This window comes from bacterium (assembly GCA_016703265.1).
Taxonomy (GTDB): domain Bacteria; phylum Krumholzibacteriota; class Krumholzibacteriia; order LZORAL124-64-63; family LZORAL124-64-63; genus CAINDZ01.
Window position 1 is genome coordinate 230,686 of sequence record JADJCK010000009.1, and the last position, 57,671, is coordinate 288,356.

Sequence of the window (57,671 nt, forward strand, 5' to 3'; positions counted from 1 at the left end):
TCCTCGTGGAGGATCCGGAGGCCCCTGATGGGGTGGCGATTGGGTGCTGTTGGCCTGCGGTTCATGGCAGGCATCGTATACGTCCGCGCAGCCGTGTTCAACTACTGTGGACGCGCATGCCGCCGCCGCCCTCAGGCTCCCAGGCTGTAGCAGACCACTTCGAAGGGACGGGCCTCGCCATCGTCGTCCTCGTCCACATCCGAGCCACCCTGGATCATCATGATCGTCATTCCCGCCCCGCCGCTCGTGCTGACGCTCGACGGCGCCTTGAGGGCCTCCTTGAACACGTAGAGCCGGTCCCCGACGATCGTGAAGTCGTCCCGGGCGTCATCGTAGTCCACGCCGTCGATGCGCACCGTCCGCACGAAGCGGCCGGCCGGGTCGATGACGTCGAAGACGCCGAGCGAACCCTTGGCACGGGCGCGGGAGCCCTGGCTGCTGGCCACCCACAGCGAGCCGTCGGGGCGCGGGAAGACCGCGGAAATGTCCCGGGCCCGCTCTTCGACGGCCATCTGGACGCCGGAGAAGCGCGCGCTCATGGCTTCGGCCTGCTTGCGGGCGGCGGCGAGCTGCTCGTCGGAACGGCGGAGCGTCTCATAGGTACGGCCGACGATCCGCGTCAGCTTTCCCCGGCTGTCGTAGTACTCGAGCCGGTATTCGAACGGGCGCGGGAAGAGTCGAGCTTGATGGAAACGCGGCCGCCGGCCTGGACTTCCTTCCGCTCGCGCACCACCACGGCCTTTGAACCGTCGGCGCCATGTCGGACCAGCGAATGGTTGACCGTGGCGCCCGCACTGTCGACGCTCGTGCGGATGCCGCCGAGGATCACCTGGTCGCCATCCACCGCCACTCTCTGGAGGTGCTGCATGCCGGTGTGGCCGTCGCCGCCGGGGTGGAAGCCGGGCCGCGGATCGCCGCCCGGAGCCAGGCACACGATCTGTCCGGGCATCATCTCCAGGACGCCCAGCGAACCGTCGGGCATGAAGACCAGCTGGCTGGCGTTGCGGAACTCGCCGGGGCCATCGCCCTCCTTGCCGATCTGGCGCACGATGTCACCCGAGGGCGAGATCACGAACACGGTACTGAGCACCGAATCGAGCAGGTAGGTGTTGCCCTGGCCGTCGACGATCGCGTCCTTGGGCAGGCCCAGGAGGGGGTCGTTCGTCTCGTCGGCCCCCAGCCGCCACTGCTGGACGGCGGACACGATGCCGGCGCCGTCGCGCGGGATCGCCGGGTTCATCAACACCGGAACCCCGTTTTCGCTCGACTCGACAAGGCCCCAGGTGGAAGCCGCAGACACCGGCTGGACGGCAACCACCGCCAGGAGACCGGCCAGGCACAGGAACGACTTGAACGAAGACATGGGCTATTCTCCCTGCTGGGGACTGGATGCCGCCGGTGCCGGCGGCATGGCAACGGCGGTACAACGGAAACGATAGCCCGTCGGTTGCCCGGGCGCGGGTTAACAGATGTTAATTCAGGTTAAGGACCTTCGGCGACCGCGACCGGCGGCTGCCCATCGGTTATCATGAAACCATGATGCTCTCGCGACGCAGGTTGGGCCTGACCGTAGGCCTGTTGTCCGGTGCCCTGGTCGGCCTGATGGCCGTCCAGGGCCCGCTGCTGCACGATGCGTGGCGCCAGAAGGAGAAAGCCCTCGAGCGCAACGTCCTGTCGGCGCTGGTCCGCGCCGTGCAGCAGGTCGAAGTTGCCGAAATCGCCCACCGGGCCGACGACCTGATGTCGCGGACGACAGGTCGCGACGCCGCGCCGCCGATCGTACACCGGTCGAACGGCACCCCGGTCACCGGCGACTCCCTGATCGTGATGTACTCACGGGACGCCACCTGGGTCGACCGTCCGGACAGCGCGCACGCGATGAATATCACGCTGACCATCGAGGGCGACCGCGCACGGCTGATACGGCACGTCGTGGGCGAACTCGTCGATCTGCAGCCGCCGCCGGTGGCGTTGCGGCTTGCCCAGGTCAACCTGGACTCGGTGCTGACGGCCGAACTCCGGGCGGCGGGAATCGACCTCGAGCCCAGATTCGCGGTGCTTTCTGCCGACGGCGACTCGGTGGCGGCGTTCGGACCGGCCGACGTGTCGCTCAGGTCCTCGCGTTTCCGCGCCCGCCTGTTTCCCCTGGATCGCTTCGGCCCCCGCTTCGACCTGGTGTTGGGCTTCCGCAACGAGGACGCGTTCGTGCTGCGCCAGATCGCTCCGCTGCTGGGCGCTTCGCTGGTGCTGCTGACGGTCGTCGTGATCGGCTTCGCCCGCACGGTGGCGGCGTTGCGCGAGCAGCAGCGCTTCGCGCGGCAGGTGGTCGGCTTCGTCAACAACATGACGCACGAGTTCAAGACGCCCCTGTCGACGATCTCTCTGGCCAGTGAAGCCATCGGCCGCGGGCCCGAGCCGGCCGCGATGGTCCGTTACAACGGCATGATCCGCGAGGAGACCGACCGGCTGGGCCGGCAGGTGGACATGATCCTGCAGGTGGCCAGACTCGAGGGCGGCGACGTCGAGTTGAACCGCGCCCCACTTGACGGCAACGAACTGGTGCGTGAGATCTGCGCCGCCTTCGTCCTCCAGGTCGAAGCGCGCCGGGGCAGGCTGGAGTGGGCGCTGACCGGCCAGGCCGTGCCGCTGACGGGCGATCGCCACCACCTGGCCAGCGTGCTGAACAATCTGCTGGACAACGCGCTCAAGTATTCGCCGCAGGCACCGGACATCCGGGTGACGACCACCATTCAGGGCCACGAACTGGAGCTCGCCGTGGCCGACCGCGGCCTGGGCGTGGCGCGCGGCGATCGCGAGCGCGTCTTCGAGCCCTACTACCGCTGCCCCACCGGCGACCGGCACGACGTCAAGGGCTTCGGTCTGGGCCTGAGCATCGTGCGCCTGCTGGTCAGCGCCCACGGCGGGCGCGTCGCCCTCGACGAGAACCCCGGCGGGGGCACACGGGTGACCATCCGCCTTCCGCTGGCGGACCCGGAGGATCCGGCATGATTGACCGGCGCCGCATACTGCTGTTGGAAGACGATCCGAATCTGGGCCTGATCATCCAGGAATCGCTGGAGAGCCGCGGATTCGCGGTCACGTTGTGCCGCGACGGCCGTCTGGGGCTGGACGCGTTCGCCGTCGCCACGTTCGAACTGTGTCTCGTCGACGTGATGATGCCGGCGGTGGACGGCTTCGCGTTCGCGCGCGTCGTCCTCGAAAAGCAACCGCACCAGCCGCTGATATTCCTGACCGCCCGCTCACTGACCGCCGATCGCCTGACCGGGCTGCGCCTGGGCGCCGACGACTACATCACCAAGCCCTTCAGCATGGAGGAACTGGTGCTGCGCATCGAGGCCGTGCTGCGGCGCACCGGTCGGCCGGCCGACACCGCGGCCGGGCCTGTTCCGGTGGGCGCGTTCACGTTCGATCCCGATCGGCGGACGCTGACGTTCGGCCGCGATGTGCGCTCACTGACCGACCGCGAAGCGGGGCTGTTGCAGTTGCTGGCGGAGCATCGGGGTCAGATCGTCCCGCGCGCCCAGGCCCTGACGCTGCTCTGGGGTGACGACACGTATCATGCCGGCCGCAGCATGGATGTCTTCGTCTCGCGCCTGCGGAAGCTGTTGGCGGATGATCCGAACGTCGAGATCCGCGCCGTCCACGGGCGCGGCCTGAAATTGACCGTCCGCGATTGAGGGAAGCGGGCGAGAAGATTCGCCGGCGAGCAGGCATCCCGATCACTTCCCGAACGGGAACCACCGTACCCCGGCCATGAACGACACCCCTCCCACGTCCACATTGAAGCTCTCGGTACCGAAGAAGGTCTCATCGGTTTTGGCCCACAAGTACTGGGCCGACACGAACACCTCGGTCTTTTCGTTATCGGAGGGTATCTCCACACCCGCCCCAACGACGATCCCGGTGGTGGACAGCTTGTCGGTGTGGTTCTGCGAGTCGACCACGGAGATCAGGTCGCCGATGGAATCCTCGTACTCCGTTCCCTCGTAGAGCAGGATGTCGGTCGTGACGCTGACCAGGTCCAGGCCGCCGAAGAGCGCGAGCTTCAGGTTCTCCCCGGACTGGAAGACGCCCAGGATCTCCAGGTCCCGCTGCTTCCATTCCACCTTCATCCCCTGCTCGTAGTACAAGGTGCCGGACGTCTCGCCGTAACTCTGCTGCGACGACTTCGTGATGTTCACCCCGTAGCCCACCTGCACGGCCAGGGCAGGATTGATGCGGTAACCGACCACGGGCTTGAGTCCCAGCAGGATCTGGTCGGTCCAGGCCAGGCCGACGGCACCGGCGCCCTCGGTCGCCAGCGGGCGGCCGATCTCGAATTCGTAGACATCCCAGGTTCCGGTGCCGTTCACCCACGTGGCGATGGGCCCGCCTCCAAGGTAGACGCCGGAGTCGGGACCGCCGGCCACAGCGACGGCAGCGGCGGTTGACAGCGTCAGCATCAGGCACAGCGACAACACATTCGCCTGGAAACTCGGCTTGGATCTCAAGGTGGGTTCCATTTCCGGAGTGGTGACCGGCGGTGGTGGGGCCGGGGCCGCGAATCACCCTGAAAATACAACAGTGGACAGGCAACCGACAGCAGGAAGATCAGGTGTCTGTCCGCTGCGGAACGCGCGATGTCACCATTACAATTCGGCGGTCGCCTGTTCGACACCGTTGCCGTTACCGCCGACCACCAGCACCTTCGTGTTGGCGAGCAGGGTTACAGTCTGGTACATGCGTGCGACCAACGGGCTTCCGGTCATGGACCAGGTGCCGGTGTCCACGTCGTAGATCTCCGCGACTCCCCCCACGATCAATACCCTGCCGTCGGCAAGCACCGTCGCGGTGTGGAGGGTGAGCCCGGTCGCCATGTTCGTCGCCGGTGTCCACGCATTGGTGCCCGGGTCATACAGCTCGGCATTCGCGGTGGGATTCATGTTGTACCAGCCCCCGGCCACGAGGACCTGTCCGGTGGCAAGCAGGGTGGCGGTGTGTTCATAGTGGGCCAGCGTGAGGTTGCCGGCCGGCGACCACGCGTTGGTCTGCGGATCGTAGAGCTCGGCGCTTCCGAGCGGACCACCATACCAGCCGCCCGCCACCAGCACCTTCCCGTTGGCGAGCAAGGTCAGGGTATGTCCGACGCGCCCCGCCGCCGGAGTCCCCGTCAGTGACCAGGTGTTGGTTCCGGGGTCGTAGACCTCGGCGTACTCGGCACCACCGCCCTGGCCGCCCATCACCAGCACCCTGCCGTCCAGGAGACGCGTCGACGGATGCGTGCCGTGCGACCGGTTCATGCTCCCGGCCGGGGACCATGTGTTGTTGACCGGGTCGTACAGTTCCGCACTGGCAGTGTAGAAGCCGCCGACGCCGTCATACCCGCCCGCCACCAGCACCAGGCCGTTGTCCAGCAGTGTGGCGGAGTGATAGCTCCGCGGCGTGATGAGGTTCGATGCGGGAGCCCAGGAGTTCGTGCCCGGGTCATACAACTCGGCGCTCGCGGCGGCAACTCCGTACCCGCCCACCACGAGGACCTTGCCATTCGGCAGCAGCGTGGCGCTGTGCCCGACGCGCGCCGTACTGAGGCTTGCCGCCGGCGAGAAGAGCCCGCGCGGCGTGAGCGTGCAGGCGATCGCGATGTCGTCGACATTCGCCGCGTGGATCGCGCCCGCTCCGTGGGTCACGGTGCACCCATGATCGGGGGGCGACGCCAGCACGGTGACGTCATAGGTCTCACCGTCCGCGATGGCGACACCGAACGTAAGCCCCCGTTCGCGGTGAGCGTCAGGTCATCGGCGCCGTTGTTCCGGAGCGTGATGCTGTCGCCGATCGCGAGACCGGAGAGCCGGCCGCCGACCGTATAGGTTGCCCCCGGCCCGTGCGTGCCGCCTTCGTCGTCGCCACAGCCGCCCAGGCAGGCGATCACCAGCAGCAGCGGCATCGCGGCAAACTTCCTCGGGAACATGAAGACCCCTCCTGGCAGCGCCGATGTGGAATCGCGTGCCTGGAGTCTGCCATTATTGATATCGCCGTGTCAATATTTCCCCATGGCTACGCGACACTTGCGCCGGCGCAACTACCAGTTCGACCCGATGCCCGCCGCCGCGCCCTTCTCGCCGGCAGGAGCCAGTTCGGCGAACACCACCACCGGACCCAGCGCCAACCCCGATCCCACGGCGAGCTGGTAGTGGTGGACGTCGCTGCCGGTCACCGATGCGCCGCCGATCTCCCACCGCACAGGACCGCCGAACACCCGCGCGGCCGCATAGGGGAACACACCCTGCCCCACCGGCCAGCTCGCCTGAATGCCGACCCGCAGATCCGCCGCCCGATAGTCGGACTGCCCGCCGTCCGGACCCGACGTCCTGCCCCAGGTGAAGCCCAGGGTGCCCGAGAAGTCGATGGCCGGCGTCCAGCCGTCCGCCTGGCCGGTGCGATGAAGCACGCCGGCAAAGAACACGCCGCCCGAGTCGAAGTCATGGCGCGTGCCATCAGGCAGCTCGAGCCTTCCGTCGAGCAACGGTCCGAAGCCGGCCCGCACCTGGGTCCGGTCATTGATTCCGAAAAGCCCCGCGATCGACAATGAGGAAAGCTCGAGATCCGCGTCGCGGTCGCCGCTGAAAGCGACGGTGGAGTTCACGGCGCCGACGCCCAGCACCAGCTGAACACGGCGGCCGGCGGCCTCGTCGGCGTAGCATGATGCGGGCGGACCGCCCGGCACGACGACGCCTCAGGCGTGGGCTTCGAAGGGTGTCAGCGCCCCGGCCAGGACCAGGGCGGCCGCCAGCGGGAACATCGCACGTCGTTGATGGAACACGGGAACTCCTTCTGTCAGGGATGGCCGACGTAAACTACTGGCCGTCCTGCCAGCCCTGCTCCCCGTGCGAGTAGTCGCAGAACGGCGCGTTGCCCGAGCGGCCGCAGCGGCACAGGGCGAACGAGGTCGGTGAGGCGTTTGCGCACCACTTGGGCGCCTCGAAGGCCACCGGCCCGGTGATCTCGTAGGGGCCGTTCCTGACGATGCGCACGGACACCTCGGCCTCGTCGCGCTTGACTGTCTTGCCGTCCACGGTACACGTCAGCGCGCCGGACGGGCACCGGAGCACGGTGGCGACCACCTCGGCCACGGCAGCCCGGTCCGGCCGGATCCAGTCCTTGGCTCCGCTGACGAAGACGTCGGGCAGGTTGCGCACGCACTCGCCCGCGCCCGCGCAGATCGAACGGTTGAAGTGCACCGTGATGCCGGCGGCCTCGGCGTTCAGCAGCGCGTCGTTGGTGCAGCGATTCGCATCCTTGTAGCCGGCCTGGACGTGGGAGCCGTCGCAGAAGGGCTTGTTCTTCGATTCCCCGCAGCGGCAGAGGAAGACGTTCTTCTCCGGCGCGATGTCGGGCCCGACGGCCGAATGCAACACCGGAAACGGCTCGCCCTCGGCGCTCAGCATGATCGGGCCATTGGGCTTCAGCGCGATCCTGATGGTCATGAGCTGTCTCCTGGGTGCCGGATCTTCGTGGCCGGGGCCATGCTGGCCGGGCGGGGAACTGATGACAGAGCATACAAGGCACGATCGGCCGTCTCCGCAACCTGGCGACGCACTGCCGGCAGCACACAAGCTGCCGGGGTCGGCCGCCAACCCGCGCGGCGTCCCTTGTCCTGCGCACCCGGCAAAAAGAAGAGGCGGCAACGCCGCCTCTTCCCCGGACAGATCTGGATCATCCAAAGACCCGATCACTGGATGAGGATCATCTTCCTCGACTCGGAGAACTCGTTCCCCGCCAGGCGATAGAAATAGGTGCCGGAACCGACCGCGCGGCCCATGTCGTCCCGCCCATTCCATTCCCGCGTGTAGGTGCCGGCGCCCAGCGATCCGCTCTCGAGCGTACGCACTAGACGACCGGACACGTCGAAGATCGCCAGCGTCACCTGGCCCGCATTCTCGGGCACGGAGAAGCTGATCGTGGTCGACGGGTTGAACGGGTTCGGATGGTTCTGGCCGACGGCGAACCGCGAGGGCAGGACACCGTCATCCACGGCACTGACGAAAGTGTCGCACTCGTAGCCGGTGACATCGTTGATGCCCCAGCTGTTCAGGATTCCCAGGTCGTCGCCGGCGTTGTCCGAGATGATCAGGCTCCAGATGCCGTCAAGGGGCTGACCGATCAGGGTGGCGAGGCTCTGGGCCGGCGTCAGCGTCAGGGGGTAGTTGCCGATGACGTTGTCGGCGCTGGAGCCGGTCAGGTTGTGCAGGATGACCGACGTGCCGGCGGGCGACCGCAGCGTGACCCGCAGGTCGCCTCTCCAGGTGTGCGTGATGTTGACATCGACGTTGAAGTTGCTGGTCACCGTACCGCCGCTGCCGACGATGCTCAGCGTGCTGGTGACACCGGCGGGAGTGTTGTCGGGAATGGCCAGGGCCGGCGACACCGAAACGGCCGCGCCGTTGGGCAGGCCCGTACCCATCGAGAAATTGAGCGTCGTCGAGGGGCTGATCCCGCCGTCGTAGGTGACGACCAGCTGCAGGGCAATGGGATCACCGCAGACGAAGTCCGAGCCGACGGCCACCTCGAAGTCCACGAGATTCGTGCCCGTCGCGCCGAGCGTCAGGTCCGGGTAGGCCGAGGCGCCCTGCGGGACCTGGACCAGCGCGGTGCTGGTGCCGAGGGACGCGCTCAGCGCCGTCGCCCCGAGGGTACCCAGGTTCGCGAGCTCCACGGTCACGTGCACCAGTTCGCCCGGGTCGGCCACGCCGTTCGCCCCGGCATTCGAGACAGCCACCGATGCGATCGACAGGCTGGCCGCCGGAATCTGGATGATGTTGTGGACCAGGAATTTCTCGATGAAGACATCGGCGTGATTCCCGCCCGGCTGCAGAGCCGACGCCGCGGCGATCGTCAGGTTCGCCATGTCCCGCATCTTCAGGCCGCTTCCGATGCCGAAGTGGGATTCGAGGATGATCTGGTCGACGCTCTCCCGCGTGTAGCCCTGGCTCATGAGCGTGCGCAGGCTCTGGAACAGCGGCGTGGACCACAGTTCATCCGACTGGTAGCCGCCGGGGATGGAAGCGTGGGCGGAGTACGTGGTGGTCGACACGTACTGGGCGCCGGTGGCATTGAGGATCCGGCCGGGCCAGCACGCATCGCTGGTGCCGTGGCCGTCCCAGGTGTAGATCCAGTCGGGGAAGAAGGTATTGCCGTTGGGCTGGACATAGCTGTAGGAAGCCGCCCAGTAGTCGCCAAAGCCTTCGCCCATGGCGCCGGTGTCGCCGCCGGTCCAGTTGGCCGTGATGTCGTGCTGGATCGCATGGCCGTACTCGTGAAGGATCACGTCGGCGTCCTCGTTGTCGTCGACGCAGCCGTGGCCGAAGGCCAGGCGGTTCGACGCGGGGAGGAAGTACGAGTTGTCGGCGCCGCTCAGGCCGTCGGTATCGGTCTGGATGGGACCTTCCTGGATGCCCGTGGGGCCCGTGAAGCCCAGCGACTGCATGTAGCGCTGGTTCTGGTCCAGGTGGAAGTAGGTCATGGCGTCGTTGAAGGCGTTGTTGCCGCGCACGGCGGTCCAGTTGCCGTCAACGGTCGTGCTCGGCGCCGTCGTCGGCGCCTCGAAGTTGATGATGTTCACGAAGGGCCCCGTCACCCGGTACAACCCGCCGCTCAGGGTGATGTCCTGCAGGCTGCGGGTGAAGTAGGCCGCGGTGAAGGCGCTCGCAGCCGAAGCATCGGCCAGCGCGTTGTTGTTCAGCGTGGTGCGCGGATCGGGATCGAAGACAACGCCCGTGCCCAGTGCGAGAGTGCCGGCGGCGATGATGTCGTCATTGGCGCTCTTCTGGGCGGCAAAGCGATCGAACATCGCGACCCGGTCCCAGGCCGGCCCGGAAACGGCGGCCAGACGCTCCTCGGCCGTCAGGGTCTCTTCGGTGATCTTGCGAATCAGGCGCGTATCCTCGACCGAGACGACAGCGCCGGTCGCGGCATCGACGCGCACGTTCCAGGCGCCGTCCGGCGCCGACAGCGCCAGGTCGATCACGTAGTTCAGCCGGAAGCCTTCACCCTCGGGCGTATAGACGAGGCGCGACATGGGCGCGCCGCTGAGTTCACTCTGGGCACGCAGGTAGTCCCAGGCGATGCCGTAGGCTTCGTCGACGCCGACGGAGGCCTTGGTCTGCGCCGGCGCGTTCTTGACCGGATAGATGTTGTTGAAGACCTGGTAGACCCGGCCGTCCTTCTTGGACACCGAGACGATGAACTCGGCGTGATCGACGGGGATGCCGGCGATCTTCTGCTGGTAGACATGGTGGAATCCCAGCAGACTTTCGCGCACGCGGACCAGTTCCAGGTCCTCGGATGCCGCGGGCAGCCCATACCGATCGCCCATCGCTTCGACGTACAGCGGCGCCACATCGGCCGACCGCAGTCCGGCCGGTGCGCTCCACTGGGGCTCGAACTGGAGCTTCGGCGTGACCCGATGATCCTGGTGGTAAGTGTCCATGACGACCTTGACGGGACCGGCAGCCCCGGCGAGGGAAGCCGTGAGCATGCTCACCGCCAACAGGGTCCAGATCATTCGTAGGCGAGACTTCATGTTTAGCTCCTGTGTAATCGCCGGTTGCCGGCTCGTGGCCAGTGGGTGGTGATGAGACAACCTGCCGCCAGGGCCGGCGTCGTTCAGACCGCATGGAATCGGAGATTGTCCGTCATCGGCACCGTCAGGCGCAATCAGAAAATGCAAATCATCAACAAATCCGACGAGGCCATGAATTTGGGATCAATTTAGCATATTTGGTTGATTTCTGGACATTCTGGACCCTTGCACTCTTTCCTCCGCTGAAGAAGGACTTCGCCCTAGCGGGTCTTCCTGGCCGGCATCTCACGCCCGACCTGGTGCAGGATCAGGCCCGTCACGTGCCCGGACACTGATGACGAAATCAGGGGCCAGTTCGTAGTCGCCCACGCAACGGGCGAACACGGCCGGGTCGATCGCGACCGGTGTCGCTCATGCCGGCCGGGTCGAGGATGTGCGCGCGAAGGTACTGCTCGTACGTCTCGCCCGAGACGGCCTCGATGATGCGGCCGAGGATCACGTACCCGGAGTTGCTGTAGCTCCAGCCCGTTCCCGGTTCGAACTCCAGGGGCTTGTCCTGGAACGTCGCGCACAGCTCGTCCAGTGAGATTTCGACCGTCCGGTGCGCCATCAGGACCGCGTCGTCGGTGTAGCTGGGAATGCCGGCAGTATGGGAGAGCAGCTGGTGAATGGTGACGCTCTCGGCGGTCGCCCTGGGCCATGCCGGCAGGTGCTTCGCGATCGGGTCCTGGACCGAGATCAGTCCCCGCTCCTGCAGCTGCAGGATCAGGCGGGCAAGGCGCCACCGTGGCCATGGACGGCGACGGGCTACGTGGGCAGCGCGACGAAGGCGACCGGCGGAAACTGGGCGCATGGCGAACCCATTTCGTTGGCAATCGCGGACCGGGACAGGTGATGCCACTATGGCGCATGCGACCGGGATACGGTAGGGGCAGTCAGCATCTCCAGGCGCTACTTGAGCAACGTCAAGGCATCCAGGTCGCTCTGCATTTCGGCCACGGATTCGCAGAACTTCTCGCGACCCTTCCAGGCGGAAGTGTTCGTCCAGCCTGCACAAGCACCTGTGGTGCTGCCGGCGCGGTCGCCGCCGCAGCTGGAGTTCAGGTTCGACCAGACGCCGGCGACCGACGACTGGTCGGAGATGGAACAGACGGCGGGGCAGGCGGCGGGTGATGGTGGGCGGGCTTCATAGTCGGTACGACCGGGCTGCGACTTGGGCGATCGGCGAGCGTTGCGGCGACCCTTCCGGCCCTAAAGGTCCATCCCAAAGGGGCGATATCCTGCCGTGGAGTGATACCCCGGCGTCCGTGCGACCGGGAAGACCTCGACGTGCAATCTCCGGCACTTGCGTGTGCCGGGACGGCTCTGTCTTTCGGAGGCGAACTCGATGCTGCCACGCCGGAGATTCACCGGACTCATTGCGCTGGCGATGTCCGTAACGGCCGCCGCTGCGGGCGCGGCTCCCGTCACCGTGCACGGCATGGTCAGCCAGGGTTACCTCAACTCGAGTGACTACAACTACCTGACCCCCGACACGGAACAGGGGACCTTCTCGTTCAACGAAGTGCTGGTGAACTTCACCAGCCAGATCGACGACAAGACGCGCATCGGCCTGCAACTGCTCGGCCGGGACCTCGGGCCGCAGGGCAACGGCGAGGTGATCGTGGACTGGGGCTTCGGCGACTACCGCTGGAAGGACGAGCTCGGCTTCCGGGCCGGGAAGCTCAAGACGCCCTTGGGATTCTACAACAAGACCCGAGACGTCGACGCCGTGCGCACTGCCGTCCTGCTGCCGCAGAGCGTCTACTCGGAGAGCTACCGCTCGGTGAGCACGGCCGTCCAGGGCGCGGCAGTCTACGGGAACCTGCCGTTTGGCGGGACCGGCGGCGTGGACTACGAGTTGTGCGTGGGAGCCGTCGAGATGGGTTCGTCGCAGTTTCTGGGTCCGGACATGGCCGCGCTGGCCCCGGGTGCGCCGATGCTGGACTATACGATCGAGAATAAGGTCGCCTACGGCGGACAGGTCATCTGGAACACCCCGCTCGAGGGCCTGCGCATCGGCGGCACCTTCTACGCACTGGAGGCCGACGGCGCCGGGACGTTTGCGCTCGGGCTGCCCGTGCCGTGGACCATCGGCATGAACGTCAAGGCCAACAGCATCACCGTGTTGTCTGCCGATTACCTGTGCGACGCGCTCAGCCTGGCTGCCGAATACATCCGCATGGACGTCGACGTAGCTCTGACAAACCTGCCGTTTCCCGACGGCAGCGGCGGCTTCCTGCCGGTTGCCGCGAAGATGGAGGACAACCGCGGCGGCTACTATGTGCAGGGCGCCTACCGCCTGGGCCGCGTGGTCGAGGTCGGCGCCTACTATTCGGTGCACCATCCCGACTGGGACGTTCGCGACGGTGCGGACGTCAGTCCCGCCCATGCGGCCTGGCAGAAGGACGCCGCGTTCACGGCCCGTTTTGACGTTACGGCGGCCTGGACCTTCAAGCTCGAGGGGCACCTTATCAACGGCACGGGGGATCTGGTCCCGGCCCACAATCCCGGCGGTATCGCCACGGAGTCGTGGACCATGTTCGCCGCCAAGTCGACGCTCAACTTCTAGTCGACGTTCAACGTCAGGACGACCGGGAGGAGTGATATGTACCGCAGTCCACTGCCACGGAGCGCCCTCCCGGCGCTCCGGATGATGGGGCTGGCCGCGACCGTCACGGCGCTTCTGGTCGCGCTCCCCGGCGCGGCCGGCGCGGTGGATCCCGACGGCGCGGCCGGTGTCATCGTCGTCGCGCACCCGGCCGTCTCGGTCGCTGAGGTCAGCGGCGCCGACCTAAAGAGCCTTTTCCTGGGCAAGACCACCTCGTGGAGCGACGGAAGCCCGGCCAGGACCGCCATGCTGACCGATGGTCCCGCGCTCGATGAGTTCCTGAAGCGCTACATCAAGAAGGCACCGAGCCACTTCGGCCTCTATTGGAAGAAGGCCGTCTACACCGGGACCGGCACGCCGCCAGCGGAGTACAGGACTGAGGCCGAATTGATCGACTACGTCACCAGGACCCCCGGAGCGATCGGGTTCGTATCGACGGACGCCGACGTCGATGGCGTCCGGGTCATCGCGGTCAAATGAGGAAGCCCGGCCTCCCGCCAACCCGGCGACAAGCTCCCGTCGGATGTTCCCAGCGTCACCCAAACGCTCGCTCCCAAACCAGAGAATCCGCCACCTTGCGCCAGAACTGCGCAATCCGTGGCCAGACTTGGGAATAACCAAAAAGCCCGAGAGCTCTCGCCCCGGGCCACGTCGTTAACCGGAAGGTATGTCGAATTCCGCTGAAAAAGGATTGGCTCCTCGAACGCTCCCCTCCTCGAACCCAATCACACCGCCCCCACCGGAATCGTCACGACGCCGTCGGCCAGCGGCAACGCCGACTCGGACAGGCAAATCACGCATCCCGGTCCGATCGGTCGGTCCAGCCGCGCCAGGGTGCCGAAGTGCCGCACGCCGTCGCGCCCGGGCGAGGTCGGCCACGTTCAGGAGTTGGGTTGTGCCGCTGAAATTGTGTCCGGCCGCGTCAGGCAATGGCGCGGCCGGCTCTCTTTCCGGCCACTAGAACGCGTACTTCAGATCATGCACCCGCTGCCTCTCCAACACCCGTGTCCGCACCCGCCGCCCGTAGTACTCCAGCCACCGCCCCGGCAGGGTGATCCGACTCGCGAATAGCCGACTCTCCAGCAGCTCCGCAATCTCCAGCCGATCCGTCCGCATCCCCCGCATCTGGGCCGGCGTCGGACTTCCCCGCACCTTCTCCTTTCGGCCCTTCATGTAGTTGCGCCACACCAGGAACACCGCGAACCGTTCGGCGCTCGCCTGTCGCCGCTTCGACCACGCAATCGTCTCCCGCTTGTGATTGGCGCTGCTGTGCCGCAGCAGCATATCCGCCAGATTCACCGGGAACAGCCGGTTGCGCGCATCCCGCCGCTCCTTGCTCGATGTCACCAGGTGCGTCACTTCGCACGGCAACTGCCGGATCGCCCGGGGATATGCCTGGTGCTCGTCGCTCAACACTGTCAGCCGCCGTTGACCACCGGCGACAACCTCGAGCAGGTGCGTCACATCCTTCAGCACCGCCTTGGGATCAGGCCGACCGTATTGCTGCTCGAGGCGCTCGCGCTTGCGCTTCTGGGCGTCGGTCATGGTGCCGGAGCGGCGCACCTCGCTGTCGGTGAAGTAGACGATGAGATCGGATCCGGGCTCGATGGCCGGATGGTGGTGGAACGGCCAGAACTGGGAGTGCTCGAACGACACGAAGCCGTCGATGGCGACGATGGAAGCCGGCTTTGCGTCCTGCATCTGCTGTGTGTGGTACAGCATGCAGTGCCGGCCGAGCCGCGCCAGCTGGCGATCGATGGTGGAAGGCGCGACCCGCAGGTCACGCGCGATCTGGCGATTGGCCATGCAGCCGACGGTCTTCATGATGATCTGCCCAAGGACATCCGGCCTCTTGAGCCAGTAGGTAGTCGCGAAAGTCTGGGAGCTGAATGACCGGCGGCAGCACTGGCAGAGGAACCTGGGGATACGCTTTCGCTGGCACTGACTCCAGTGGTAGCCAATGCGTTTGAAGCGCCATCCTTGGCGCAAGCCACTGTGGAATGGGCAGTTGGGGTTGGGACAGTGGGGTGGTTCGAAAGATCTGGCGTTGGTGTTCATGTCCGGCCCGGGCATCAACTAGGCCGGACACATTCTCGGCGGCACAAGTCAGGAGTTGGGCGGTGCGTGCAGCGCAGGCCCGCACGAAGCGCAGGAACGCTGTCTCATCGCCGACGCGGGCCAAGTCGCGGATGTCCCGTTGCAGGCAAGTTTGAACATACGAACTGAAGTAGAGGTCGCGGTCCAGGCCGGGGTCGCGTGTCAGGGCCGGGTACGCGCCGCGCCAGATGCGACGGTAGAGTTCAGGCAGCGGAAGCGCCCGGGCCTGCATTCGACGTCCACGGCCATCTTGATGTAGGGCAGCAAACCGGGAGCGTACTGGATCTCGTCGATGATGACCGGTCCGGGATACCGCTGCATGAACTGGGGCGGGTCACTGCGCGCCAGTTCCACCAAGCGCGGGTCATCGAGGCTGAGATACGTCCGCCCCTCGCCTGCGATTTCCCGCAGAAACGTGGTGCGCCTGGCACAAACCGAGACGGTGATCAAGTGGCACCGCAAGTCATGGCGGATGTGGAGGCGATGGAAGAGCAGGCCGCTGCAGCAGCCGGGACGGCCGACACAGAACTGGAAGACGTTCCTTCGGAACCACCTGCACGAGACGGCGGCATCGAGTTGGGCCGGCGTCTGCCTATTCATTGCGTTGGTAAGAGGTCGTAGGGACAACGGTCGCGGTATTGGCCAGTTCTCGGTTATCGATGCAGATCTTGTCGGCTCAAATTCCGGAGATCCGCAAACGAGTGGCGCGATCGAGGCGTTGTGCCCGTGATGAATGCGTGACGGGTGGGGTTTTGCAAGAGGTCAATGGGGTTCTGCATAGGGTCAGGCCTTGCATAGGGTCAGCGCGCGCTGGAAGCATTGCCGATGCGCTTCCACCGGCCGTCCTGGCGCGCGACCAGCTCCACCCAGCTGAATCCATAGGCGAGCGGACTCACCGCTCCGCTCGCATCCTGTTGCGAACCCGCGGCCTCGATCTCGCAGCCGAGCCAGCCCAGGCTGCCGTCGGCGGATACCGCGATGATCGGAATGACAGTGTCCTCGTACCGCTCGAAGTGCGTTGTCTCCAGGTAGGCACCCAAGCGTTGGGCAAGAGCATCGCGCGACTTGGTCTCGAGTCGGCCCCGGCCCGAAGTCGTCCCCATCGCCGATTCGTCGCCCAGGATGCCCTGCACGTCGCCTTCCAGATGCGCGTCGAGGACGCGCTGGTGCAGGGCAGCGATCTCCGCGAGATCGCCGAGCCGATCGAAGCGAGCGATGGGATCCGGCGGCAGCGACGAACCGGGCGCGATGCGGAAGGGCAGTATCGCCGTGAAACGGTGCGTGAAATGTTGCTGACCGTGGATGAAATCGACCTGGAACGGCAGGTCGATGCCGTGCACCGGTCGCCAGTCGCTGAACTCGATCCGCACCGTGCCGCCGCCGAGTTCCTCGTGCAGCGACAGTTCGAGCGGCTCGCCGCGCTCGGTGCGCTCCGGTGCATCGCACAGCAGGCGATGGACCTCGTGTCCCCGCACGAACTGCTCCAGGAAGGCCGGCGCCGCAGCGAGCCGGGCGGATGTGTCGGTTGTCTGGTGGACCCGGCCGCCGGAAACAAGGATCTCGGAACGGTCGTCGCCGCGGATCTGCACGAAGCGGCAGGTGCCGTCGGCGAGCGAGATGATCTCGGTGCTGAACGGGCCGGCCGGTCCGTCGCACGCGGCGCGGGTGAACAGACCCTCGAACGGGGAGCGTTCCGCGGCAGCAGCGGCTCCGGCGGACTCACTTGACACTGCAGAGCTGAACAGGGCGAGCGCGAACACCAGGGACACGAGCCACGGTTCGAGTCGGGGATGCATCGCCGTCCTCCGCGTTGCGCTGCCTCAGCCCCTGCAGATTTCTCGCGCTCCGATTTCCAGGGCGGAGAGGATTGGCTCTCTGGTCGAGGCACGCAGCGTGAATGCCAGAGAGAAAAACTGGAATCTCCTATCTAAACAGCACCTTTACGTCGCCCCAGCTTGTGGTCTCGGTCGGGACGGACTGGCCGGAAAACGGGCTGTACTGAACTGTCGCGAAGATGCCGGCGTCATCGTTGCTGTCGATGATCCACTCCCGTATCTGAGATTCGTCTGTTGTGCCCCAATAGTTGTTGGTTACATCGTAGGTGACTGGTCCCAGAGCGGCCGGCCGTTCGCAGCGGAATACTGGACCCGCACCTTTCACGAAGTCGCACCCGTGAATGGAAATGGCATCAGCTTCGCGCGCGCACACTACCGAATTACTCCCGCCGGTGAGGACGGAGTTCTCGACAGTCGCGGATGTGCGGTCATCGATCAATATGGCGGCATAGACTCCCGCGATTCGCGAACTGTGGATCTCGCATTGAGAAGGCGGCCAGCTCAAAACGGTGCTGACCCCCCAAGACACATTTGTGATGTCGCAATCCAATATCTGACATCGTTCCCCATCGGCTACCCTGACAGCAAATGTACCACCATCGAATCGGCATCGGCGAAATGACACGTCCGAATTACACACTAAAGCATAGGCGCCATTGAACTGACAATCCTCAACCTCCAGACCAGAATCAGAGGGCCAAGTGATAATCCCGCCTGTGTCCTGGCCCGAGAAGCGGCAGTCTCGAATCAGGTTTGACGTACCTGTCAACGTGGCCCAGATGAGGGCTGTTACGCAATTCGCACCGCTGCACCGTGAATGAACCCTCGAAGTACAAACCCGAAAAGCACCTAATCGTCAAATCAGAAATGTACAGCTCATGGTCCATGCGCATCATCGACAAGCCGTGATGGCCAAGCGGGTCCGACGGTAGGCTGACCGGCCCAATGACCGTGACCCCCTCGCCTGCGCCGATAATCGTCAAACGCCGCACCAGCACGTCTCCGTGCGTCAGGACATCGGTTGGCCAACCAGGGATCTGCACCGACCTCGTCTCCGTGAACTCCCCCGGGCCGATCAGGATCGTGTCGCCATCTGCGGCCGCATTGACTGCTGTGTGGAGCACCGAGTAGTCACCGGTCCCGTCTTTGCGGACGATAATCGTCGCCCCGGCAGCAATCTCCGCCATGAACAAGGATGTCAGCAGCAGCAGGAATCGGGCTCTCATGGGCCACACCTCAAGCGGATCGGAACGTCGGGAATCTCCGGTAATGATCGGATTAAATATAGCAAATCTGGATTCGTTCGGGGGCAAGCGTGGCAATGCCATGGACGTGTCCACCGCCACAGCGTTCAGCGTCGCCACAGCTGGCGCACGGGTGCGGACAAACGAGAACTCCGACCCGGGCCAGGATCGGAGTCAACTCGTGGGGGCGGAAGTCACGTTTCGAGCCCCGTTTGCAGTGGCTCCCCGGGCTGCCATTCGCCACCTATCTCGCCAGCATGACCTTCACCGTCCGCACGCCTGCCACCGTCTCCAACCGAGCGAAATACACGCCGGAAGGCACGGCCACGCCCTGATCATTCAGACCACCCCACTCCGCCGTCTGCTCGCCCGCGGGCATGTCGGCGTCGAAGATCGTCGCAATCTGCGCGCCGCGGACATCGTAGATGCCCAGCAGCACCCGGCCCGACTTCGGCACGCTGAAGCTGAACGTCGTCCGCGGGTTGAACGGGTTGGGTTGATTCTGCCCGAGGCGCAGTGCCGTCGGAATGGGAGCAGCTTCCAGGTAAGCTGGGCCGTACCAGTTCTCCCGGCCGTCGGCCGCGACCTCCTGCAGCCAGTAATCCGCGGCCGTGGCGGGCGGCGTCGGGTCCACGAAGTCGTATTCCTGGCGGCCGCCGAGCAGGGTCTGGCTTACGCGGATGCGCTCGGAACCCGGCGCCTCGCGCCACACACTGAAGCCGGAGTCGTCGCGCGGGTACGCGAGTTCCCAGTGCACAGAGGCACTCCCGCTTCGTCGCACGGCATGGAACCGCGAGAGATAAACGGCCAGGGGCGCTTCGCACTGGGCCGGCAGTATCTGGAGGCCGGAGAAGGAATCCGCGACATAGGCATAGCCACCCGAGACCTCCACGCCCACCGCTTCACCCGGCGTGTTGACGCTGCCGACGAACCGTGGACTCGCGGGATTCGTGATATCGAAGACCTGGATGCCGGTTCTCCCGACCGTGACATAGAGGTGGGAACCCGCAACCGACACCCCCCGCACCTGACCATAGTACATGGAGATGCCGTCCACCTGCTGCGGCTGCGCGGGATTCGAGACGTCGATCACCCTGACACCTCGTTCCCAGGACGTGGAATAGGCCCAGGTTCCGGCGATCACGACATTACCGGCGCCGAAGGGTACAATCTCGCTGCCAACGATCCGCGGGTGCGCGGGATCCGTGATGTCGACCACGTGAAAGCACCACCCGGCCCAGACGTAGGCATATGAACCGGAGACCGCCACTTCATAGACAGGGTCAGACATTCCGACGACGACGACGCTCTGCGGATGCGCAGGATTCGTGATGTCGATCACCCTCAGTCCCCCCTTATGGTCGGCCACATACGCATGATGCCCCGAGACAGCCACGGCGCCAGCATCGCCCGGCGTGTCCACGCTGCCGACCACCTGCGGGCTCGATGGATTCGTGACGTCGATCACCAGCAGGCCGGCGGCACCGCACGCGACATAGGCGTGGGCGCCCGAGATCGCCACCTCTCTGACCCAGTCCGGCGTGACCACGCTGCCGACGACCTGCGGGTGCAGGGGATTCGCGATGTCCACCACCTGGAGGCCGGCTGCACCGTCCACGACATAGGCGTGGGCGCCCGAGATCGCCACCCCAAGGGCCCATTCCGGCGTGGCGACACTGCCGATGATCGGCGGACTCGCGGGGTTCGTGATGTCGACCACCTGCAGGTCGATTGATGGGCCCGTGACGCAGGCATAGTCCCCGGAGACCGCCACGTCCGCAACCGAACCCGGCATGCCGATGCTGCCGACGATCCGCGGACTCTCGGGATTCGCGACGTCGATCATCAGGAGGCCGCTGTCGATGTCTACGACGTACGCATGGTCTCCCGAGACCACCACGCTGCGCACATAACCCGGCGTTTCCACACTGCCGACGACGTGCGGACTCGCGGGATTCGAGATGTCAATCACGTCCAGGCAGGGCATGGCGCCGAACGAGCCGCCGCACCCGACGTACGCATAGGTCCCCGAGACCGCCACGTCAACGGCCAGGCCCGACGTTGCGACGCTGCCGATGACTTGTGGGCTCGCGGGGTTCGCGATGTCGACCACCTGCAGGCCGGTGTCGGGGTCCGCGACGTACGCATAGCCGTTGGCGACCGCCACGGCAAAGGCAAGGCCAGGCGTGTCCACACTGCCGACGACCTGCGGGTTCGCGGGATTCGAGATGTCGACGATCGTGACTCCGTTTGAATCGGCTGCGATGCAGGCATAGGATCCGGAGATCGCCACGTCGCGGCCGAGGCCGGGCATGTCCACGCGCCCGGCGACCCGCGGACTGGCGGGATTCGAGATGTCGATCACGTCCAGGCGAATGGTACCGTTCCCGCCGACGCACGGGACGCAGGCATAGGACCCCGAGACCCCCACGCACAACGAATAACCCGACGTGCCGGCGCTGCCGACGACCTGCGGGCTCGCGGGATTCGAGATGTCAATGACTTGCAGCGCATAATCATATTCGCACTGGAATTCGGCCGGCACGAAGGCGTAGGAACCCGAGACCGCCACATGCTCGGCTGCGCACCCCGCTGACACGCTGCCCACCCAGTGCGCGTAACCCGCATAGTCTATGCACTGCGCCCGCGACACCCCAGGCAGCCAAAGAAACGCCGCCATCATCACCAACGCGGCCACTGCCGGCAGCGGGAGACCGCAGGGCGACGCCAGAGGAGCGCTGCCGAGAGGCCCTGCATGACGTACCGTGGACGCGCACATGGACCGATGCCTTGCCATTGCTCCCGCCCCCCCTTGGCCGTGGCCCGCAATGAATCACCTGCTCACTGAGGTCGCACATGGCTATCGGTGATTCCCCAAACGGACCTCTTCGCGAACCAACAGAGACTGCACCAGCCATCCTCGCGCTGTACCACCCAGCGTACCATCTACGGTGCTGAAGTGGCTTGCCGTTTCGGAGTCTTTGCAACTGTGCGCATTGCATAAGAAGATCATAGCTGTCGGCAATCAGTAGTCTGGACATGCAGAAGCGGCCCGTCTCGCGGTCGTTGAACAGGGCCACCGAGTGCACGGTGCCGTGCTGCTAGCCAAAATGAGCCGATGGGGCGATTCTGAGACTCAGCCTCCGTCAACTTCTCTGAGCGCGATTTCTGGGCGGATAAGGATTGGCTCCCCGAGTGGGCCGCGCTGCGAACCCGTTCCGAAGCTACATCCCACGCGGCGCGCAGGAGGGCTTCGCCTCGGCCATCACGACACGCGACGCCACCGGGCCCCTCGTCCCCGGCCGTCCAGCAGCACCAGACCTTCGTCCCGCATGGCACCCAGTTCCCGCTTGATCGTCGGCAGACTGACGCCCGGGCATTCTGTCTTGAGGTCCGCCAATGTGAATGGACCGACCATGCGCGCGACCGCATCGCGAACGAAGGCGGCCTTGCCGCCGGCTCCGCGGTTCAGTTCGCCGACGCGCTCGGTGAACTCGCCGTAGGCCCTCAGCATGACGCCCCAGAAGTAGTCCAGCCAGGGATGCGGATCGTGGCGGCCCTCATGCCATCCCCGCGAACTTCGGTCGAGCGCCTCGGGGTACGTCTCTTTCGATTCCTCAGTGACACGCTCAAGACTGATATATCTGCCCACCTGGTGACCTGCCCTGTAGAGCAGAAGCAGGGTCAGCAGCCGCGACAGCCGGCCGTTGCCATCGGCGAAGGGATGGATGCACAGGAAGTCCAGAACGACCAGAGGTGCCACGACCAGACTGGGGCGCTCTTCCGCGTACAACGCGCGGCGCAAACCAGAGGCCAGATCGTCCATGGCCTGGGGCGTGGCCACGGCCGGCACAGGCTTGAATCTCACGCGCAGCGCACCGGTGGAATCGCGTTCGACGATCTCGTTGTCCGCCATCTTCCAAGTGCCCCCCGGCTGCGGCAGGTATCGATACATGACCGCATGAAGTTGGCGGATGACGTTTGCGGTCACTTCCATGTCGGTGGCCGACTCGTGGATCAGAGCCAGAACGTCGCGGTAGCCGGCGATCTCCTGTTCCGACCGATTGTCCGGCGTGGTGTGTTCGATCACGATGCCCTGGATGCGTTTGCGCGGCGCCCGGATTCCCTCGATCCGGTTGGACGACTCGGCCGACTCGATCTGGGCGATCCTGCGCATCGTTCTGAGCACCTCGGGCATGCGGTCTGCATAGAGAACCTGCTTGCCCTGGTACTCGCCGATGCGGTTCAGGGTCTCAAGCTGCAAAGCAGAAAACCGCAGTCCCTCCAGGTAGGCAGGCGTCAGGGAGTGCACTGGGGCTCCTTCGTGGGGGTCTGGAATGGGATCACATCGCCGTTTTGGGATCATTCTATTGAATTTTGGTCCATTTGTCGATTTATTTGGATCATTATTGGCCAAAATATCCAATAAACAAGAACGTGATCCTATCTTTTTGGCGTTAACTGATTGCTCCACAACAAGGATCGAGGCCGCTGTAAACTTCTCGCGCTCCGATTTCCAGGCCGGAGATGATTGACTCCCCGAACGCCCCCATCCTCGAACCCCGCGGTCACGTCTTCTCGCTCCAGAGCTGACTGAGCGGCACGGCGAAAAGCCCCTCCCCAAACGGAATGGAGACCTCTCCATCGTACAGCACGACACCGGCCGTGAAGCGGCTGCCGACGGCTTCCCGCAACATCTTCAAGCCCCGGAAATCCTTCGCCACGACGGTTCCAGATAGCTTGACTTCGACTCCCGCGATCTGTCGTCCAGCGCGTTCGAGGACAGCATCGACTTCGGCGCCCTCCTTGGTCCGGAAATGATGCAACTGGATCCGCTCCGCGCTCCAGCTTGCCTGCCGCCGGAGTTCCTGGACCACCCAGGTCTCGAGCAGGTGACCGAGCAAGGGCCGGTCTTCGCAAAGCGCCGCGGCTGAATGGTTCAAGACAGCGCAGGCGACACCCGTGTCCCCCACGTGGAGCTTCGGCGCCTTGATCAGTCGGCTGAGCCGGTTGCTGTGCCACGAGGGCAACCGCTGGATCAGGAAGACCTGCTCAAGCAGCGTCACGTAGTCGCCTATCGTCGGCCTGCTCAGACGGAATGGGCTGGCGAGCTCGGCCAGATTGAACAGTTGAGCGGCCTGGGCCGCGGCCAGCGCCATGATCTGGGGCAGGACCTCGATCTCCCGGATGCGCGCGAGGTCCTTGATGTCCCTCTTGGCGATGGTCTCGACATATTCGCTGTACCAATCGGTCCGCCTGCGCTCGTTCGTGCGGGACAGCGCGGCCGGGTAGCCTCCGGCAGCGACGATCTCCGCAATCCCATTACCGAGGCGATTGGCCTGGTGCATCAAGCCCACGCCGGCGAAGAGATCGTCGATGAACCCTGACTTCCGACCCAGAATCTCGCAGCGGGACAACGGATGCAGACTGATGATCTCCATCCGTCCGGCAAGGGAGTCGGACACCCTGGGGATCATCAGGATGTTTGCCGAGCCGGTCAGGATGAAGCGCCCGGGCCTGCGGTCGCGATCGACGGCGAGCTTGATCGTCGAGAAGAGCTCCGGAACCCTCTGGACTTCGTCCAGGATGACCCGCTCGGGAAGCCCGGCGACGAATCCGGCCGGGTCATCCTGCGCGGCCGAACGGACGCCGACGTCGTCGAAACTGTAGTAGGCGAATCCCTTCTCCTGTCCCACGTGGCGGGCCAGCGTCGTCTTGCCGCTCTGGCGCGGGCCGTGGATGAGAACGACCGGAGTATCGGTCAGGGCTTCCTCGACCCGCTCCTGGATGAATCTCGGAATGTAGGTCGATGGGGTCATGGTCCCGGCTCCGGATTGGAATGCGTCCAAATGAAGGGTTGCCGTCTGGCCGATTGTAGGTTTATGTGGCGCCAATTGCAACCTTATGTATTGGCTGATCGCAATTTGCTCTGCCGGTCGCCCTGCCGGTCGGGAATCGTCCGATTGCCAGCATTGGTTCGTCCAATTGGCGACTCCCAGAGTCCTTCGGCCAATCTGCAGCACCACGGCAAATCAGCCGCGTCGAGTGTCAACTAAATACTAAACAACCAGTTAGATCTCAACCGCATTCCCGGGCGACCGATACACCTCCCATGCTGACCCTCCTGTTCCACACCCTGCGCGACCTCCTGCGCCCCCGCCAAGACCTGATCCTCGAGAACCTGGTCCTGCAACGCACCAACCCGAAGCCGCCGTTCCGGAATCGCGACCGCGCGTTCTGGGTCGCGCTCCGCCACCTGTGGGATGGATGGCGCCGACCGCTGCGCCTGGTCCAACCCGAGACGGTGATCAAGTGGCATCGCAAGTCGTGGCGGATGTGGTGGCGATGGAAGAGCAAGCCGCCGCAGCAGCCGGGGCGGCCGCGCATTCCGTGGGAGGCCATCCTGCTGATCCGCCGGCTCTCGCGCGAGAATCCGCTGTGGGGCGCGCCGCGCATCCACGGCGAGTTGATGAAGCTCGGGTACTTCCTGCACGAGTCCACCGTCGCCCGCTACATGCTCAAGCGGCGCGGGCGGCCGACGCAGAACTGGAAGACGTTCCTGCGGAACCACCTGCACGAGACGGCGGCCATCGACTTCCTGACCGTGCCGACGGTGACGTTCCGCACGCTCTACGTCTTCGTGGTGCTGTCGCTGGATCGGCGGCGCATCGTGCACATCAACGTCACGACGCATCCGACGGCGGAGTGGACGGCGCTGCAGCTCAGGCAGGCGTTCATGTTCGATGCAGCGCCGCGGTTCCTGCTGCGCGATCACGACAAGATCTATGGCGCGGCCGTCACGCAGGCGTTGGACGAGTTGGGGATCGAGCAAGTCGTCACCGCCGTGCGCTGCCCGTGGCAGAACGGGTATTGCGAGCGCGTCGTCGGCACGCTCAAGCGCGAGTGCCTGAACCACGTGATCGTGTTCAACGAGGCGCACGCGCGCCGCATCCTTCGCGGCTACCTCGAGTACTACCATGGATCGCGCACGCACCTGGGTGTGTATAGGCTCAACGGGTCAACCCCGTTCATCCAAGCCCTAGTTGGCGATGCCAATCAGGCCGGGGTTGCCGTTCGGGCCGCTTCCTCCGGATGATGGGTTCAGCCCGCCGTTGCCACCGGTGCCTGCGGCCCCAGTGATATAGGTCGGTGCGATCATGCTCGGCGCAGAGTTGACCTTGTAGACGCAATAGCTCGGTCCGCCCGGCCCGCCCGCCCCGGCGCCACCTCCGCCCCCCGCTCCACCCCGCCCGCCACGGCCCCCGGCTCCGAGCTCGCTCGGGCAGGCTGCCCCGCCTGGGCCGCCTGCGCCGCCCGGGCCGCCTACTCCTCCATCGCCCCCATCTCCGCCCCTGCCCCCTACGCCTCCCGCGAATGTGCAACGGTCGAACACGGGTGACGAGTTCACCAGGAACACGGCGAACGCACCAAACCCGCCTTGCCCGCCGTCTCCGAACCCACCGGGCACCCCGCCCGAGCCGCCGCCGCCGCCACCGTTGCCACCGCCGTTATTGCAGAGCGCGCACTGCTGGCCGCCGCCGCCGCCACCACCACCACCACCGGAGCCAAACTGTCCCGAGGTTCCATTGGTCGACCTCAGAGGGCTCCAGAAGGAAGCGACGATCGCTCCGGACGCCGAGGCAGGGCCGCCGTTCACTCCGAATGTCCCCGCAGCCCCGTCAAGGCCATTGGTGCCTGGCTGGCCGGGATCACCCGCCGCGCCACCCGCTCCCCCGACTCCTGTATTGGGGCCGGCACAGTCGCTATCGGTTCCCGCGGCGCCGCTACCATTGCCCGTCTGGGATCCGCCCTGGCCGCCGTCTCCTCCTCGGCAGCCGAAGCCCAGCCATGCACCGGCTCCGCCTCCACCGCTCGCCCCGTCACAGCTGCCGGCCCCTCCAGTCGCACCCGTCGCCTCGTTGTAGCCCTGGCCTCCTGCGAAACCATGTGCGCCAGCAGCGCCGGTCCCGGCAGTGAACACGCAATTGGTGAACTTCAGGCTCTCGGTGCAATCCAGGATGTACATGGGATTCGAATTCCCAGGATCCGGCGCGGGGCCACTGCCGGATCCGCTTCCGAACCAGAACTCGATATTGCTGAGCTCGGTGAGCGAGTCGATGTCGGTGGCCATGGCATGTAAGCCCAGAGCGAGCGTGAAGCGGGTGCGACTCAGACCCACGCTCCAACCGGGAAGATCGTATCCGCCGTGCACGCTGACCCGCTCGGCCAGGACGGGGGCTTCCGCGTAGTCGGCCGCTTCGATCAGGATCGACCTGCTGCCCACGCTCTGGGCGATGGCGGCGGCGCGCCCGTAGGTCTTGACAGGTGCCGTACGACTGCCGTCGTTTGCGTCGTCGCCGGTGCTCGCCGACACATGGATGGGGCCCGCGGCTGGTGCGCCCGCAGCCTCTGCGGATGCAGCACTCTCACCCGCTGAGTTCACCGCCGTGATGACGTAGGAATAAAGCGTGCCGTTGGTGAGCGAACCGTGTGTGTAGGGCGAGACGACTCCGGGGATCTTGCTATCGGCCGTCGTCGCGCCGGCACCCGGTTTGAAGTACAGGTTGTAGGATGTCGCTCCGGTGACGGCGTTCCAGCTCACGACATTCGATTGCTCGCCTGCGAGGACCTGCGCATTGACGGGGGCCGCAGGGATGTTCACGGTGGGCGCAGTGGACGAACTTCCCTTGCCCCCGCAGCCAGGCAGAGCGATCCACATCACGATGGCGAGCGTGAAGGTGGCAGCGAACAGAGAGCGAGGCTCTGCGGTCCGGATCATGGACATCTCCTGACGTGTACATCCCGTGGTTGGCGACGGAAGCTTACCCCTGAGGGTCACCAACCGGCTAGAAGAACCTCGCCGCTCGTGGCACGACGCTGCTGCGAAGGGAATAGGAAATTCAACCCACCATTCCCTGAGCAGTCTCGATAAAGCGTGCCGGCAAATTCATGAACTGGGCTTTTCATTGCAGAGCGCGCACAACGGTTTTGCCCGATGTTTCCGTTGGATGCCCCGCGATTCATACCCTGTCCTGCTGGATTATGCCACATTCTGCGTGCGACAATGCCATCGATTGGTGCGTAGTGATCCCCGCCACTCGCGCCAGCACGCCGCCGCGCTCTCTCGCCTTCTCTCAATTTCGCGGCCCCGGCGCCCCAAATTTCTGCCCCCGTAACCCCTTGTGCCGCAAGCAACAAGAACGGCCCCAATCCCAAGGAGGATCGAGGCCGCTGTAAACTTCTCGCGCTCCGATTTCGAGGCCGGAGAAGATTGGCTCCTCGGGTAGGGCTCGAACCTACAACCCTGCGGTTAACAGCCGCATGCTCTACCATTGAGCTACCGAGGAACCGAATCTTTGGCCGCTGCAAACGATCACGCCCATGTCTTTCGGCACGGGCGGGCCTGCCTGAAGCGCCAGCCAATATAGATCGCCGGTTTGGCAGCGTCAAGAACGACCGGTTTTCGTCCACCCGAATGATGAGCCCTGCATGCTCTGCGCACTTCGGCCTTCATTCGCGCGATCGACACGCGCCGTCGAGCGAGAGCCGAACCTTCAACCGTCACCACCATCAAGCAATGCGTCCGCCTCTTTAAGCACCGCCCCCAGGCTGACCCCCTGGCCCGCCGCCAGCTCCTGTTCGCCCGCAGCCAGAAGTCGCAGCAATCGGCGCTCGTTTTCCGCCCTTTCGTAGGCGTCCACGCTTTGGATCACCGCGATGGCGCGTCCCCTCTGCGTGACGACGAGGGGATCGTCCGACCCCTGCAGTCGCCTGAGAATGGCCGCCGCGTCCTGTCGTAGGTCCGAGACGGGAATGATTTCCGGGATCTTCATGGTGATGTACCTCCTATGGTACATCCAACGATACGTCCAACGATCCCACAACGCCACGCCTACTTCCCAATCCCCACCAAGACCCGCCAATCCTGCTCCCCCGCGCCTTCACCCACCGCCCGCGCCGCCCGAACCTCGAACCGGCTCCCCACCCCCACCAGCGGCAGGTCCAGCCGCCGGCTGAACCCAAAGCCCGCGTCCGCCCGCCAACCCGTCACTGGCGCCACAAAACCAGCGCCAGGTGCACCGAATTCAAGACCATGCACGGCCTCACCCCACGCCCCACCCCATTCCACAAACACCAACGGCCGCAACCCCATCTCCCCCAACCCGGGCACCCGCAACGCCCGCCACGGATCCACATTCAAATCCACCACCAGCGACCCCCACAACCCGCGATCCCCCAGCAACGTCCCCGCCGGCCAACCGCTCAACGCCCCCGCCGCCGCCAGCTCGCCACTGCTCTCCCCCGGCTGCCAGTCCCCCAGCCACACCCGATGTTGCACCGGCGCCGGCCCTTCAACCCCGCGCCCACCGGCCCGCAACGACCAGCGGTTGCCCAGCGCGTCGGGCCGCTGCCAGCGCGCCGACCAGTGCCATGAACCGAAGTGCAGCTCATCATCACCCGCACCCGGGATCCGCATCTTCACACTGTGCGCCGCCACGCCACCCCGAAGCGTCAGCGCCCCCCACCGCACACCCGCCGTGATATGCGCCGTCCCGATATCCACCGCATCGGCCTCGCGCATGCCTTCCGGCGACAACGTGCGGCCCAGCACATTCCACCGTTGATGCACGGCAAGCGGCAGCTCGCGCGCCTGCGTCCAGCCCGCGTCGAGCCACGGTGCTCCACCCTCGCGCTGCCAGCGCGCACCGACGTTCCACGACGTGCGGTCGTAGTAGTGGTTCGGGTCCGCGCCCCACAGCAGCGCCGACCACGAACGCCAGCCGGCGCGCCCGTCACCGGCGAACGACGCCGTCGCGCGCTCGGCGCCCGCGCGCAGCGACAACGACTCGCCCACGCGCAGCGACGGCGACAAGCCCCAGAGCACACGCCGGTCGTCGAGCCCCGCGCCGATCTGCGCCTCGAGCCGCAGCGCGCCGCCCGTGCTGCGCCCATACACGGCGCCCGCGCGCGGCACGAATCCCTGCGCGCGATTGTACGCCGGCAGCAGCGGATAGAAACGCAGGCCGTAGGGCGGCAGCTCGGGCATGGCCGCCAGCATGGCGGCGCCCGCGCGCGACAGCGAATCGAGTTGCGCCGGCGCAAGTGAGAGGGGTTGCTGCAGCGGCGTGGGCAGTTCCGCCTGCCACAGTTCGTCGATGGCGGACCAGAACAGCGCCGAGCCCTCGTCGGTGTCGGCATTCAGGCCGCCGCCGTCGCACGGTTCACCGTTGATGACGATGTCGCGCAGCTCCACGCGCATCTGGTAGGTGCCGCCCGAGTCCACCAGCGGCAGGTCGCGCATATCCACGCGCGCCGACTCCAGCACCGGAAACCACACGTTCCCGCACGGAGCCTGGCTGAGCCGGTAGTACGGCACGCTGCGGATGATCCAGGGATACGGCACCGCGCCCTCGAATCGCGCCTCGACGCGGCGGATCGCCCAGTCGGCGATATCCACCCAGATGGTGCCCGACGGCAGGGCCGCGAAGCGGTCGCGCGGTGCAAATGCCACCACGTGCACCAGGCTGTTGCCCACCAGCTTGCTGGCCAGCAGTTCGTAGCGGTAGAGCCTGGCGCCGCCCTCGGCGAACGGCAGGTCCTCGACCATGTCCACCGGACGCGGCTGCCAGGCCGGTTTCGCCTGCGCCGTCTCGGTCGCCGGCTGCGGCACCCCGCGCACGAACGACTGCTTGCGCTCCCACAGGCGCGCCACCCGGTCGGGGCGGCCGCGGTCCTGCTGGTAGCGCAGCGCCGTCTCCTCCAGCTCCCAGGTGCCGGCGCTGTCGGCGGCACCCGCCTCCACGCCATCGGGACTGCGCGCGGTCGTCACCACCACCGTGAAGGCCACGCTGCGCAGGCTGTCGCGGTTCGCGCGCTGGTGCCGCCCGATGTCGGCGATGATCTCGTCGAGCGTCACCCGCGGCGCCGCCACGTGCAGCGTGTCGCTCCAGGCTTCGGCGGTCGGCGCTTGATCGCCTGGGACATCCGACGGCGCCGCCCTGCCCACTGCTGCAGCCGCACACACCATCAACGTCAGGAGTGATGCAAAGCCGAGCCCACGCCGGAACCGACACATCTTCATCATGCCACCATCCATCTGCTGCAGGTTCCGCTCAGCGCTCGTCGCGCCAGGTGACCAGCGTCGCGATCTTGCCCAGCACCTCGGCCAGGATCTCATCCGGAATCTCGCCGAACTTGCGCGCCCGCCGGGCCCGCCAATCCAGGCACTCGACCTGGTCCGCCAGGATTGCCCCGTCCACCTTGCCGTTCACCTGCACAGCCACCTCGAACGGATAGCCCTTGATGCTGGTCGTCAGAGGGCAGAACAAGGCGAGGCCGACGCGGCCGTTGTAGGCGGAGGGAGAAACGACGAGCGCCGGGCGGCGCCCGGCCTGCTCATGGCCGGCTTGCGGGTCGAACTGAAGCCAGACGATGTCCCCCCGGGCCGGAACGTACCCCGATCGACGCCGGGGCTCTACCACGACTCACCGCCGACCGGCCCACCCGTGTCGACCTCCGCGTGCAGGTTGTCCGGCCTGACCCCGGCCAGCAGTCCGTCCAGGGACCATTCGCGATCCTCGGCAACGCGGACGATCAGCTGGCCGTCGACCATCGTCATCTCCACCGGCGTGCCGTCGGCAACCCGGATGTCTTCGGCAAAGGCCTTGGGGATTCGCAACCCCAGGCTGTTGCCCCACTTCTGAACCTTGGTACGCACGGAGGCCCCCTTGGATATACAAAGAGTATACTCCGGATGCCCCGCGCCTGCAACCCGCCAATCTCCGCGGAACCGACGACCCCGGGGCCGGCCTGGCCCCCGCCACGCGGAAGCCGGACCGGCGCCCGGTGGACAGCCCCTGGCCGCGTCGATGCCGGTCGGGCCATGGCCCCCGCTTCCCACTTCCTGACGGGGTGTCGGGGCCGGCCGCGCCGACCGCGTCGGCCTGCGCCGCCCGGATCGTCGGAGTCCTCCTTCCCCGGCAGGATCCGGACCCCGGCGGCCGCGAGCGACCGAACCGACCGCAGCGGGCCGGCCACCGGCCCGAATCACGCGATCACCGACCGACCATCACGACCCCCGGACCATCCCCCCGTCCGCGCAGGTTGACAAATAAACGCAGGGTGTCAAAGCGAATAACCTGCAAAGTTCGATCAAGTTAGCGGCGCGCCCGCCGATCAGATAACGATCACGGGCAGGGGGCACAGGGGCTCCCGTGTCCGGTTATGGAGGCCGCGCGAATCGATGGTGTCGTGAAACTGCTTCGCCGAATCTCCACCACGAAACTGACCTTGGCGGGCGTGATCCTCGTGACGGGAGCGCTGCCGCTGCTGGCGCATGTCCTGGATCTGGGCGAGATCTGGGAGACGGTGATCGTGGCCCTGGGCGTGGCGGCGGCGACATCGCTGTTGTGGCGGCTCGATCGCGTGGAATCGTCGCATGGCGACCAGCTGCGTGAGCGCCTCTACCTTCGCACGGTCATCGACGCGATCCCTCACTTCATCTTCGCGCGCGACAGCGCCGGCCGCTTCACGCTCGTCAACAAGGCCGTGGCCGATTTCTACGGTCGGCCCGTGGAAGAGGTCGAGGGCCACCACCTCTACGAGGTGCATCCCGACCCGGTGCAGGCACGCGCGTGGCTGGAAGAGGACCGCGAGACGCTGCTGCGCGGCGAGCCGTGGAACCTGCCGGTCACCGACACCACGGAGCACGACGGCAAGACGATGTGGATCGCCGCCATGAAGAAGCCGCTCTCGGCCGAGATCGGCGGCGTGGCGCAGGTGCTGGGCGTCTCCATCAACATCAGCGAGCAGATGCGCGCCGAACGCGCCCTGGCCGCCCGCCTCGACTACGAGCACACCGCAGCCGCGCTGTTCCAGACCTTCGTGCACTGCGGGCGCGACCAGATGGAACAGATCATGGACCGCGTGCTCGGCCGGATGGGTCGCTTCACCGACGGTTCGCGCGCTTTCCTCTACCGCTTCGACACGTCGCGCGGCATGGCCGTGCGCCAGTACGCCTGGGGCGATGACCGCGCCGACAACTCCGAGCTGCCGCCCACGCTGCTGCCGCTGGCCGACCTGGAGTGGCTGCAGGGCCTGTTCGAGATGAAGATCCCGGTCATGAGCGAGGACCTGCGCCGCCACAGCACCATTCCCGCCCGCTTCCGCGACGACTGGGGCCCCGACCGCGCCGCCTTCCTGGCCGCGCCCATCATGCGCGACCAGGAAGTGTTCGGGTTCGTCGGCGTCGACAGCCATGAGGCGCGCAACTGGACGCAGGAGCACATCAACCTGGTGCATTCGGTGGCCGACCTGTTCATCACGGTGTGGACCAAGCACGAGATGGAACGATCGCTCGTGCAGGCGCGCGAGGCCGCCGAGGCCAGCAGCCGCGCCAAGAGCGAGTTCCTGGCGAACATGTCGCACGAGATCCGCACGCCCATGAACAGCGTCATCGGCCTGGCCGACCTGCTCACCGACATGAACCCCACGCCGCACCAGAAGCAGTACCTGGAGATGATCCGCGTCTCCGGTTCGGCCCTGCTGAGCCTGATCAACGACATCCTCGACCTGTCGAAGATCGAGGCCGGCCAGCTCGAACTGGACGCCGTCGAGACCGACCTTCACTCGCTGGTGGACGAAGTCGCCGGACTCATCGCCTTCACGGCGCAGAGCTCCGGGCTCGAACTGGTCTGCCGGCTGGCGCCGGGCGTCCCGCAGCAGGTGCTGCTGGACCCCTGCCGCCTGCGCCAGGTGCTGGTGAACCTGTTGAACAACGCCGTGAAGTTCACGCAGCACGGCCACGTCTACCTGAACATCGAGCCGGTCGGCGCCGGCACCGACCATGTCGACCTGCGCTTCGCCGTCACCGACACCGGCATCGGCATCGCCGAGCCGGCGCTGGCCCGCATCTTCGAGAAGTTCACGCAGGCCGAGGCGGGCACCACCCGTCGCTACGGCGGCACCGGCCTGGGCCTGGCCATCAGCCAGCAGCTGGTCGGCCTGATGGGCGGCAGCATCGTCGCCGCGAGCACGCCCGGCCAGGGCTCCACCTTCGAGTTCACGCTGCGCGCGCCCGCCGTGACGGTCTCCACGGTGCCCGAGGCGCCGGCCGAGGGGCCGGCAAACGCGGGCGCCAATGTGCTCATCGTCACCCGGCATTCGCTGACCGGCGAAGTGCTGCTCGAGAAGGTGCGCATGCTGGGCCACCAGGGTCGCGTCATCACGGGCGGGCCCGAGGCGCTGGACCAGGCCGGCGGCTGGGCCTCGGCGCAGGACCGGCCGTTCACCCACATCCTGTTCGACCATGAGCCGGGGCCCGGCGACGACCAGGTGCAGCCGCTGCCCGACCTGCGCCCGTACCTGGCGCGTCTGGCGCCCAGGCACATGCCGCGCACGATCCTGTTGACGCGCCTGACCGGCCACACGCGCGAGGACGACCTGGCCGGACACGGCTTCGCCCAGACGCTGTCCAAGCCCGTCTTCACCAAGCGGCTTGAAGTGCTGCTCTCCGGCCGCTACGCCGACCAGGCGTCCGTCGCGGTCGCCGACGGCAACGGCGCCGCCACCGCCGGCGTGAGCGCGCCGACCCCCGGCCTGGTCGTGCTCGACGCAGCCGGCGCTCCCGTGGTCGATGTCTCGGCCGGGCCGCGCGTGCTGCTCGCCGAGGACAACCCGTTCAATCAGAAGGTCGCCACCGCGATGCTGAAGCTGATCGGCTGCCGCGTGCAGGTGGCGGCCAACGGCGTCGAGGCGGTGACCATGGCCCGCGAAGGCGTGTTCGACCTGGTGCTCATGGACTGCCAGATGCCGGCGATGGACGGCTACGAGGCCACGCGCCGCATCCGCGAGCTGCCGTCACCTGCCGGCGCCGTGACCATCATCGCCATGACCGCCAACGCACTGAGTGGCGACCGCAAGGCGTGCTTCGCCTCCGGCATGGACGACTTCCTGAGCAAGCCCATCACCAAGGCGATGCTGTCGGACATGATGAACAAGTGGGAGATCGTCGGGAAGACGCCGGAGCCGGTCGTCGCCCCGGTGCACTAGGAGTGTCCGCAGGGGCCGCTCTCAGCGGCCACGCATCAGGTATCGTCTCAGCTCGAAATGATCCATCGTATTGAGCACGCTGCCGCAACAGACCCCGGCACTGCGCGCCATCTCAGTCCCATGCCGATAGTCGACCAGGCGCGCCGCCCGGTGCGCATCGGGGCTGATGGCCATGTACACGCCCATTTCCTGGGCCAGCTTGCAGTTGCTCCAGTCCAGCTCGGCGCAGCACGGGTTCGCCGTCACCTCGACGGCCGTCCGGTGTTCAGCGGCCGCCTCGAGCACGCGCCTCATGTCGAGGCCCGCCTTCGCGCCCTGCAGCATGAACTCGCCCATCGGCTTGCCCAGGATGGCCACGTGCGGATTGGACACCGCGCGCACGATCTGGTTGGTCAGCCGCTGCGGATCCCAGCCGCCATTCGCGGGGAACGACACGATCACGAAGTCGAACCAGCCGAGGGTGGCATCATCGAGCGGCAGCGAACCGTCCGGGTTCGCGTCCAGCTCCACGCCCTGCAGGATGTCGAAGGCGGGATTCAGCAGGCGCAGCCGCTCGATCTCCTGGCGCTGAACGCGCGCCGCATTCAGGTCCAGCCCGTCCGGGTGCGCCACAGTGCGGAAGTGGTCGCTGATGCCGAGATACTCGAGGCCGATCTCCTGGGCCGTGGAGACCATCGACGACAACGAGTGCGCCCCGTCGGCCCATCGACTATGGCTGTGCAGAATGCCCTTGATATCGCATGGTCGAACCAGCTGGTCCGCCGCCGATTCGGGTACGGCCGCGGGGAACACCTCGTCCCTCGGCGCGGGCGCGCAATCGTCATGGCAATCGCTGTACAAGGCCGCTCCGGTCGGGGTGAGGTTGTCGTCGACACCGGGTGCGCCCCGCCGGCAGCGCCGGCAGGCGGCAGTCAGCTTAACGACACTCCCGGCGGGCCGCAACAGGCCCCGGGGCCCGCCCCGCGAACGGGTTTGGACCGACGGGAGCGCTTGCCGCGGGCATCCTACAGCGTGATGACCTTCTTCACTTCCCACTGCAGGTCGATGATGTCCTTCATCGAGCCGGCCGTGCCGGCCTGCAGCTTGTCCATCACGCCGAAGAAGTTCAGGCAGGTCGTGCAGACAACCACGCGCGCGCCCTTCTCGGCCAGCGAGCGCAGCTCGTCCAGAACGGGCGAACCCTCGATGGCCAGCTTCACGCCCTCGCCGTACAGGCAGACGGCCGTCGGCAGCTTGTCGTCGACGTCCAGAAGGCCCAGGTACGTCTGCACCAGCTTGAGGCCCAGTTCGGCCGGAGCGTGCCCCATCCCGTAGTTCGAGATGACGATCACGGGGCGGCGCACCTTGCCGGGCTTTCCATCGTGGTGATCATGGTCATCGTGGTGCTTGTGATGCTTGTCGTCGTGCACGGTCGACTCCCTGTCTCTTGGTCCCGATGGAGGCGAATGCCTCAGTATAGTTCGAACTTGAGCAGCCGCCCGTCCAGCCCGCCGTTGCGCAGCGGCTTGCGGAAGGCGGGCTTCAGGCCCAGTTCGCCGGCCAGCTCCTGGTCGCCCACGTAGATGTAGGCGTCGGAGCCCTTGCAGCGCTGCTTCAGGAAGTCGCCGAACTCGCGCATGAACGCCTTCATGTCGGCCTCGGGCTGCATGCGCACGCCGTAGGGTGGATTGCAGACGATGACGCTGTTCTCGATCGCGTCGATGTCGCGGTAGTCCATCTTCTTCACGCGCAGTTCGTCGCCGGTGGGGATGCGCGCCACGTTGCGACGCGTCATCTCGACGGCCACCGGGTCGATGTCCGAGCCGCGGATCTGCCCGCCGCGCACGCTGCGGATGGCGTTGTCCTCTTCCAGCTTCACCTTGATCCAGGTGCGCTTGTCGTGGTCCGGCAGCCGCTCGAAGCCCCACTTCTTGCGCAGGCACCCCGCCGGGATGTTGCCGGCCTTCAGCCAGGCCTCGGCCAGGATCGTGCCCGAGCCGCACATGGGATCGTAGAGCGGGCGCTTGCCGTCCCAGACCGCGAAATCGAGGATGGCCGCCGCGAGCGTCTCCTGCATGGGCGCCTCGACCGCCTCGGTGCGATAGCCGCGGCGGTGCAGCGAGCCGCCCGAGCAGTCGATGAAGATGGTCGCATGGTCTTCAAGCACGTGCACGCCGATCGACAGGTCGGGATCCTGCGCGTCGACATTCGGCCGCTTGCCGTACCGCTTGCGGAACATGTCCGCCACGCAGTCCTTCACCTTGAGCGACGCGTACTTGCTGTGGGAAATCTGGCTGCGGTGCACGTTGGCGAAGATCGCGAAGGTCTGGTCGAGCGTCATGATCCGCGTCCAGTCGACCTTCTTCGCACCCAGGTACAGGGCCTCGGGCGTGGGCGCGTGGAACTCGACCATCGGCGCCAGCACGCGCGAAATGAGCCGCGCGCGGTAGTTCACGCGGCACAGCACCTCGGGATCGGCGCTGAAGATGATGCCGCGCTTGCCCGGCTGCACGCGCTTGGCGCCCAGGCGCTTCAGTTCCTCGCCGGCCGATTCCTCGAGACCGCTCGCGGTCTGCGCGAAGAAGCGGCGGTGCTGCTGGTACAGGTACACGCGGGAGTCCCTTTCGGCGGCCTGTTTTCGCGGGTCGTCAATCAGTCTTCGCGGGTCATCAGCAGATGGTCGATGCCGCATTCCTGGAACACGCCGCCCTGGCGCTTGAACCCGTAGCCGGCATAGAAGTCTTCCAGGTACACCTGCGCGTGCAGCTTCAGCTTCCCGGCGCCGCGACGCGCGGCCTCCTGCAGCAGCACGCCCACCATGCCGTGCGCGTAGCCGCGGCCGCGCCACTGCTCACGCACGGCCACGCGGCCCAGCTTGGCCCAGCCGCCCTCCAGCAGGCACAGCCGGCCGCTGGCCACGGGCTGGCCGTCGGCCTCGCCCACCACGTGCACGGCGCCGGCGTCGTCGGCGTCGAACTCGTCGGCCCAGTCCACGCCCTGCTCGTCATGGAAGACGATGCCGCGCACCACCATCACGCGCAGCAGGTCCGCAGGGGTCTCGGCCACGCGGAAGACGATGCGGACGTCGTCCGCGCCGTCATCGATCCCATCGCGCGGTAGATCGTCACGAGGTGACATGCGCTCATCTCCAGGCCTTGTGTTATCCTGCCGGCGGGCGGCCGCGCGGGCCGCCCGGCGAATATAGCCCCCCGCGCCCGAAAGGCACACCGATGATGCGGCTGACCGGCAGCGGACGACACGTCTTTTCCACGACCATCGGCCCGGTGGGCCTGGCCTGGACGCCGCGCGGCATCGGCCGCCGGGAGATCGGCCACGCTGACGCCGATGCCACCGCCACCGCCCTTGCCGGCCGCTGCCCGGGACTCGACGCCGTCACGCGCCCGCCCGCCCCGGTGGCCGCTGTCGCAACACGCCTGCGCGCCGCACTGCGGGGCACGGTTGACGCGTTCCTCGACGTGCCCGTCGATTTCGGCGACGCACCGCCGTTCGCGATCGAAGTCTGGAAGCGGCTGCGCCGCGTGCCGCGCGGAGAGGTCATGACCTACGGCGAGCTGGCCCGCGCCTGCGGCCGGCCGCAGGCCGCACGCGCGGTGGGACGCATCATGGGCGCCAACCCGGTGCCGGTGATCGTGCCCTGCCACCGCTGCGTGGGCGCCGACGGCTCGCTCACCGGGTTCTCGGCCGCGGGCGGCCTCGCGCTGAAGGCGAAGCTGCTGCATGGCGAAGGCTGGGTGCGCGACCACGAGCATGCGCGCGGGCTGGCCCACCTGGCGAAGGCGGACCCGAAAATGCGGGCGCTGATCCGCCGCCACGGTCCGTACCTGGCGCGCGCCGACCGCCCGCGGCCGCCGTGGGAAACGCTGGTCACTGCCATCATCCACCAGCAGCTGTCGCTGAAGGCGGGGCAGACCATCGCCGGGCGCGTGCGCGACCTTGCGCCCGGCCCCGGCTACCCCACGCCCGAGCGCATGCTGGCCATCGACACCGCCACGCTGCGCGCCTGCGGCCTCTCGAACGCGAAGGCTTCCTACGTGCACGACCTGGCCGCGCGCGTGCACGACGGCCGGCTCGACCTTCGTTCGCTGCGCCGACTGGCTGATGAGGACGTGATCGCCGCGTTGACGACGGTGCGCGGCATCGGCGAGTGGTCGGCGCAGATGCACCTGATCTTCCACCTGGGGCGACTCGACGTGCTGGCCACCGGCGACCTGGGCCTGCGCGCCGCGGCCGGCAAGCTGTACGGATTGGGTGGGCACGCCACGCCGGCGCAGCTGGCCGCCATTGCCGAGCCCTGGCGGCCGTACCGCTCCATCGCCTCGTGGTACCTGTGGGAAGGGCTCGACAGCGGCGGGATCTAGCTTCCGCCGGCAGTGCCTAGTTGTTGTGCGCGCCCTGCTCGATCCAGTCGTGGATCAGCAGCCGCTGCGCCGGGGGCAGGGCGTCGCCGCCGAACGGCATGCGCGCGCCCGTGGCCGGGTCGCCCTCCAGCTTCTGGTACAGCACCGACACGTGCGGATCGCCGGGCACCACGCGCGCGCCCGTGTAACCGGACGAGGCCGCATTGACCAGCAGCGTGTAGCTCGTGGCTGCGCGCAGGTCCAGTCCGGCGCTGGCGCCGGCTCCATGGCACCCGAGGCAGTTGGCGTCGAAGATCGGCTGGATGTCCGTCGCGAAGGAAACCGTGTGGGCATGGCCGTCGTCATCGGGAGCCGGCTCGAGGGTACCCACTCCATGGTCGGCGCAACCGACTGCTCCCAGCAGCAGGGCCAGCGCCGAAGCCTGGGCCAGGTGTCTCTTCATGATGTCCTCCGCAGGGCCAGGGCCACGCGCACCTTCTGCTCCTCGGCCAGCTTCAGCAGCAGCATCTGCGGCCGCGCGATGTCGTAGTCGGCCAGTTTCACCGGGAATTCCGCCGTGGCCGTCAGCTCGTCGGCCGTCGGGCGCTCAAGGACGATGGTGCAGACTACCGGCCGGCGGACTCCGTGCAGCTCGAGTTCGCCCACAAATTCGACACTGGCGGTTCCGCCGACCGGTAGACTGGACGCGGGCGTCGCCTTGACGGCGCCGCCTCGCAGCCACGACCGCGGGAAGCGGTCGGTGTGAAGGTGATTCTCGCGCATGTGCTGGTTACGCTTACCCAGGCCGGTATCGAACGAAGCCATCTCCACCGCCACCTCAAGCACGATGTCGCCCTCCAGCTTGTCCGGGTCGAACGTGCAGCCGCCGCTGACCTGCTTCGTGCGGCCGGTGATCGTCTCGAGCGGCGCCTTCGAGACGAACTCGATGCGCGAGCCGTCACCGGGCACGATGTCCCAGCGGCCGGTGGCCGCCCCGGCCGGCGCCCGGCTTCCTGCCAGGCCCAGCAGGGAGACGACGATCAACAGCAGCCTGCGCATCTTGCCCGCCCTTCCCGGTGTGGCGCTCCCCCACGGGCGCCCGACCGGCCGCTCAACACCAGACAGTTCAGTACAGGAAGTGCACCATCACTTCGCCGTCGTAGCGGTCGACATCGTTGACCGCGAAGCCTTCGTCCACGCGCCAGCGGTTCGCCATCACCTGCAGGCCCAGGCTGGGCCGGGCCAGCCAGGCCACGCCCGCGCCCAGCCGGTGCCGCGCCCCGTCGCGGTAGGCGCGATCGGGATCCTGGAAGCAGTAGACAAGGCGCGCCGCCAGGCCGCGCCTCATCTCGACCGTCAGCTCGTTGGTCAACAGCCGGCCCAGCCGGTCGTCGCCGCGTGTCTCGTCCATCTCTCCCAGCCAGGTCACAGGGCCGCCCGAGACATACCAGAAGGCGCCCGCCGCGCGGCTGCCACCGCCGGCGCCGCCGCGCTTCCAGATCGAGGCTCCCACGCCGGCGCGCACGGCTCCCAGTTCCTGCCGCAGCAGCGCGCGCGCCGCGTAGTTGCGGCCCAGTTCCGGTTCGCCGTCGAGCACCGACACGGTGGCCGACAGGCCGCCTGCAGCCACGCCGGCTTCCGCGCCCGAGCCCAGCAATCCCGAGGGATCGTCCACGCCATCGGCCGCGAACAGGTAGCGTCGCGAGAACAGCCGGTGATCGTCGAAGCGCCAGCCGTAGTCGGGTACGAAGCGCCCGGCCTTGAGGTACCCGTGCGGGATCACGCCGTGGGCCAGGCCGAACACCTCGCCGCCACCGCGCTGGCCCTGCTCCGCGTAGAGTTGCACATCGCCGGGCGCGGCCAGCGCCAGGTAGACATCGCCCTGCATCGAGAAGACCGTGCCCTCGCCACCCTCCTGCGTCCAGGCCAGGGTGCGCAGGTCGGCGCCCACGGTGATGTCGACCGGCAGCGCCGGGCGCGTCGTCTCGCCGTCCGCCGAGGTCGTGCTTTCATCGTCGGATGCCCGGCGTCCATGGGTCGCCGCCAGCTCTTCCGGCACCAGGAACTGCGAGGTGTAGGCGTTGCGGAGGCCGCCCCCGGTGGGATTGACGTGGCACAGGCGGCAGTCCTGCCCGTAGCGCGCGGTGTACCGGGGGAGGGCCATCGCACTGTCGGCCGCGGTCCAAAGCACCAACAGCACGACGACCACTCCCACCGATCTCCGCTGGGCTCCGCTGCCTGGGGTCGCCCGCCTGGGCGCCTGGTCGATCGCTCCGCAACGCATCGGGCTCCCGTGGGCCGCCGGGTGCAGGCCCGGTCGGCGGATTGGAAAGTAGGCGATCCCGGAAAAGGGCGATCCCGTCGGTGCAACCGGCGGCAGGATGCGGGCGAGGCGCCCGCCGCCGGCCCGGCAGGTTGCCCGTCCCGTTGGCGGGACCGCCCTACCCGGCCTTCGACACCGCGAACGATACTCAAAAACAAAACCGCCATCTGTGACCTTGGTCACAAATGGCGGTATTAATTTTTCTAATCGCTGGGAGGGCCGGCTAGCCCGCCACCATCGCCCGCAGCCCATCGGGGTTGGTCAGGGTGATGCGGCCACGGCTCAGCAGAATCGCGCCCTGGTGCTCGAAATCCTTGAGCAGGCGGCTGATCGGCTCGCGCGCGCTGCCCAGTTCGGCGGCAATGCTCTCGTGCGTTACCTGGAGTTCACGGGTGCCGCCGCTGCCGAAGAAACCGTCGCACAGGTACTGCGCCAGCCGGATATCCAGTTTCTTGAAGGCGATCTCCTCCACCAGCGTCATCACGTCGACCATACCGGCGGTCATGATGCTGAACACATGCGTCCGCAGGCTGGGCTCGACGCCGATCCAGCCGCGGAACACGTCGGGCGGCACCACCAGCGCCACCACTTCCTCCTCCACGCGCGCGGTGGCCGGCGACGGCACGCCCGTCATCGCCCCCAGCAGGTTGAGCAGGCACAGTTCCCCGGCGCGCACCCAGTAGAGGGTGATCTCGCGGCCCGACTCGCTGCTCTTGAAGACACGCATGGTTCCTTCGCCGACCAGCCCCACGCCGGGCGCATGGTCGCCTTCGCACACGAAGTAGCTGCCGGGCTTCACGCGCACAAGCTGGCCCGCCTCGCGCAGGCGCTGCTGGAATTCAGGGCGTGCGTTCCGGTAGAACTCGAATTTCTGGAGGATGCTCTCTCGGGTCATGTCGCCGTCTCCGTCAGGAAGCGGTGGATCCGGGACGAGCGTACCGGCGGTGGGGATCCCGGTCGTTCTCGCCTGCTGCTTTTTGATAACGCATACCATGATAGCAGAGCCCGCAGTCCGGGGCTACCGCTGTCGGTGAAAGCCCGTCGGGAACATGCAGAATCAGGAATTGGTCACCGTCAGGTCCGTCTCGGGCGCCGGCGCCGCCGCGTCAACCGGTGCCTCGCCCAGCACCCAGCGTCCCAGCATGGCCGCCACCAGGTCGGCGCGCACCGGCTTGCTCAGGTAGTCGTCCATGCCGGCGTCGTGGCAGCGTTCGCGGTCTCCGGGCATGGCGTTGGCGGTCATGGCGATGATGGGCGTGCGCGCGGCCGGCCCGCCCAGCCGGCGGATGATCCCGGTTGCTTCGTAGCCGTCCATCTCGGGCATCTGGCAGTCCATGAAGACCAGGTCGTAGACGAAGTTCACCATCATCTGCACGGCTTCGCTGCCGTTGGCGGCCAGGTCCACGCGCAGCCCCATCTTCTCGAGGATGTGCTGGGCAACCTTCTGGTTGAACGGGTTGTCCTCGGCCACGAGCACGCGCCGGCCCGCCAGCTGCCCGGGCAGGGGCGACGCCGCATCGGCAGCGGCCTCGAGCGAGAGCTTGGCTTCGGTAATCTGCGCCTGCGTGGCGCGCGGCAGCGGCATCAGCACGCGGAAGCTCGAACCGCGCCCGATCGCGCTCTGCGCGTCCAGCGAGCCGTGCATCAGTTCGGCCAGCTGCCGGCTGATGGCCAGCCCCAATCCGGTGCCGCCGTAGCGACGCGTGGTGGAACTGTCGGCCTGCGTGAAGCGCTGGAAGAGGTCGGGCAGGCGGTCGGCCGGTATGCCGATGCCGGTGTCGGTCACCGTCACCGTCCACATCGTCGTGTCGCGGGGCGCCTCGCGACAGACGGCCTCGACCGTGATGCCGCCCTCCTCGGTGAACTTGATGGCATTGTTGACCAGGTTCGTGACGATCTGCCGGATGCGGCCGGCGTCGCCGAGCACGGCCACCGGCGCTCCTTCCGGCAGCACGCACTTGAGCACCAGGCCCTTGGCTTCGGCGGTGCCGCGCATCAGCTCGGTCACCTCGCCGAGCAGGCGCTGCATGTGGAACGGGGCCGGCTCGATCTCCAGGCGACCGGCCTCGACCTTCGAGAAGTCGAGGATGTCGTTGATGATCGCCAGCAGCGACTGCCCCGAATCGAAGACGATCTGCGCGTAGCCGCGCTGTTCCTCGTCGAGCTTTGTGTCGAGCAGGATGCCGGTCATGCCGAGGATGCCGTTCATGGGCGTGCGGATCTCGTGCGACATGTTGGCCAGGAACTCGCTCTTGGCCTGGTTGGCGGCGTCGGCGGCCTGCTTGGCGACGGTCTTCTCGCGGATCTGCTCGAGCATCTCATTGAACGCATCGACAAGCGTGCCGGTCTCGTCGCCCGCGGCGCGGTGGGCGCGCAGCGTGAAGTCCTGCTCAGCCGAAACCCGGCGCGCCACTGCCACCAGTTCGCCGAGCGGGCGCGTGATCACGCGCTGCAGCCTCTCCGACAGCGACAGCACCAGCAGCAGCGCCGCCGCCATCGCCGCGGCCTGGATCATCGCCACATTGAAGAAGCGCGCCTGCAGCGAGTCGAGGCTCTTGCGCATGTAGATGGTGCCGACCTGCTCGCCGTCGAACATGACCGCACGGTAGACCGACATGCCGCCCGCATCGAACACGGTGCGCTGGACGCCGGTGTCCGTCGGCGGCGGGGACTTGGTGGCGTCACGCTGGAAGAGCGCGAACATGCGGCCGGACTGGTCGTAGAGGCAGGCTTCGACCACCGAGGGGTTGGCCCGCAGCGACTGCAGCGTCTCGCCGGCGACGGTACGGTCCTCGAACATGAGCGCGGCGGCGCAGGTGCTGCCGATGACCTCGGCCGTGATCTCCAACTCGCGGGACAGGCGGACGCGGAAGCTGTGATGATCGTAGACGGTCATCACCAGGCTGACGAGGAGCACGGCCAGGGTGACCGACACACCCAGGATCCACCTGAGCTTGGTGCGGATGGGCAGGTCCTGCACGGCCAGCAAGATGGCGAGGCTCCCCGTAAACGACTCCACAGGCGAACAGACGGCCCTGTGGCCGCTGCGCGCCCGCCGTTACCGCGAACGAGGCAAGAATCGGCAAGACAACGATTTACTTTAGCGGGAACCCCGCCGGATCAGGCCCCGGGGCCGAACCGCAGCCCCGTCCCCAGACGCAGGCTCCAGGCCCCGCCGCCCAGCGAATCGGGGCCCTCGTTGCGGGTCCCGAGCCATTCCCGGCGGGCATCCAGGCCCAGCACCCAGGGACTGCCCGGCGCCTGCCGGCGCAACCCGAGGCCCAGGTTCACATTGAGCGTGGCCAGGTAGATGTCCTGCTTCAGGAACGGGCGCACGCCGTCGTAGCCCAGCCCGGCAAAGCCCTCCAGCGCCCAGCTGCCGGCCCGCGCCAGCCCGCGACCGCCCTCCACGCCCAGGTAGATGGCGTCGAACCGGTCGGAACGCGCCCGGACACCGTCCTGGTCCACCTGGTAAGCCCGGTCGGTGCGGCCGAGACGGACTTCAATGGGCACGCGCAGGAACCAGGCGCCCAACCGCTGCTCCACCAGCCCGCCCACCAGCACGTGGCTGCCGGCCAGCCGCACGTCGCCCAGCGGCTGCCAGGTGCCGGTGGTCAGCATGAACAGCGTGGGCCCGCCGGCGGAGATGGAGGCGGCGGCCTCGTTCCCGGCGGCGGGAATCACCTCGCCGCCGTCACCGCCCTCCGGATGCTCCAGGTACCAGGCCAGCCAGGTGTCGTCCATCGCCTCGGCGGAAAGGGCCGCATCGGCTTCGCCAGGCCGGTCGCTGTACAGCAGGCAGAAGTACTCGGGCAGGCTGCCGGCTTCCTGGTGCGGCAGCAACTGGTCGGCAAAGCCCGTCGTGAACGCATCGAAGTCGCGACGCCCGCTCGTCATCAGCGACGGGTCGCGTCCCTCCCAGTCGTCCAGGTAGTCGCCGATGCCCTCGTCGTACAGGCTCTCGTCGAACGCGCCGTCCCAGATCGCGGCGAGGATGCGCGTGCGCGCGATCGGCTCCGTGCGGCCGCAACGGTCTTCCCAGAAATCGAGGAAGTCGACCAGCAGGTCGGGACGGTCGGCATACACCAGGCGGGGCACCAGGTCCCAGGCCGTCTCGGCCACGCGGGCGGTGGTCAGCGGGAGCAGGTCGGGACGCAGCGCCGCGAAGTCGGGCGCCTGCAGCAGCAGCGAATCGGGGAAGATTGCGGCAGGCGCGGGCGGTTCATCGGCGGCGGCGGCGCGGCCGGCCGACACGCACAGCGCCGGCAACAATGCCATAGCCAGCAACGCCGCCGGCAGCCGCGTTCCATGTGCGCGCCGGCAACCGCTCACAGCACGGTGCCCGGCGGGATCACCGTGCCCTTGGGGATCACCGTGACGCCGTCGCGGATCCAGCGGTACTGGTCGCGGTGTTCCTTCACGTCGGGCTGCGCGCGGATGATGACGCCGTCGCCGATGCGCGCATTCTTGTCGATGATGCAGCGCTCGAGCCGGCAGTTGCGACCGACACCCATCGGCGGCATGTCGCCGTTGGCCGACAGGTTGTCGAACAGCACGTGCTCGCCCTCGTAGAAGTCGGCCCCCATGTGGATGACGTCCTTCAGGAAGGCGCCCTTGCGGATGCGCGCCCTGATGCCCACGATCGAGTGCTCGATGCGCGCGCCGGTGATGGTCGAGCCTTCGACCACCAGCGAGTTCTCGATGACCGATTCCATGATGCGCGCCGGCGGCAAGGCGCGCGTGCGCGTATAGAACGGCCAGGCGCCCTGGTGCAGGTTCAGCGGCGGGTTCTTGTCGACCAGGTCGAGGTTGGCCTCGAAGAACGAGGCGATGGTCCCGATGTCGCGCCAGTAGCCGCTGAACGGGTAGGCCATCACCTTAAGCTTGCCGATGGCCTCGGGGATGATCTCCTTGCCGAAGTCGGTCTTCGACTCGTCCTGCATCAGCTCGTGCAGCACGTGCGGCTCGAAGCAGTAGATGCCCATCGAACCCAGATAGGTGTCGCTGTCGGCGATCATCCCCCGCGCGGCGAACAGTTCGCGCGGCGCGCGGAAGCGGTCGATCACCGCGGGATCCTGCGGCTTCTCCACGAACTCGGTCACTTCGGCGGTGGCGTCGGCCCGCAGCAGGCCCATGCGCGGCGCATCCTCGCGCGTGACCGGGTACACGGCCAGCGTGATGTCGGCGCCCATCTCGCGATGGAAGCGCACCATCTGCCCGTAGTCCATGCGGTAGAGGTGGTCGCCGCCCAGGATGAGCACCTGCGATGTCTTGTAGTACATGGTGTGGTGCATCGTGGCGCGCACCGCGTCGGAGGTTCCCTGGAACCAGTCCGAACGGTCGGGCGTCTGCTCCGCGGCCAGGATGTCGACGAAGCCGTCGGTGAACCCGTCGAACGCATACGTCTGCATGATGTGCCGGTGCATGCTCGCCGAGAGGAACTGCGTCAGCACGAAGATCTTCTTCATGCCCGAGTTGATGCAGTTGCTGATGGGGATGTCGATGAGCCGGTACTTGCCGGCAAACGCCACCGAAGGCTTGCTGCGCTGCAGCGTCAGCGGGTAGAGGCGCTGGCCGCGCCCGCCGCCGAGGATGATCGAAACGACGTCTTTCACGGTGGCTCCCCGGGGACTGGAGGGCCGCGCGCCGGAACGGGTCCGGCGCGCGGGCGATCGTCGGTCGGGGCAATATATCCCGAGGGCCGGGCCGCACTCAAGCCGTTAATGGATGCCGGGTTGCAAACTTGCCGGCGCCCGGCCGGGAATGCCTACCTGCCGGCGTCCCGGGCCTTGAAATCCAGCGCCGCCGAGTTGATGCAGTAGCGCATCCCGGTCGGGCGCGGCCCGTCCGGGAACACATGCCCCAGGTGGGCGTCGCAGCGGCTGCAGCGGACCTCCACGCGCACCATCCCGAGGGTCGAATCCTCGTGTTCGATGATGGCGCCGGGCGACGCGGGCTGGAAGTAGCTGGGCCAGCCGCTGCCCGATTCGAACTTGGTGTCGCTGCTGAACAGCTCCTGGCCGCAGGCCACGCACACGTAGGTGCCCTTGTCGTGGTGGTTCCAGTACTTGCCCGTGAACGGCGCCTCGGTGGCACTGCAGCGGGTGACCTTGTACTCCATGTCGCTCAACTCGGCCTTCCACTCGGCGTCGGTCTTGGTGACCTTGGCCGGCTTGCCTGCGCCGGCCGCGCCGGCCGCCGAATCGGGCGCGGACGTGGCCTTCGGGGCGCCTGCGCCCTTGCCGCCGTCGCCGTCCCGGAAGGCCGCCATCGCCAGGGGCGCCCGGATGGCGCCCACGACACGGCCCGACACGGCCGGCGCCCGGGTGGAACGCGCCGGCGCCGGGCGGTCGGCCGCCGCCAGCCACAGCAGCAGGCTGGCCGAGCCGAGCACCAGGGTGAGGATGATCAGCGCTTTCAACATGTATGGACCTCCGGGCATCCCGTTCTCTTTCCTGTTCGCGTCAGCGTTCCCGTCCCGACCGGGTCAGGTTAGGACCTTCCGCCGGGAACCGCACCAGGTCGGGCGCGGAAGTCAGGTAACACGCGCCGGGCGGGGTTGGTTCCGGCCGGTGGCCGGGAGTCCCAAAAGAGCGGCGCCGGGCCCAGGACCCGGCGCCACATCCGTCCATTGCCCAGCGAGCACCGCTGCTAGTGCACGCCCTTCATCAGCCGGCGCACGAACGGCGAGATGGCGATGAGCACCGCGCCGGAGATCAGCGCGTAGATGCCCAGTTGCCGGTAGCCGTCGGTGTAGGCGGTCAGCTTGACGATCGCGGGGGCCGCGGCATCGGCCGTCGACATGCCCGCGCCCAGCAGGCCGGCCACGTACTGGCCGTAGGCGCTGGCCAGGAACCACATGCCCATCATCAGGCCCTGGATCGAGGTCGGCGCCAGCTGCGTCATCAGCGACAGGCCGATGGGCGACAGGCAGAGTTCGCCGAACGTGATCACGAAGTAGCCCAGCGTGAAGACGTCGAGCGAGGTCATGCCCGTCTCGGCGTTGGCGAACATCCTCGTCCAGGCGAAGACCATGAAGGCCAGGCCCAGCAGGAAGAAGCCCAGGCCGAACTTCACGACCGAGTTGGGCTCGAGCTTGCGCTTGCTCAGCCACACCCAGACGATGCCGATGAGCGGCGCGAACAGGATCACGAACAGCGAGTTCGACGAGTTGTTGACCACGTTCGGGTCCATGGGGATCCCGAGCAGCGAGTGGTTCAGGTTGTTCAGCGCGAACAGGCTGAGCGAACCGCCGCTCTGCTCGAAGAAGGCCCAGAACAGCACCGAGAACAGGATGAAGACCAGCGCCGCGCAGATGCGCTTGTTCTGCTCACGGTTGAACTTGCGCATCTCCCAGCCCAGCCACACCAGCGTGGCCGGCCCGATGATGTACATGAAGAGGTCGGTGTAGCGCGAGTTCTTGACCAGCACGAAGACCAGCGGCAGGCACAGCAAGGAGCCGATGTACGTCGCCACTTCCAGCATCTTGCGCTTCGTGACGGGCACTTCGGGGCCGAACGGCGACAGGCCGATGGGGCCCAGGTTCTTCCGCGTGGCCAGGAAGGTGATCAGGCTGATGGTCATCGCCACCGAGACCAGCGCGAACGCGATCGACCACGAGTGGTTCTTGCCGACCCAGATCATGAGCGCGCCACCCAGCAGCGCACCCAGGTTGATACCTGAGTAGAACAGGCTGAAGCCCGCGTTGCGCCGGCTGTCGCCCTCGTGGTAGAGCTGCCCGACCATCGTCGAGATGTTCGGCTTGAAGAAGCCGGTGCCCACGATCGAGAAGCAGGTCCCCATGTAGAAGCCCGTCTCCGAGGGCGAGAAGGCGATCACCAGGCCGCCGACGATCATTGTCGCCGCGCCCCAGATCAGCGACTTCTGGAAGCCGAGGATCTTGTCGGCGAACACGCCGCCGATGAAGGTGAACGCGTAGACGAACGCCTGGATGGCGCCGTACTGCAGGTTCGCCTCCTTGTCGCCCAGGCCCAGCTGCGTCACCATGAACACGGTGAGCATGCCGCGCATGCCGTAGAAGCAGAAGCGCTCCCACATCTCGATGGTGAACAGCGACCAGAGCTGCTTCGGGTACTTGCCCTCGAAGTTGCGGATCTGGTCGAGAGTCGGCGTCTGTTGGCTCATCGGCTCCTCGTTTCCGGTTCCTGCGGCCGGGCGACGGTCAGCCGGGGTGGGCGGCCGGCCGCCGGCGGCGGTCATGGTTCAAGGATGGATTGTGGCACGGGGCGGGCGGTGGCGTCAATCCGCGCCGTCCGGTTCGTCAGCCCCCGGGCAAGGGTGATCGGCAGCGACCTGCGGGCACACTTATGCAACGCGGTGATCAGCGCTTCGAGTTCTTCCGCCTTGAGGTACTGGATTTCATCCAGAAGGAAGATGACCCCGGTCTTGTGATCGCGCGCCGCCTCTCCCAGGGCAACGAACAGGTCGGTGAGGTCATCGTTGATCCCGGGGCCGCGGCCGCGTCGGATTGAACGTGAGGGGCGTCGCTGCCTGTGGTGGCTGGGTCGGGCGTGTGAGGACATCCTGGGCTGAGGCCGTTCTTTTCGATCTCCCATTCGACGGTCGCCCAGTTGCGCGCTTCGCCTTCTCCCGGAACCGTCCAGAAGAACCGTCTGCGACGCGCGAGCCCGGTGATGATCAGGATTGGTCGGAAGCGGTTCTCGAGTCGATCCAGCAAGACGGAGCGGGGTCTGCGCGAGGGGGGGTCTGGTTCCTGCCCCTGGTGCGAATGGGTTCTTGCGCGGGTCCATCTGCCCCTCCTTTACAGCCTAAGCGTATTTTATCGGATTCTGCTTAGTTGCGTCTAGTTTGTAAAGGAATTGGACCGGTACTGAGCGAGGGAGTCGCAACATCGTCGTAATTATTTGAAAAATATAACGTTACATAAACACGTCCACGCGCCTCAATCCCCCGGCAGCTTCACTCCGGTCCCCGGGAACACCCGCAGATCCTTCGGCAACACCCAGAACTTCGCCCCCACCGCCACCTTCAGGCTGCGGTAGACGTCCTGCGAGATGTCGGCCGAGAAGGTGTGGTCGCCCTCGGCGGCCAGCGTCAGGCGCACGGCCGGGCCGGCGGCGTGGATGCCGGTCACGATGGCCGGCAGGCTGTCGCTGCGGGGCAGCAGGTGCAGGGAAAGCTCGTGCGGGCGGATGAACACGCGCGCCGGGCCCGCCGCCGTCTCGGCCGCAGCCGGGTGCTCGATCTGCACCGAGGCGAACGTGACTTTGCCGTCCTCGATACGCCCGTCGAACACGTTCACATGACCGAGGAAGTTCATGACGAACTCGGTGGCCGGGTCGTGGAACACCTCGTCCGGGGCGCCGGCCTGCTCGATGCGACCCTCGTTCATGACCACGACGCGCTCGGCCACCTCCAGGGCCTCGTCCTGGTCGTGGGTCACGAAGATGCTGGTGATGGCGATCTCGTCATGCAGCCGCCGCAGCCAGGCCCGCAGCTGCTTGCGCACGCGCGCGTCGAGGGCGCCGAACGGCTCGTCGAGCAGCAGCACGCGCGGCTCCACGGCCAGGGCGCGCGCCAGGGCCACGCGCTGCCGCTGCCCGCCCGAAAGCTGCGACGGGAAGCGGTCGGCCATGCCGTCGAGCTGCACCAGCTTCAGCAGGTCATGCACCTTCCTGTCGATGACGTGCTTTTCCGGGCGCTCGTGCTTCGGCCGCACGCGCAGCCCGAAGGCCACGTTCTCGAACACCGTCATGTGCCTGAACAGCGCGTAGTGCTGGAACACGAAGCCCACGCGGCGCTCCTGCACGCGCCGGCCGGCCACGTCCTCCTGGTGGAAGCGGATGGGCCCGCTGCCCTCATCCGGTTTCTCCAGCCCGGCGATGATGCGCAGCAGTGTCGTCTTGCCCGAGCCGCTGGGCCCGAGCAGCGCGGTGATCTGCTTGTCGGGAATCTCCAGCGAGACGCCGCGCAGCGCCTGGAACGTACCGTAGCTCTTGCTGATGTCCTGGACGGTGATGCTCACGCTTCATCTCCCGGTACGAACACGCTGGCCGGCGCCGACTGCATGCGCCACTCGATGAACGACTTGGCCGCCAGCGTGACCAGCGCCAGCATCGCCAGCAGCGAGGCGACGGCGAAGGCGGCCACGAAGTTGTACTCGTTGTAGAGGATCTCGACCTGCAGCGGCACCGTGTTCGTCTTGCCGCGGATGTGCCCGCTGACCACCGACACGGCCCCGAACTCGCCCATCGCGCGCGCGTTGCAGAGGATCACGCCGTACAGCAGCGCCCAGCGCACGTTCGGCAGCGTCACGCGCCAGAACGTCTGCCAGCCGGAGGCGCCCAGGGTCAGGGCCGACTCCTCGTCCTCGGTCCCCTGCTCCTGCATCAGCGGGATCAGCTCGCGCGCCACGAACGGCAACGTCACGAAGACCGTGGCCAGCACGATGCCCGGCACCGCGAAGATCACCTGAAGGTCGTGCGCCTTCAGCCACGGCCCCAGCCACCCGTTGAGGCCGAAGACCAGCACGTAGATCAGGCCCGAGACCACCGGCGACACGGCCAGCGGCAGGTCGATCAGCGTGGTCAGCAGGCTCTTGCCCGGAAACTCGAACTTGGCCACGGCCCAGGCCGCAGCCAGCCCGAACACGACGTTCACCGGCACCGCGATGACCGCCGCCAGCAGTGTCAGCTTGATGGCCGCGAGCACGGCCGGGTCGTTGAAGCTCGCGAAGTAGGCGCCGGCGCCCTTGCGGAACGCCTCGGCGAACACGGCCACCAGCGGCGTGACCAGGAACGCGCCCAGGAACAGCAGCGTGATCCCCAGCAGCCCGGTGCGGACCCAGCGCGGCTCGGCGGTGGCGGGGCGCAGGCTCATCTCAGGCCCCCCGCAGGTGGCGACGGCCGGACCACCGCTGCAGCGCGTTGATCAGCAGCAGCATCGTGAACGAGATGACCAGCAGCAGCACGGCGATGGCCGTGGCCCCCTCGTAGTCGTACTGCTCGAGCTGCGTGACGATGAGCAGCGGCGCGATCTCCGTCCGGTTCGGCAGGTTGCCCGAGATGAAGACGACCGAGCCGTACTCGCCCAGTGCGCGCGCGAAGGCCAGCGCGAAGCCGGTGAGCAGCGAGGGGACAACGGCCGGGAAGATCACGCGGCGGAACGTCTGCGTGCGCGAGGCGCCCAGGCTGGCCGCAGCCTCCTCCACGTCGGCCTCGAGGTCCTCGAGCGCCGGCTGCAGCGTGCGCACCACGAACGGCAGGCCGATGAACGTCAGCGCGATGACGACACCCAGCGGCGTGAACACCGCCTTGATGCCCAGCGGCGCCAGCGCGCGGCCGAACCAGCCGTTGGGCGCGTAGATGGTGGTCAGCGCGATGCCCGACACGGCCGTGGGCAGGGCAAACGGCAGGTCGATGAGCGCGTCGATGAAGCGGCGGCCGAAGAACCGGTAGCGCACCAGCGTCCAGGCCACGATGAACCCGAACACCGCGTTGATGGTCGCGGCCAGGAAGGCCGCCCCGAAACTCAGCCGGCACGCCGCCAGCACGCGCGGCTCGGTGACCGTCTCCCAGAACCCGCCCCAGCCCAGCCCGCGCGAGCGCAGGAACAGCGCCGCCATCGGGATCAGCGCGATCAGCGACAGGTAGACGACGGCAAAGCCGAGGGTGAGCCCGAAGCCCGGCAGCACGGAGTGTTGTCGCCTCGGCCAGCGCACCGGCTCTCCCTATCTGGCGTAGATGGCGTCGAACACGCCGCCGTCGTCGAAGTGGGTCTTCTGCGCCTGCTTCCAGCCGCCGAAGACGTCGTCGATGGTCACCAGTTCGATGGCGGGGAACCGCTTCAGCAGCGCGGCGTCCACCGTCTCCGGCCGCACCGGGCGATAGAAGTTCTTCGCGGCGATGCGCTGGCCCTCCGGCGAGTACAGCCACTCCAGGTAGGCTTCCGCCAGCTTGCGTGTGCCGTGGGCGTCGACATTGGCATCGACCACGGCCACCGTCGGCTCGGCCAGGATGCTGAGCGAAGGCACCACGATGTCGACCTTGTCCGGCCCCAGCTCGTTCACGGCCAGGAACGCCTCGTTCTCCCAGGCCAGCAGCACATCGCCGATGCCGCGCTGCACGAACGTGTTGGTGGAACCGCGCGCACCCGAGTCCAGCACCGGCACGCGCTTGAGCAGTTCGCCGACGAACGCGCGCGCCTTGCCCTGCGCGGCCGTCACGGCTGCGGCCTGCGCCGGGTCGTGCAGCTTCTTCAGGTCACCCAGTTCGCGCTTGAGCGCCCACGCCCACGCCGCCAGGTAGTTCCAGCGCGCGCCACCCGACGTCTTCGGGTTGGGCGTGATCACTTCCACGCCCGGCTTCACCAGGTCGCCCCAGTCGCGGATGCCCTTCGGGTTCCCCTTGCGCACCAGGAACACGATGGTCGAGGTGTAGGGCGCGCTGTTGTGCGGCAGCCGCTTCTGCCAGTCCGGCTTCAGCAGCTTCGCGTGATCGACGATGGCGTCGATGTCGTAGGCCAGCGCCAGCGTCACCACATCGGCCTGCAGCCCGTCGATGACCCCGCGCGCCTGCTTGCCCGATCCCCCGTGCGACATGTCGACGGTCAGCGACCTGCCGGTCTCCTGCTTCCAGTGGGCGGCGAAGGCCTGGTTGTACTCGCCGTAGAGTTCGCGCGTCGGGTCGTAGGAGACGTTCAGCAGTTCGTCGGCGTCGCGGGCGAGCGCCGGCGCACATGACACGACCAGCAAGGCCACCAGGATGACGGCCGGACAGGTGCCCCGGGCGCGGGCGCGGATGCGACGCCAAAGGTTCATATTTCCAGAATACCACATCTGCCGGCTCCCCTGATTGCTGACGGTCTGTCAGAAACGCAAGCCTCGGGCCATGGCCCACATGGCGTCAACTGGTTTGATGACAACGAAACGACGGGGTGCCGGCGGGCCAACCATCATGCGCCACGGATTTTCCGTGACTTTACAAAGCCGTTACCGTTATATTTGCTGGATTCCCGGACGGAGGCGGTGGCGTGTCCGATCTCCACGAACTCTGGCGTGAAGCCAGCCTGCACCTCGACCTGGCCTCGTTCGTGGACCGGGCCGCGGTCTGGCTGGGTGGGCGCTTGCCCATCGCCGGCCTGCGCGTCTGGCGCCTGCGCCGTGACGGCCGCACGCTGCTGGCAGACGGCGACCGGCTCGACCTGGACACGGCCCACGCCAGGGCCCTGGCCGCCTGGCTTGCCGCCAACGACACCTGCGCCTGCCCCGGCGGCGCCACGCCACAGGCTGCGCTGGCCCCGCTGCTGGCCACGGTGCCGGTCCCGTCGCACCCGGCGGACGTGGTCGCGGTGCCGTTGCCGGGCGAGCCCGGGGCGCGCGGCGTGCTGCTGGTGCTGTTGCGCGGCGGCGTCGAGGCCGACCAGGCGGTGTGCCGCCTCTGCGCGGAACTGCAGGAGCCGTTCGCCGCGGCGCTGGAGAACGATCGTCGATTGCGCGAGCTGACGGCGCTGCGTCGCGCCGCCGAAGCCGACCGCACATCGCTGCTGGCCCGGCTCGGCCGCAAGCAGATGGTCGACGACGTGGTCGGCGTCGAGGGCGGCCTGGCCGGCGTCATGGAACGGGTCGGCATGGTGGCCGGCTCGGACCTGCCGGTGCTGATCCTCGGCGAGACCGGGTCGGGCAAGGAAGTCGTGGCGCGCGCCGTGCACACACGCTCACGCCGCGCGAACGGCCCGTTCACGCGCGTCAACTGCGGGGCCATCCCCGCCGACCTGGTCGATTCGGAACTGTTCGGGCACGAGAAGGGCAGCTTCACCGGTGCGGTTGGCCGCAGGCGCGGCTGGTTCGAACAGTCGGACCGCGGCACGCTGCTGCTGGACGAGGTGGCCGACCTGCCGAAGGCCGCGCAGGTACGCCTGCTGCGCGTGCTGCAGGACGGGCTCATCACGCGCGTGGGCGGCGAGTCGGCACTGTCCGTCGACGTGCGCGTGATCGCCGCCACCAACGCCGACCTGCCGGCGATGGTGCAGCGCGGCGAGTTCCGCGCCGACCTTTGGTACCGCTTGGCGGTGTTCCCGCTGGTGCTGCCGCCGCTGCGCGAACGCGCGCAGGACATCCCGGCGCTGGTAGAGATGCTCGTGCAGCGCGCCTCGCGCCACTTCGGCCTGCGGCCGCCGGCCGCCACGCCCGCCGACCTGGCGCTGCTCGCGGCCTACGACTGGCCCGGCAACGTGCGCGAGTTGGGTTCAGTCATCGACCGCGCCGTCATCCTGGGCGGCGGCAGGCGCCTGGAAGTGGCCAAGGCGCTCGGCCACGCCGGCAGCATCGCGCCGCGCGCGGCGGCGCCCGGCGAAACCGCGGAGCTCGCGCCGGGCGAATCGACGGCCTTCGTTGCGGGTACGTCGGCGCCGGCCACGCTCGACGAGGCGATGGCGCGCCACATCCGCAGCGTGCTGGCCGCCACGCAGGGCCGCATCGAGGGACCGCACGGCGCCGCGAAGCTGCTGAAGATCAACCCGCACACTCTGCGTGCGCGGATGCGGAAACTGGGCATCGAATGGCAGGCGTTCCGCCCGGAACGCTGAGGAGGAATTGCGCCGGCGCAATCGTCAGGGAAGACTGGGCCAAGCTGTCGAAGGAGCGAGGGTCGAGGGAGCGATGCCCGATGGAGCGGTGGTCGATGGAGCGGCGATTGACGGAGCCAGGTTCGATGGAGCGAGATTCGACGGAGCAGGGATCGACGGAGCGAATGGCCCGGGTTGCGCCGGCGCATGAATAGTGAAAAATGGCGATCGGCGCCGGCGACTTGCGCCGGCGCAAGTGCCCACATGGGACGGGGCACCGCCTCACCGCCGGAGTGGAGCCGATGCTGAAGGATGTCTTCGACCCCAAGGTCACCGACGAGCTCATCACCCGCATCCAGTCGCTGACGCCGGAATCGCGCGGCCTCTGGGGCCGGATGACCGTGGGCCAGATGCTGGCGCATTGCTGCGTGCCCTACGAGATGGTCTACGATGGCAACCACCCGCGGCCGGCCGCGCCGTTGCGCCTGCTCCTGAAGCTGTTCGTCAAGCCGTCATGCATCAACGAGAAGCCCTACCGCCACAACAGTCCCACCGGTCGTGGCTTCGTGGTCCAGGACACGCGGAACTTCGCCGCGGAGCGCGATCGCCTGGTCTCCCACCTCAGACGCACGCAGCAGTTGGGCGGCAGTCATTTCGACGGCCTGGAGTCACTGTCCTTCGGCCCGTTGACGAGGCAGCAGTGGAGCAACCTGTTCTACAAGCACCTGGACCATCATCTGGGGCAGTTCGGGGTTTGACGGAACCGTGGCAGCACTTGCGTCTGGGCAGCACTTGCGTCTGGGCAGCACTTGCGTCTGGGCAGCACTTGCGCCGGCGCAACTCAAGAGTCGTCACATCGTCATTGCCTGTTTCGCGGATGCGCGCGCAATCCCTCGACAATCCGGTCCATCTCTTCAGAACTGAAATCCTGACGATAGAATCGCCGAAAGACCTCGATGCGCAGGTCCACCTCATTACGGCGACAATCAGCGGGAATGCTGGCGCGGAGAATAGCTTTCGCCGCATCGTGCATGCTGGCTGCCATGCGTACACGTTCAGCGGGGGACTTTCTCATCAAGAGCTCGCGATACATCGCGTCGACTGCCGGCGGCGTATCGTTCATGGGTTCCCCAATTCGTGAAGCTTGTCCAGGACGCCCAGCGCGTCCGCCCATCGATCAAGATAGGTACGGTCCAGGTCGGGGACTGTCGCCAGTAGCAATGCCACGTCCTGGTACTGGCTTGCCGAAGCCGAATCACGGGCCCAGTCCAGTTTGGATAGAATCAAGTCCTCAGGCGAGACCACGGCAATCGAAAGCTCGCCCACGGCAAGCGCGCGTCGGCGCGAAAACTCCAGTTCCCTGTACTCCGACGCCCCGCGCACGACCAGATCCGCTTTGATGGCCCACTCCACATGGATGATGTTGAACATGCCCGGACGCGCGACGGCATCCCGAACCGCTTCTTCGCTCACGTAGCAGTCCGGCGCGAACGCCGCGAGCAGCCGCGGCACATCCTCGGAGCGGCACTCGACCACGAAATCGATGTCGCGCGTCATTCGGGGCACGGCGTAGAACATCATGGCCATCGAACCGGTGAGCATGTAGGGCAGGCGAGCCTCGTCCAGCTTGTCGGCCATGTAGCGCAGGAATTCCAGTTCTTCATTCACCGCGGGGCTCCTTGCTTTGACGTTGCATTGTAGCCGCTCGCGATCGTCCGGCCCAGTTCGGTGCCCGGGTTGTGCCGTCGAAATTGTGTCCGCGCAGCCGACGTCTCGATCTCGGTCGTTGCCCCGAACGTCGGCATCAAATTTTAATCCAAAATATCAATATTTAATGCCCCGGCAGGCGACGATCCGGCCCAGACACAATTTCGGCTGCACAAGCCGGGGGCCCCAATAGGCCCGGACATCCACTTGATATGATATGCTCAAAGCCGTACGCCATTCCGTTTCACCAGCCAGGGGATGTCACCATGAAGCACTGGACCCGCGCCATCCTGCCGGCCGCCCTG

At 67.0% G+C, this 57,671-nt stretch carries 52 protein-coding genes, 1 tRNA gene and 1 pseudogene (2 of these 54 only partly in view); 11 read left to right on the forward strand and 43 right to left on the reverse strand.

Annotation, left to right across the window (positions count from 1 at the left end; all coding sequences use genetic code 11):
• From IPG61_16820 to IPG61_16830, 3 genes are all read right to left on the reverse strand, one after another.
• Positions 1 to 74, reverse strand: partial view of an RluA family pseudouridine synthase gene (locus IPG61_16820; protein MBK6735703.1) — the 5' portion only. Its footprint begins 634 nt before the window's first position; the window shows 74 of its 708 coding nt (coding positions 1–74); its start codon is at positions 72 to 74; its stop codon lies off the left edge, out of view.
• Between the two features lie 57 nt (positions 75 to 131).
• Positions 132 to 539 carry a hypothetical protein gene (locus IPG61_16825; GenBank protein ID MBK6735704.1) on the reverse strand — a complete coding sequence of 136 codons (408 nt, stop codon included), beginning with the start codon at positions 537 to 539 and terminating at the stop codon, positions 132 to 134.
• An 80-nt stretch (positions 540 to 619) separates the two neighbouring features.
• On the reverse strand, positions 620 to 1,363 hold the full coding sequence (locus IPG61_16830; GenBank protein MBK6735705.1) for a hypothetical protein: 744 nt from the start codon (positions 1,361 to 1,363) through the stop codon (positions 620 to 622).
• A gap of 173 nt (positions 1,364 to 1,536) precedes the next feature.
• Between IPG61_16830 and IPG61_16835 the strand changes: the two genes are divergently transcribed.
• Together IPG61_16835 and IPG61_16840 are read left to right on the forward strand one after the other, a co-directional pair.
• Positions 1,537 to 3,009 (forward strand): HAMP domain-containing histidine kinase, encoded by a 1,473-nt coding sequence (locus IPG61_16835; protein MBK6735706.1) that lies wholly within the window; start codon positions 1,537 to 1,539, stop codon positions 3,007 to 3,009.
• Entirely contained in the window at positions 3,009 to 3,698 is a 690-nt protein-coding gene (locus IPG61_16840; GenBank protein MBK6735707.1) for a response regulator transcription factor, read from the forward strand. The genes IPG61_16835 and IPG61_16840 overlap by 1 nt, the downstream gene beginning before the upstream one ends.
• Before the next feature lie 42 nt (positions 3,699 to 3,740).
• Here IPG61_16840 and IPG61_16845 read toward each other — a convergent pair whose 3' ends face one another.
• From IPG61_16845 to IPG61_16875, 7 genes are all read right to left on the reverse strand, one after another.
• The gene (locus IPG61_16845) at positions 3,741 to 4,511 is read right to left on the reverse strand and encodes a hypothetical protein (GenBank protein MBK6735708.1); all 771 of its coding nucleotides are present in this window, start codon (positions 4,509 to 4,511) and stop codon (positions 3,741 to 3,743) included.
• A 138-nt stretch (positions 4,512 to 4,649) separates the two neighbouring features.
• Positions 4,650 to 5,687, reverse strand: coding sequence for a hypothetical protein (locus IPG61_16850; protein MBK6735709.1), 1,038 nt, complete (start codon positions 5,685 to 5,687; stop codon positions 4,650 to 4,652).
• The gene (locus tag IPG61_16855; protein MBK6735710.1) at positions 5,684 to 5,968 is read right to left on the reverse strand and encodes a hypothetical protein; all 285 of its coding nucleotides are present in this window, start codon (positions 5,966 to 5,968) and stop codon (positions 5,684 to 5,686) included. Before IPG61_16855 ends, IPG61_16850 begins: the two co-directional genes overlap by 4 nt.
• A gap of 111 nt (positions 5,969 to 6,079) precedes the next feature.
• On the reverse strand, positions 6,080 to 6,643 hold the full coding sequence (locus IPG61_16860; GenBank protein MBK6735711.1) for a hypothetical protein: 564 nt from the start codon (positions 6,641 to 6,643) through the stop codon (positions 6,080 to 6,082).
• A gap of 211 nt (positions 6,644 to 6,854) precedes the next feature.
• Positions 6,855 to 7,484, reverse strand: coding sequence for a CDGSH iron-sulfur domain-containing protein (locus tag IPG61_16865; protein ID MBK6735712.1), 630 nt, complete (start codon positions 7,482 to 7,484; stop codon positions 6,855 to 6,857).
• Positions 7,485 to 7,729: 245 nt separating this feature from the next.
• On the reverse strand, positions 7,730 to 10,579 hold the full coding sequence (locus IPG61_16870) for a proprotein convertase P-domain-containing protein (GenBank protein MBK6735713.1): 2,850 nt from the start codon (positions 10,577 to 10,579) through the stop codon (positions 7,730 to 7,732).
• A 343-nt stretch (positions 10,580 to 10,922) separates the two neighbouring features.
• Positions 10,923 to 11,432, reverse strand: coding sequence for a beta-lactamase family protein (locus IPG61_16875; GenBank protein MBK6735714.1), 510 nt, complete (start codon positions 11,430 to 11,432; stop codon positions 10,923 to 10,925).
• A gap of 102 nt (positions 11,433 to 11,534) precedes the next feature.
• Here IPG61_16875 and IPG61_16880 point away from each other — a divergent pair, with 102 nt between their 5' ends.
• The 3 genes from IPG61_16880 (at position 11,535) to IPG61_16890 (ending at position 13,709) form a co-directional block, all read left to right on the forward strand.
• Positions 11,535 to 11,771, forward strand: a complete 237-nt coding sequence (locus tag IPG61_16880) for a hypothetical protein (GenBank protein MBK6735715.1) — start codon at positions 11,535 to 11,537, stop codon at positions 11,769 to 11,771.
• Between the two features lie 195 nt (positions 11,772 to 11,966).
• A complete protein-coding gene (locus IPG61_16885) occupies positions 11,967 to 13,190 on the forward strand; it encodes a hypothetical protein (protein ID MBK6735716.1) in 1,224 nt (407 codons plus the stop codon).
• An 81-nt stretch (positions 13,191 to 13,271) separates the two neighbouring features.
• The gene (locus tag IPG61_16890) at positions 13,272 to 13,709 is read left to right on the forward strand and encodes a phosphate ABC transporter substrate-binding protein (protein MBK6735717.1); all 438 of its coding nucleotides are present in this window, start codon (positions 13,272 to 13,274) and stop codon (positions 13,707 to 13,709) included.
• Between the two features lie 477 nt (positions 13,710 to 14,186).
• Here the strand turns inward: IPG61_16890 and IPG61_16895 are convergent, their stop codons facing one another.
• From IPG61_16895 to IPG61_16925, 7 genes are all read right to left on the reverse strand, one after another.
• Positions 14,187 to 15,053, reverse strand: coding sequence for a hypothetical protein (locus tag IPG61_16895; protein ID MBK6735718.1), 867 nt, complete (start codon positions 15,051 to 15,053; stop codon positions 14,187 to 14,189).
• A gap of 435 nt (positions 15,054 to 15,488) precedes the next feature.
• A complete protein-coding gene (locus IPG61_16900) occupies positions 15,489 to 15,776 on the reverse strand; it encodes a hypothetical protein (protein ID MBK6735719.1) in 288 nt (95 codons plus the stop codon).
• A gap of 350 nt (positions 15,777 to 16,126) precedes the next feature.
• Positions 16,127 to 17,095, reverse strand: a complete 969-nt coding sequence (locus IPG61_16905) for a hypothetical protein (protein ID MBK6735720.1) — start codon at positions 17,093 to 17,095, stop codon at positions 16,127 to 16,129.
• A 755-nt stretch (positions 17,096 to 17,850) separates the two neighbouring features.
• Positions 17,851 to 18,387: a hypothetical protein gene (locus tag IPG61_16910; GenBank protein MBK6735721.1), complete on the reverse strand. Its 537-nt coding sequence runs from the start codon at positions 18,385 to 18,387 to the stop codon at positions 17,851 to 17,853.
• A 262-nt stretch (positions 18,388 to 18,649) separates the two neighbouring features.
• Positions 18,650 to 21,004: a hypothetical protein gene (locus IPG61_16915; GenBank protein MBK6735722.1), complete on the reverse strand. Its 2,355-nt coding sequence runs from the start codon at positions 21,002 to 21,004 to the stop codon at positions 18,650 to 18,652.
• A gap of 666 nt (positions 21,005 to 21,670) precedes the next feature.
• The gene (locus tag IPG61_16920; GenBank protein ID MBK6735723.1) at positions 21,671 to 22,717 is read right to left on the reverse strand and encodes a Fic family protein; all 1,047 of its coding nucleotides are present in this window, start codon (positions 22,715 to 22,717) and stop codon (positions 21,671 to 21,673) included.
• A gap of 256 nt (positions 22,718 to 22,973) precedes the next feature.
• Positions 22,974 to 24,224, reverse strand: coding sequence for an ATP-binding protein (locus tag IPG61_16925; GenBank protein ID MBK6735724.1), 1,251 nt, complete (start codon positions 24,222 to 24,224; stop codon positions 22,974 to 22,976).
• Between the two features lie 650 nt (positions 24,225 to 24,874).
• Here IPG61_16925 and IPG61_16930 point away from each other — a divergent pair.
• Positions 24,875 to 25,351 (forward strand): annotated as a pseudogene (locus IPG61_16930) (transposase family protein).
• 93 nt (positions 25,352 to 25,444) lie between these two features.
• On the opposite strand, the gene IPG61_16935 reads toward IPG61_16930, so the two are convergent.
• The 6 genes from IPG61_16935 to IPG61_16960 form a co-directional block, all read right to left on the reverse strand.
• On the reverse strand, positions 25,445 to 27,184 hold the full coding sequence (locus tag IPG61_16935; protein MBK6735725.1) for a hypothetical protein: 1,740 nt from the start codon (positions 27,182 to 27,184) through the stop codon (positions 25,445 to 25,447).
• 493 nt (positions 27,185 to 27,677) lie between these two features.
• Positions 27,678 to 27,752, reverse strand: a tRNA-Asn gene (locus IPG61_16940).
• A gap of 207 nt (positions 27,753 to 27,959) precedes the next feature.
• A complete protein-coding gene (locus tag IPG61_16945) occupies positions 27,960 to 28,238 on the reverse strand; it encodes a type II toxin-antitoxin system Phd/YefM family antitoxin (GenBank protein MBK6735726.1) in 279 nt (92 codons plus the stop codon).
• A 59-nt stretch (positions 28,239 to 28,297) separates the two neighbouring features.
• On the reverse strand, positions 28,298 to 30,490 hold the full coding sequence (locus IPG61_16950; protein ID MBK6735727.1) for a hypothetical protein: 2,193 nt from the start codon (positions 30,488 to 30,490) through the stop codon (positions 28,298 to 28,300).
• 28 nt (positions 30,491 to 30,518) lie between these two features.
• A complete protein-coding gene (gene mazF / locus IPG61_16955; GenBank protein MBK6735728.1) occupies positions 30,519 to 30,887 on the reverse strand; it encodes an endoribonuclease MazF in 369 nt (122 codons plus the stop codon).
• Positions 30,881 to 31,123 carry an AbrB/MazE/SpoVT family DNA-binding domain-containing protein gene (locus IPG61_16960; GenBank protein MBK6735729.1) on the reverse strand — a complete coding sequence of 81 codons (243 nt, stop codon included), beginning with the start codon at positions 31,121 to 31,123 and terminating at the stop codon, positions 30,881 to 30,883. The genes mazF and IPG61_16960 overlap by 7 nt, the downstream gene beginning before the upstream one ends.
• A 533-nt stretch (positions 31,124 to 31,656) precedes the next feature.
• Between IPG61_16960 and IPG61_16965 the strand changes: the two genes are divergently transcribed.
• Positions 31,657 to 34,455: a response regulator gene (locus IPG61_16965; GenBank protein MBK6735730.1), complete on the forward strand. Its 2,799-nt coding sequence runs from the start codon at positions 31,657 to 31,659 to the stop codon at positions 34,453 to 34,455.
• A gap of 21 nt (positions 34,456 to 34,476) precedes the next feature.
• Here IPG61_16965 and IPG61_16970 read toward each other — a convergent pair whose 3' ends face one another.
• The 4 genes from IPG61_16970 to IPG61_16985 all read right to left on the reverse strand — a co-directional run bounded on the left by IPG61_16970 (position 34,477) and on the right by IPG61_16985 (position 37,572).
• Complete coding sequence (locus IPG61_16970) at positions 34,477 to 35,139, reverse strand: hypothetical protein (GenBank protein MBK6735731.1); 663 nt, start codon at positions 35,137 to 35,139, stop codon at positions 34,477 to 34,479.
• Between the two features lie 320 nt (positions 35,140 to 35,459).
• A complete protein-coding gene (locus IPG61_16975) occupies positions 35,460 to 35,864 on the reverse strand; it encodes a DsrE family protein (protein ID MBK6735732.1) in 405 nt (134 codons plus the stop codon).
• A gap of 41 nt (positions 35,865 to 35,905) precedes the next feature.
• Entirely contained in the window at positions 35,906 to 37,045 is a 1,140-nt protein-coding gene (locus tag IPG61_16980) for a class I SAM-dependent RNA methyltransferase (GenBank protein ID MBK6735733.1), read from the reverse strand.
• 41 nt (positions 37,046 to 37,086) lie between these two features.
• The gene (locus IPG61_16985) at positions 37,087 to 37,572 is read right to left on the reverse strand and encodes a GNAT family N-acetyltransferase (protein ID MBK6735734.1); all 486 of its coding nucleotides are present in this window, start codon (positions 37,570 to 37,572) and stop codon (positions 37,087 to 37,089) included.
• 92 nt (positions 37,573 to 37,664) lie between these two features.
• Here IPG61_16985 and IPG61_16990 point away from each other — a divergent pair, with 92 nt between their 5' ends.
• Positions 37,665 to 38,813: a methylated-DNA--[protein]-cysteine S-methyltransferase gene (locus IPG61_16990; protein MBK6735735.1), complete on the forward strand. Its 1,149-nt coding sequence runs from the start codon at positions 37,665 to 37,667 to the stop codon at positions 38,811 to 38,813.
• A gap of 16 nt (positions 38,814 to 38,829) precedes the next feature.
• On the opposite strand, the gene IPG61_16995 is transcribed toward IPG61_16990, so the two are convergent.
• From IPG61_16995 to IPG61_17060, 14 genes are all read right to left on the reverse strand, one after another.
• Entirely contained in the window at positions 38,830 to 39,255 is a 426-nt protein-coding gene (locus IPG61_16995; protein MBK6735736.1) for a hypothetical protein, read from the reverse strand.
• Entirely contained in the window at positions 39,252 to 39,851 is a 600-nt protein-coding gene (locus IPG61_17000; GenBank protein MBK6735737.1) for a YceI family protein, read from the reverse strand. The genes IPG61_16995 and IPG61_17000 overlap by 4 nt, the downstream gene beginning before the upstream one ends.
• A 67-nt stretch (positions 39,852 to 39,918) precedes the next feature.
• Positions 39,919 to 40,992 (reverse strand): hypothetical protein, encoded by a 1,074-nt coding sequence (locus IPG61_17005; GenBank protein MBK6735738.1) that lies wholly within the window; start codon positions 40,990 to 40,992, stop codon positions 39,919 to 39,921.
• A gap of 346 nt (positions 40,993 to 41,338) precedes the next feature.
• The gene (locus IPG61_17010; GenBank protein MBK6735739.1) at positions 41,339 to 42,010 is read right to left on the reverse strand and encodes a Crp/Fnr family transcriptional regulator; all 672 of its coding nucleotides are present in this window, start codon (positions 42,008 to 42,010) and stop codon (positions 41,339 to 41,341) included.
• A gap of 162 nt (positions 42,011 to 42,172) precedes the next feature.
• Positions 42,173 to 44,104 carry a response regulator gene (locus tag IPG61_17015; protein MBK6735740.1) on the reverse strand — a complete coding sequence of 644 codons (1,932 nt, stop codon included), beginning with the start codon at positions 44,102 to 44,104 and terminating at the stop codon, positions 42,173 to 42,175.
• Positions 44,105 to 44,235: 131 nt separating this feature from the next.
• Positions 44,236 to 45,393: a hypothetical protein gene (locus IPG61_17020; protein ID MBK6735741.1), complete on the reverse strand. Its 1,158-nt coding sequence runs from the start codon at positions 45,391 to 45,393 to the stop codon at positions 44,236 to 44,238.
• Positions 45,394 to 45,443: 50 nt separating this feature from the next.
• Complete coding sequence (locus tag IPG61_17025; GenBank protein ID MBK6735742.1) at positions 45,444 to 46,730, reverse strand: glucose-1-phosphate adenylyltransferase; 1,287 nt, start codon at positions 46,728 to 46,730, stop codon at positions 45,444 to 45,446.
• Between the two features lie 152 nt (positions 46,731 to 46,882).
• A complete protein-coding gene (gene msrB / locus IPG61_17030; protein ID MBK6735743.1) occupies positions 46,883 to 47,386 on the reverse strand; it encodes a peptide-methionine (R)-S-oxide reductase MsrB in 504 nt (167 codons plus the stop codon).
• A 380-nt stretch (positions 47,387 to 47,766) separates the two neighbouring features.
• Complete coding sequence (locus IPG61_17035; protein MBK6735744.1) at positions 47,767 to 49,260, reverse strand: peptide MFS transporter; 1,494 nt, start codon at positions 49,258 to 49,260, stop codon at positions 47,767 to 47,769.
• 71 nt (positions 49,261 to 49,331) lie between these two features.
• Positions 49,332 to 49,658 carry a hypothetical protein gene (locus tag IPG61_17040; GenBank protein MBK6735745.1) on the reverse strand — a complete coding sequence of 109 codons (327 nt, stop codon included), beginning with the start codon at positions 49,656 to 49,658 and terminating at the stop codon, positions 49,332 to 49,334.
• A 380-nt stretch (positions 49,659 to 50,038) separates the two neighbouring features.
• Entirely contained in the window at positions 50,039 to 51,121 is a 1,083-nt protein-coding gene (locus IPG61_17045; protein MBK6735746.1) for a sulfate ABC transporter ATP-binding protein, read from the reverse strand.
• A complete protein-coding gene (cysW, locus tag IPG61_17050; GenBank protein ID MBK6735747.1) occupies positions 51,118 to 51,975 on the reverse strand; it encodes a sulfate ABC transporter permease subunit CysW in 858 nt (285 codons plus the stop codon). Before cysW ends, IPG61_17045 begins: the two co-directional genes overlap by 4 nt.
• Position 51,976: 1 nt before the next feature.
• Positions 51,977 to 52,816, reverse strand: coding sequence for a sulfate ABC transporter permease subunit CysT (gene cysT / locus IPG61_17055; protein ID MBK6735748.1), 840 nt, complete (start codon positions 52,814 to 52,816; stop codon positions 51,977 to 51,979).
• Between the two features lie 9 nt (positions 52,817 to 52,825).
• Positions 52,826 to 53,914 carry a sulfate ABC transporter substrate-binding protein gene (locus tag IPG61_17060; protein ID MBK6735749.1) on the reverse strand — a complete coding sequence of 363 codons (1,089 nt, stop codon included), beginning with the start codon at positions 53,912 to 53,914 and terminating at the stop codon, positions 52,826 to 52,828.
• Positions 53,915 to 54,126: 212 nt separating this feature from the next.
• On the opposite strand from IPG61_17060, the gene IPG61_17065 reads away from it, so the two are divergent.
• Both IPG61_17065 and IPG61_17070 read left to right on the forward strand, forming a co-directional pair.
• Entirely contained in the window at positions 54,127 to 55,680 is a 1,554-nt protein-coding gene (locus tag IPG61_17065; protein MBK6735750.1) for a sigma-54-dependent Fis family transcriptional regulator, read from the forward strand.
• Between the two features lie 284 nt (positions 55,681 to 55,964).
• Entirely contained in the window at positions 55,965 to 56,417 is a 453-nt protein-coding gene (locus tag IPG61_17070) for a DUF1569 domain-containing protein (protein ID MBK6735751.1), read from the forward strand.
• A gap of 101 nt (positions 56,418 to 56,518) precedes the next feature.
• Here the strand turns inward: IPG61_17070 and IPG61_17075 are convergent, their stop codons facing one another.
• Both IPG61_17075 and IPG61_17080 read right to left on the reverse strand, forming a co-directional pair.
• Positions 56,519 to 56,782: a hypothetical protein gene (locus IPG61_17075; protein MBK6735752.1), complete on the reverse strand. Its 264-nt coding sequence runs from the start codon at positions 56,780 to 56,782 to the stop codon at positions 56,519 to 56,521.
• Positions 56,779 to 57,327: a nucleotidyl transferase AbiEii/AbiGii toxin family protein gene (locus IPG61_17080; protein MBK6735753.1), complete on the reverse strand. Its 549-nt coding sequence runs from the start codon at positions 57,325 to 57,327 to the stop codon at positions 56,779 to 56,781. The genes IPG61_17075 and IPG61_17080 overlap by 4 nt, the downstream gene beginning before the upstream one ends.
• 305 nt (positions 57,328 to 57,632) lie before the next feature.
• On the opposite strand from IPG61_17080, the gene IPG61_17085 reads away from it, so the two are divergent.
• Positions 57,633 to 57,671: the beginning of a hypothetical protein gene (locus IPG61_17085; GenBank protein ID MBK6735754.1), read on the forward strand. It continues 651 nt past the right edge of the window; 39 of the gene's 690 nt are visible here — the first part of the coding sequence; the start codon lies at positions 57,633 to 57,635; its stop codon lies off the right edge, out of view.

Excerpts from the sequence above, each read along its gene's own strand:
- IPG61_16825 (MBK6735704.1), bottom strand. The coding sequence starts at position 539 with ATGAGCGCGCGCTTCTCCGGCGTCCAGATGGCCGTCGAAGAGCGGGCC.
- IPG61_16830 (MBK6735705.1), bottom strand. The coding sequence starts at position 1,363 with ATGTCTTCGTTCAAGTCGTTCCTGTGCCTGGCCGGTCTCCTGGCGGTG.
- IPG61_16835 (MBK6735706.1), top strand. The coding sequence starts at position 1,537 with ATGATGCTCTCGCGACGCAGGTTGGGCCTGACCGTAGGCCTGTTGTCC.
- IPG61_16855 (MBK6735710.1), bottom strand. The coding sequence starts at position 5,968 with ATGTTCCCGAGGAAGTTTGCCGCGATGCCGCTGCTGCTGGTGATCGCC.
- IPG61_16865 (MBK6735712.1), bottom strand. The coding sequence starts at position 7,484 with ATGACCATCAGGATCGCGCTGAAGCCCAATGGCCCGATCATGCTGAGC.
- IPG61_16870 (MBK6735713.1), bottom strand. The coding sequence starts at position 10,579 with ATGAAGTCTCGCCTACGAATGATCTGGACCCTGTTGGCGGTGAGCATG.
- IPG61_16875 (MBK6735714.1), bottom strand. The coding sequence starts at position 11,432 with ATGCGCCCAGTTTCCGCCGGTCGCCTTCGTCGCGCTGCCCACGTAGCC.
- IPG61_16885 (MBK6735716.1), top strand. The coding sequence starts at position 11,967 with ATGCTGCCACGCCGGAGATTCACCGGACTCATTGCGCTGGCGATGTCC.
- IPG61_16890 (MBK6735717.1), top strand. The coding sequence starts at position 13,272 with ATGATGGGGCTGGCCGCGACCGTCACGGCGCTTCTGGTCGCGCTCCCC.
- IPG61_16895 (MBK6735718.1), bottom strand. The coding sequence starts at position 15,053 with ATGAAGACCGTCGGCTGCATGGCCAATCGCCAGATCGCGCGTGACCTG.
- IPG61_16910 (MBK6735721.1), bottom strand. The coding sequence starts at position 18,387 with ATGAGAGCCCGATTCCTGCTGCTGCTGACATCCTTGTTCATGGCGGAG.
- IPG61_16925 (MBK6735724.1), bottom strand. The coding sequence starts at position 24,224 with ATGACCCCATCGACCTACATTCCGAGATTCATCCAGGAGCGGGTCGAG.
- IPG61_16935 (MBK6735725.1), bottom strand. The coding sequence starts at position 27,184 with ATGATCCGGACCGCAGAGCCTCGCTCTCTGTTCGCTGCCACCTTCACG.
- IPG61_16945 (MBK6735726.1), bottom strand. The coding sequence starts at position 28,238 with ATGAAGATCCCGGAAATCATTCCCGTCTCGGACCTACGACAGGACGCG.
- IPG61_16950 (MBK6735727.1), bottom strand. The coding sequence starts at position 30,490 with ATGATGAAGATGTGTCGGTTCCGGCGTGGGCTCGGCTTTGCATCACTC.
- IPG61_16985 (MBK6735734.1), bottom strand. The coding sequence starts at position 37,572 with ATGTCACCTCGTGACGATCTACCGCGCGATGGGATCGATGACGGCGCG.
- IPG61_16990 (MBK6735735.1), top strand. The coding sequence starts at position 37,665 with ATGATGCGGCTGACCGGCAGCGGACGACACGTCTTTTCCACGACCATC.
- IPG61_16995 (MBK6735736.1), bottom strand. The coding sequence starts at position 39,255 with ATGAAGAGACACCTGGCCCAGGCTTCGGCGCTGGCCCTGCTGCTGGGA.
- IPG61_17000 (MBK6735737.1), bottom strand. The coding sequence starts at position 39,851 with ATGCGCAGGCTGCTGTTGATCGTCGTCTCCCTGCTGGGCCTGGCAGGA.
- IPG61_17010 (MBK6735739.1), bottom strand. The coding sequence starts at position 42,010 with ATGACCCGAGAGAGCATCCTCCAGAAATTCGAGTTCTACCGGAACGCA.
- IPG61_17020 (MBK6735741.1), bottom strand. The coding sequence starts at position 45,393 with ATGGCATTGTTGCCGGCGCTGTGCGTGTCGGCCGGCCGCGCCGCCGCC.
- msrB (MBK6735743.1), bottom strand. The coding sequence starts at position 47,386 with ATGGCGGCCTTCCGGGACGGCGACGGCGGCAAGGGCGCAGGCGCCCCG.
- IPG61_17035 (MBK6735744.1), bottom strand. The coding sequence starts at position 49,260 with ATGAGCCAACAGACGCCGACTCTCGACCAGATCCGCAACTTCGAGGGC.
- IPG61_17040 (MBK6735745.1), bottom strand. The coding sequence starts at position 49,658 with ATGTCCTCACACGCCCGACCCAGCCACCACAGGCAGCGACGCCCCTCA.
- cysW (MBK6735747.1), bottom strand. The coding sequence starts at position 51,975 with ATGAGCCTGCGCCCCGCCACCGCCGAGCCGCGCTGGGTCCGCACCGGG.
- IPG61_17060 (MBK6735749.1), bottom strand. The coding sequence starts at position 53,914 with ATGAACCTTTGGCGTCGCATCCGCGCCCGCGCCCGGGGCACCTGTCCG.
- IPG61_17075 (MBK6735752.1), bottom strand. The coding sequence starts at position 56,782 with ATGAACGATACGCCGCCGGCAGTCGACGCGATGTATCGCGAGCTCTTG.